At 67.0% G+C, this 56,207-nt stretch carries 51 protein-coding genes, 2 tRNA genes and 1 pseudogene; 29 read left to right on the top strand and 25 right to left on the bottom strand.

Annotated elements, in window-relative coordinates; all coding sequences use genetic code 11:
• Positions 1-41: 41 nt before the first annotated feature.
• Positions 42-683: a 16S rRNA (guanine(527)-N(7))-methyltransferase RsmG gene (gene rsmG, locus BUA29_RS02355; RefSeq protein ID WP_072755026.1), complete on the bottom strand. Its 642-nt coding sequence runs from the start codon at positions 681-683 to the stop codon at positions 42-44.
• A gap of 167 nt (positions 684-850) precedes the next feature.
• Between rsmG and BUA29_RS02350 the strand changes: the two genes are divergently transcribed.
• A complete protein-coding gene (locus tag BUA29_RS02350; protein WP_072755025.1) occupies positions 851-1,099 on the top strand; it encodes a GlsB/YeaQ/YmgE family stress response membrane protein in 249 nt (82 codons plus the stop codon).
• A gap of 75 nt (positions 1,100-1,174) precedes the next feature.
• On the opposite strand, the gene xth is transcribed toward BUA29_RS02350, so the two are convergent.
• Both xth and BUA29_RS02340 read right to left on the bottom strand, forming a co-directional pair.
• Positions 1,175-1,942 (bottom strand): exodeoxyribonuclease III, encoded by a 768-nt coding sequence (xth, locus tag BUA29_RS02345; protein ID WP_072755024.1) that lies wholly within the window; start codon positions 1,940-1,942, stop codon positions 1,175-1,177.
• A gap of 16 nt (positions 1,943-1,958) precedes the next feature.
• The gene (locus BUA29_RS02340; RefSeq protein WP_072755023.1) at positions 1,959-3,362 is read right to left on the bottom strand and encodes a coniferyl aldehyde dehydrogenase; all 1,404 of its coding nucleotides are present in this window, start codon (positions 3,360-3,362) and stop codon (positions 1,959-1,961) included.
• 133 nt (positions 3,363-3,495) lie between these two features.
• Between BUA29_RS02340 and BUA29_RS02335 the strand changes: the two genes are divergently transcribed.
• Together BUA29_RS02335 and BUA29_RS02330 are read left to right on the top strand one after the other, a co-directional pair.
• A complete protein-coding gene (locus tag BUA29_RS02335; protein WP_072755022.1) occupies positions 3,496-4,041 on the top strand; it encodes a gamma carbonic anhydrase family protein in 546 nt (181 codons plus the stop codon).
• 67 nt (positions 4,042-4,108) lie between these two features.
• A complete protein-coding gene (locus BUA29_RS02330) occupies positions 4,109-5,008 on the top strand; it encodes an energy transducer TonB (protein ID WP_072755021.1) in 900 nt (299 codons plus the stop codon).
• Between the two features lie 49 nt (positions 5,009-5,057).
• Here the strand turns inward: BUA29_RS02330 and aroE are convergent, their stop codons facing one another.
• The 4 genes from aroE to BUA29_RS02310 all read right to left on the bottom strand — a co-directional run bounded on the left by aroE (position 5,058) and on the right by BUA29_RS02310 (position 8,266).
• Entirely contained in the window at positions 5,058-5,897 is an 840-nt protein-coding gene (aroE, locus tag BUA29_RS02325) for a shikimate dehydrogenase (protein ID WP_072755020.1), read from the bottom strand.
• A 7-nt stretch (positions 5,898-5,904) separates the two neighbouring features.
• Positions 5,905-6,903 (bottom strand): porphobilinogen synthase, encoded by a 999-nt coding sequence (gene hemB, locus BUA29_RS02320; protein WP_072755019.1) that lies wholly within the window; start codon positions 6,901-6,903, stop codon positions 5,905-5,907.
• Between the two features lie 53 nt (positions 6,904-6,956).
• Positions 6,957-7,205, bottom strand: a complete 249-nt coding sequence (locus BUA29_RS02315; protein WP_072755018.1) for a hypothetical protein — start codon at positions 7,203-7,205, stop codon at positions 6,957-6,959.
• 71 nt (positions 7,206-7,276) lie between these two features.
• Positions 7,277-8,266, bottom strand: a complete 990-nt coding sequence (locus tag BUA29_RS02310; RefSeq protein ID WP_072755017.1) for a chorismate transformation FkbO/Hyg5 family protein — start codon at positions 8,264-8,266, stop codon at positions 7,277-7,279.
• Between the two features lie 129 nt (positions 8,267-8,395).
• Here BUA29_RS02310 and BUA29_RS02305 point away from each other — a divergent pair, with 129 nt between their 5' ends.
• Positions 8,396-10,717 carry a S9 family peptidase gene (locus BUA29_RS02305; RefSeq protein WP_072755016.1) on the top strand — a complete coding sequence of 774 codons (2,322 nt, stop codon included), beginning with the start codon at positions 8,396-8,398 and terminating at the stop codon, positions 10,715-10,717.
• Between the two features lie 60 nt (positions 10,718-10,777).
• Here BUA29_RS02305 and BUA29_RS02300 read toward each other — a convergent pair whose 3' ends face one another.
• Both BUA29_RS02300 and BUA29_RS02295 read right to left on the bottom strand, forming a co-directional pair.
• On the bottom strand, positions 10,778-11,497 hold the full coding sequence (locus BUA29_RS02300) for a glutathione S-transferase N-terminal domain-containing protein (RefSeq protein ID WP_072755015.1): 720 nt from the start codon (positions 11,495-11,497) through the stop codon (positions 10,778-10,780).
• Positions 11,498-11,583: 86 nt separating this feature from the next.
• The gene (locus BUA29_RS02295; RefSeq protein WP_178137883.1) at positions 11,584-14,370 is read right to left on the bottom strand and encodes a TonB-dependent receptor; all 2,787 of its coding nucleotides are present in this window, start codon (positions 14,368-14,370) and stop codon (positions 11,584-11,586) included.
• Between the two features lie 141 nt (positions 14,371-14,511).
• Between BUA29_RS02295 and BUA29_RS02290 the strand changes: the two genes are divergently transcribed.
• The gene (locus tag BUA29_RS02290; protein ID WP_245770479.1) at positions 14,512-15,993 is read left to right on the top strand and encodes a glycoside hydrolase family 30 protein; all 1,482 of its coding nucleotides are present in this window, start codon (positions 14,512-14,514) and stop codon (positions 15,991-15,993) included.
• 39 nt (positions 15,994-16,032) lie between these two features.
• Here BUA29_RS02290 and BUA29_RS02285 read toward each other — a convergent pair whose 3' ends face one another.
• Positions 16,033-18,621 carry a glycoside hydrolase family 3 protein gene (locus BUA29_RS02285; protein ID WP_084602307.1) on the bottom strand — a complete coding sequence of 863 codons (2,589 nt, stop codon included), beginning with the start codon at positions 18,619-18,621 and terminating at the stop codon, positions 16,033-16,035.
• Positions 18,622-18,826: 205 nt separating this feature from the next.
• Between BUA29_RS02285 and BUA29_RS02280 the strand changes: the two genes are divergently transcribed.
• On the top strand, positions 18,827-19,888 hold the full coding sequence (locus BUA29_RS02280) for a LacI family DNA-binding transcriptional regulator (RefSeq protein WP_072755011.1): 1,062 nt from the start codon (positions 18,827-18,829) through the stop codon (positions 19,886-19,888).
• A 33-nt stretch (positions 19,889-19,921) separates the two neighbouring features.
• Here the strand turns inward: BUA29_RS02280 and BUA29_RS02275 are convergent, their stop codons facing one another.
• On the bottom strand, positions 19,922-21,370 hold the full coding sequence (locus BUA29_RS02275) for an MFS transporter (RefSeq protein ID WP_072755010.1): 1,449 nt from the start codon (positions 21,368-21,370) through the stop codon (positions 19,922-19,924).
• Positions 21,371-21,536: 166 nt separating this feature from the next.
• Here BUA29_RS02275 and uvrD point away from each other — a divergent pair, with 166 nt between their 5' ends.
• Positions 21,537-23,723 (top strand): DNA helicase II, encoded by a 2,187-nt coding sequence (gene uvrD / locus BUA29_RS02270; RefSeq protein WP_072755009.1) that lies wholly within the window; start codon positions 21,537-21,539, stop codon positions 23,721-23,723.
• A 15-nt stretch (positions 23,724-23,738) separates the two neighbouring features.
• Here the strand turns inward: uvrD and BUA29_RS02265 are convergent, their stop codons facing one another.
• On the bottom strand, positions 23,739-24,020 hold the full coding sequence (locus BUA29_RS02265; RefSeq protein WP_072755008.1) for a DUF2782 domain-containing protein: 282 nt from the start codon (positions 24,018-24,020) through the stop codon (positions 23,739-23,741).
• Between the two features lie 181 nt (positions 24,021-24,201).
• Positions 24,202-26,823 (bottom strand): Fe/S-dependent 2-methylisocitrate dehydratase AcnD, encoded by a 2,622-nt coding sequence (gene acnD / locus BUA29_RS02260; RefSeq protein ID WP_072755064.1) that lies wholly within the window; start codon positions 26,821-26,823, stop codon positions 24,202-24,204.
• Between the two features lie 83 nt (positions 26,824-26,906).
• Between acnD and dusA the strand changes: the two genes are divergently transcribed.
• From dusA to BUA29_RS02240, 4 genes are all read left to right on the top strand, one after another.
• Positions 26,907-27,917, top strand: coding sequence for a tRNA dihydrouridine(20/20a) synthase DusA (gene dusA / locus BUA29_RS02255; protein ID WP_072755007.1), 1,011 nt, complete (start codon positions 26,907-26,909; stop codon positions 27,915-27,917).
• A 136-nt stretch (positions 27,918-28,053) separates the two neighbouring features.
• On the top strand, positions 28,054-28,386 hold the full coding sequence (locus tag BUA29_RS02250; protein ID WP_072755006.1) for a PepSY domain-containing protein: 333 nt from the start codon (positions 28,054-28,056) through the stop codon (positions 28,384-28,386).
• 125 nt (positions 28,387-28,511) lie between these two features.
• On the top strand, positions 28,512-29,195 hold the full coding sequence (locus BUA29_RS02245; protein WP_072755005.1) for a response regulator transcription factor: 684 nt from the start codon (positions 28,512-28,514) through the stop codon (positions 29,193-29,195).
• A 78-nt stretch (positions 29,196-29,273) separates the two neighbouring features.
• Positions 29,274-30,674 carry an ATP-binding protein gene (locus BUA29_RS02240; RefSeq protein WP_072755004.1) on the top strand — a complete coding sequence of 467 codons (1,401 nt, stop codon included), beginning with the start codon at positions 29,274-29,276 and terminating at the stop codon, positions 30,672-30,674.
• Between the two features lie 52 nt (positions 30,675-30,726).
• Here the strand turns inward: BUA29_RS02240 and BUA29_RS02235 are convergent, their stop codons facing one another.
• Positions 30,727-31,479, bottom strand: coding sequence for a M90 family metallopeptidase (locus BUA29_RS02235; RefSeq protein ID WP_143148774.1), 753 nt, complete (start codon positions 31,477-31,479; stop codon positions 30,727-30,729).
• An 18-nt stretch (positions 31,480-31,497) separates the two neighbouring features.
• Positions 31,498-31,809 (bottom strand): hypothetical protein, encoded by a 312-nt coding sequence (locus BUA29_RS02230; RefSeq protein WP_143148773.1) that lies wholly within the window; start codon positions 31,807-31,809, stop codon positions 31,498-31,500.
• Between the two features lie 121 nt (positions 31,810-31,930).
• Between BUA29_RS02230 and BUA29_RS02225 the strand changes: the two genes are divergently transcribed.
• From BUA29_RS02225 to BUA29_RS02185, 9 genes are all read left to right on the top strand, one after another.
• On the top strand, positions 31,931-33,790 hold the full coding sequence (locus tag BUA29_RS02225; protein ID WP_072755002.1) for a DegV family protein: 1,860 nt from the start codon (positions 31,931-31,933) through the stop codon (positions 33,788-33,790).
• Between the two features lie 82 nt (positions 33,791-33,872).
• On the top strand, positions 33,873-34,496 hold the full coding sequence (gene plsY, locus BUA29_RS02220; protein ID WP_178137882.1) for a glycerol-3-phosphate 1-O-acyltransferase PlsY: 624 nt from the start codon (positions 33,873-33,875) through the stop codon (positions 34,494-34,496).
• Positions 34,493-35,479: a bifunctional biotin--[acetyl-CoA-carboxylase] ligase/biotin operon repressor BirA gene (birA, locus tag BUA29_RS02215; RefSeq protein ID WP_245770478.1), complete on the top strand. Its 987-nt coding sequence runs from the start codon at positions 34,493-34,495 to the stop codon at positions 35,477-35,479. The genes plsY and birA overlap by 4 nt, the downstream gene beginning before the upstream one ends.
• Positions 35,476-36,195 carry a type III pantothenate kinase gene (locus BUA29_RS02210; protein ID WP_072755000.1) on the top strand — a complete coding sequence of 240 codons (720 nt, stop codon included), beginning with the start codon at positions 35,476-35,478 and terminating at the stop codon, positions 36,193-36,195. Before birA ends, BUA29_RS02210 begins: the two co-directional genes overlap by 4 nt.
• Positions 36,196-36,204: 9 nt before the next feature.
• Positions 36,205-36,876 (top strand): SPOR domain-containing protein, encoded by a 672-nt coding sequence (locus tag BUA29_RS02205; protein ID WP_072754999.1) that lies wholly within the window; start codon positions 36,205-36,207, stop codon positions 36,874-36,876.
• Positions 36,877-36,896: 20 nt separating this feature from the next.
• Positions 36,897-36,972: transfer RNA gene (locus BUA29_RS02200), tRNA-Thr, on the top strand.
• 213 nt (positions 36,973-37,185) lie between these two features.
• Positions 37,186-38,109 (top strand): arginase, encoded by a 924-nt coding sequence (gene rocF / locus BUA29_RS02195; RefSeq protein ID WP_072754998.1) that lies wholly within the window; start codon positions 37,186-37,188, stop codon positions 38,107-38,109.
• 122 nt (positions 38,110-38,231) lie between these two features.
• Positions 38,232-38,363, top strand: coding sequence for an entericidin A/B family lipoprotein (locus BUA29_RS02190; protein ID WP_072754997.1), 132 nt, complete (start codon positions 38,232-38,234; stop codon positions 38,361-38,363).
• Positions 38,364-38,476: 113 nt separating this feature from the next.
• Positions 38,477-39,793: a tryptophan--tRNA ligase gene (locus tag BUA29_RS02185; RefSeq protein ID WP_072755061.1), complete on the top strand. Its 1,317-nt coding sequence runs from the start codon at positions 38,477-38,479 to the stop codon at positions 39,791-39,793.
• 62 nt (positions 39,794-39,855) lie between these two features.
• On the opposite strand, the gene BUA29_RS02180 is transcribed toward BUA29_RS02185, so the two are convergent.
• Genes BUA29_RS02180 through pdhA form a run of 3 tightly spaced genes read right to left on the bottom strand, consistent with a single transcriptional unit; the run spans position 39,856 to position 43,257 of the window.
• The gene (locus tag BUA29_RS02180) at positions 39,856-41,187 is read right to left on the bottom strand and encodes a dihydrolipoamide acetyltransferase family protein (protein WP_072754996.1); all 1,332 of its coding nucleotides are present in this window, start codon (positions 41,185-41,187) and stop codon (positions 39,856-39,858) included.
• Between the two features lie 10 nt (positions 41,188-41,197).
• Complete coding sequence (locus BUA29_RS02175; protein ID WP_072754995.1) at positions 41,198-42,184, bottom strand: alpha-ketoacid dehydrogenase subunit beta; 987 nt, start codon at positions 42,182-42,184, stop codon at positions 41,198-41,200.
• Positions 42,181-43,257 carry a pyruvate dehydrogenase (acetyl-transferring) E1 component subunit alpha gene (gene pdhA, locus BUA29_RS02170; protein ID WP_072754994.1) on the bottom strand — a complete coding sequence of 359 codons (1,077 nt, stop codon included), beginning with the start codon at positions 43,255-43,257 and terminating at the stop codon, positions 42,181-42,183. The genes BUA29_RS02175 and pdhA overlap by 4 nt, the downstream gene beginning before the upstream one ends.
• A gap of 131 nt (positions 43,258-43,388) precedes the next feature.
• Between pdhA and BUA29_RS02165 the strand changes: the two genes are divergently transcribed.
• Entirely contained in the window at positions 43,389-44,285 is an 897-nt protein-coding gene (locus BUA29_RS02165) for a tryptophan 2,3-dioxygenase (RefSeq protein WP_072754993.1), read from the top strand.
• A 186-nt stretch (positions 44,286-44,471) separates the two neighbouring features.
• The gene (locus BUA29_RS02160; protein WP_072754992.1) at positions 44,472-45,971 is read left to right on the top strand and encodes a peptide MFS transporter; all 1,500 of its coding nucleotides are present in this window, start codon (positions 44,472-44,474) and stop codon (positions 45,969-45,971) included.
• Between the two features lie 72 nt (positions 45,972-46,043).
• Here BUA29_RS02160 and BUA29_RS02155 read toward each other — a convergent pair whose 3' ends face one another.
• Complete coding sequence (locus BUA29_RS02155; protein ID WP_072754991.1) at positions 46,044-46,532, bottom strand: MarR family winged helix-turn-helix transcriptional regulator; 489 nt, start codon at positions 46,530-46,532, stop codon at positions 46,044-46,046.
• A 68-nt stretch (positions 46,533-46,600) separates the two neighbouring features.
• Between BUA29_RS02155 and hppD the strand changes: the two genes are divergently transcribed.
• The 3 genes from hppD (at position 46,601) to nhaA (ending at position 50,355) form a co-directional block, all read left to right on the top strand.
• Positions 46,601-47,686 (top strand): 4-hydroxyphenylpyruvate dioxygenase, encoded by a 1,086-nt coding sequence (gene hppD / locus BUA29_RS02150; RefSeq protein ID WP_072754990.1) that lies wholly within the window; start codon positions 46,601-46,603, stop codon positions 47,684-47,686.
• Between the two features lie 52 nt (positions 47,687-47,738).
• Entirely contained in the window at positions 47,739-49,034 is a 1,296-nt protein-coding gene (gene hmgA, locus BUA29_RS02145; RefSeq protein ID WP_072754989.1) for a homogentisate 1,2-dioxygenase, read from the top strand.
• A 118-nt stretch (positions 49,035-49,152) separates the two neighbouring features.
• Positions 49,153-50,355: a Na+/H+ antiporter NhaA gene (gene nhaA, locus BUA29_RS02140; protein ID WP_072754988.1), complete on the top strand. Its 1,203-nt coding sequence runs from the start codon at positions 49,153-49,155 to the stop codon at positions 50,353-50,355.
• A gap of 10 nt (positions 50,356-50,365) precedes the next feature.
• Here the strand turns inward: nhaA and BUA29_RS02135 are convergent, their stop codons facing one another.
• A complete protein-coding gene (locus BUA29_RS02135; protein ID WP_072754987.1) occupies positions 50,366-51,262 on the bottom strand; it encodes a phosphoribosylaminoimidazolesuccinocarboxamide synthase in 897 nt (298 codons plus the stop codon).
• 67 nt (positions 51,263-51,329) lie between these two features.
• On the opposite strand from BUA29_RS02135, the gene BUA29_RS02130 reads away from it, so the two are divergent.
• On the top strand, positions 51,330-51,719 hold the full coding sequence (locus BUA29_RS02130) for a DnaJ domain-containing protein (RefSeq protein WP_072754986.1): 390 nt from the start codon (positions 51,330-51,332) through the stop codon (positions 51,717-51,719).
• A complete protein-coding gene (rpe, locus tag BUA29_RS02125) occupies positions 51,716-52,393 on the top strand; it encodes a ribulose-phosphate 3-epimerase (RefSeq protein ID WP_425443761.1) in 678 nt (225 codons plus the stop codon). The genes BUA29_RS02130 and rpe overlap by 4 nt, the downstream gene beginning before the upstream one ends.
• Positions 52,394-52,471: 78 nt before the next feature.
• Here the strand turns inward: rpe and BUA29_RS02120 are convergent.
• The 3 genes from BUA29_RS02120 to rplM all read right to left on the bottom strand — a co-directional run bounded on the left by BUA29_RS02120 (position 52,472) and on the right by rplM (position 53,449).
• Positions 52,472-52,546 (bottom strand) — tRNA-Gln (locus tag BUA29_RS02120).
• 69 nt (positions 52,547-52,615) lie between these two features.
• A complete protein-coding gene (gene rpsI, locus BUA29_RS02115; RefSeq protein ID WP_072754984.1) occupies positions 52,616-53,008 on the bottom strand; it encodes a 30S ribosomal protein S9 in 393 nt (130 codons plus the stop codon).
• Positions 53,009-53,020: 12 nt separating this feature from the next.
• Positions 53,021-53,449, bottom strand: a complete 429-nt coding sequence (rplM, locus tag BUA29_RS02110; protein WP_072754983.1) for a 50S ribosomal protein L13 — start codon at positions 53,447-53,449, stop codon at positions 53,021-53,023.
• A gap of 190 nt (positions 53,450-53,639) precedes the next feature.
• Here rplM and coq7 point away from each other — a divergent pair, with 190 nt between their 5' ends.
• A complete protein-coding gene (coq7, locus tag BUA29_RS02105) occupies positions 53,640-54,284 on the top strand; it encodes a 2-polyprenyl-3-methyl-6-methoxy-1,4-benzoquinone monooxygenase (protein WP_072754982.1) in 645 nt (214 codons plus the stop codon).
• A 79-nt stretch (positions 54,285-54,363) separates the two neighbouring features.
• On the opposite strand, the gene speD is transcribed toward coq7, so the two are convergent.
• On the bottom strand, positions 54,364-55,155 hold the full coding sequence (gene speD / locus BUA29_RS02100; RefSeq protein WP_072755060.1) for an adenosylmethionine decarboxylase: 792 nt from the start codon (positions 55,153-55,155) through the stop codon (positions 54,364-54,366).
• 170 nt (positions 55,156-55,325) lie between these two features.
• Here speD and BUA29_RS02095 point away from each other — a divergent pair.
• Positions 55,326-55,877, top strand: a pseudogene (locus BUA29_RS02095) (cyclic nucleotide-binding domain-containing protein); the annotation flags it as partial.
• A 30-nt stretch (positions 55,878-55,907) separates the two neighbouring features.
• Here BUA29_RS02095 and BUA29_RS02090 read toward each other — a convergent pair.
• Positions 55,908-56,207: transposase (locus BUA29_RS02090; RefSeq protein ID WP_143148772.1), on the bottom strand; the 300-nt coding region annotated here is incomplete at its 5' end.

Here is a 56,207-nt window from a genome sequence, read left to right as displayed (position 1 = left end):
TGAGCCTGCACCGGGGCAGGCAGGCGACGGACGATTATGCCTTATGCCCGGCTGCGGGCGATGTCGAGCAGGTGGCGTTCGGCGGAAAGCCCCGGCACCTGCAGGCGGTGGATGGCCTGCACCTGCCAGCCGGGCGGCAGGGCGGCGATCTCGTCGTCGGGCACCACGCCCTTCATCGCCAGCAGGTGGCCGTCGGCGGCCAGCAGGTGCCCGCCCAGGGCCAGAATCTGCGGCAGGGTGGCCAGGGCACGGGCGGTGATGGCGGCAAACGGGGTCTCCGGCTGAAACGCTTCGATGCGGGTTTCGGCCACCGTCACCTCGTTCAGGCGAAGCTGGCGGACCGCTTCGCGCAGGAAGCGCGCTTTTTTGCCGTTGCTTTCCACCAGGGTCACCCGCAGCCCCGGCGTGGCGATCGCCAGCGGGATGCCCGGCAGACCGGGGCCAGTGCCGAGATCGGCCAGGCTGGTCAGGCCCGCCACGTACGGCTGCATCGCCAGCGAATCCAGCAGGTGCTTGACCAGCATTTCGTGCGGGTCGCGGATGGCGGTCAGATTGTAGGTGGCGTTCCAGCGCTGCAGCAGCGCCAGATAGTCCAGCAGTGGCTCAGCCAGCGCCGGGTCGAGGGAAAGCTGCTGCAGCCCGGCATCCAGCACGGGCCGCAGGGCGGTGATATCGACGGTCATGCGCACAGTATGCCGCGCCAGTGCCGCCCGGCTGAATGGCCGGTCAGAGACGCGAACGCTGCCGTCACGCCCGGTGCGGTAGACTGGCGTCGTGCCCGGAGCGTTCCGCACCGGGGCATCGCGGGGAGGACGGGCCGCCTCGCGCGCATTCACAGGAGGGCATGTCCATGAGTCTCATCATCTGGTTGGTTATCGGCGGCATCATCGGCTGGCTGGCCAGTATCGTCATGAAGACGGACGCGCAGCAGGGGATCATCCTCAACGTGGTGGTCGGCATCATCGGTTCGTGGATCGGCGGCTGGCTCATCGCCCCGCTGATCGGGGGTGCCGGCTTCATGGGCTACGTGTCCGCTTTTCTGGGCGCGATCGTCCTGCTGGCCATCGTCAACCTGTTCCGGCGCGGCCGCGTGCGCTGACGCGCGGCAGACGCGGACGTCATGCGAAGGCCCGGCAACCACCGGGCCTTCGTGTTTGCTGCCTTCGCCGATGGCTCAGTCGAGAACGACGAACGCCGGCGCGTGGTCGCTGGCGCGCTCCCAGCTCCGCGGCGTGGTGTCGATGCCGGCCGCCTGCACGTGCGGGCGCAAGGCGTCGGACACCAGGGTGAGGTCGATGCGCAGCCCGAGGTTGCGGCGGAACGCGGCCTGCCGGTAATCCCACCAGCTAAACAGCCCGCCTTCCTGGGTGTGCAGACGCAACCCGTCGTGCAGGCCCAGCGCCAGCAGGCGTTGGAGCGCGGCACGCTCGGCGCTGGAGGTGAGGATATGGTCTGCATTCCAGAGCTGTGGGTCATGCACGTCGCGATCGTCGGGCGCGATGTTGAAATCGCCCAGCACCACCAGGTTCGGATACGTCTTGAGCTCATCGGCCAGCCAGTCATGCACGGCGTCCAGCCAGCGCAGCTTGTAGGCGTATTTTTCGCTGCCCACGTCCTGGCCGTTGACCACGTAGAGATCGACGATGCGCAACTCGCCCACGGTGGCGGCGATCGCCCGGGCCTGGGTGTCTGCAAAGCCAGGGATGCCGATCTGCACCGCCTGCGGGGCCTGCCGTGCCAGGATCGCGACCCCGTTGTAGGTCTTCTGGCCGTGGAAGACGCTGCGGTAGCCAAGTTCCGCCAGCGCGGCGTCGGGGAAGCGGTGATCCTCCAGTTTGGTTTCCTGCAAGCCCACCACGTCCGGTGCGGCCTCCTGCAGCCACCGTTGCAGATGCGGCAGGCGCACGTTGAGCGAGTTGACGTTCCAGCTGGCGATTTTCATGGGCAAGGCGGGGTGGTCAGCGCACGATCCGGTCGAGCAGCCAGCGGACCCGGGCATAGGGCGGCCTGAGCAGGTCGCCGGCGGTCAGCCGGGCCTGGCGGAACACCGGCAGTGCCTTGCTCATGGCATCAAAGCCGGCGCGACCGTGGTAGGCCCCCATGCCGCTGGGCCCGACCCCGCCGAAGGGCAGGTTGCCGATGGCAAAGTGGAACAGGGTGTCGTTGATGCTGACGCCACCGGCCAGGGTGGCATCGAGGATCTGCCGCAGCCGGGCGCGGTCGTGGGTGAATGGATAAAGCGCCAGCGGGCGGTCGTGGCTGTTGATATAGGCGATGGCCTCATCCAGCGTGCGGTAGCTCTTGAGCGGGAGCAGTGGGCCAAAGATTTCCTCCTGCATGACCCGGGTGGCATCGTCCGGGTCCAGCAGCACCGTGGGCGGCAGCAGGCGGCGTGACGGATCGGCCTGCCCGGCCAAGGGAATGATGGCAACGCCATGCGCGCGGGCATCGTCCAGATAGCCCTGCAGGCGGGCGTACTGGCCGTCATTGATGATGCGGGTGTAGTCGTCCAGGTTGTCGAGGGCTGCGCCGTAGCGCGCCTGCACCTGCTGGCGCAGGGCATCGACCAGGGCATCGCGGCGGTCGGCGGGGACCAGCACGTAATCCGGAGCGATGCAGGTCTGGCCGCAGTTGAACCACTTGCCGGTGGCGATGCGGGCGGCCGCCTGCTCCAGGGGGAAGTCGTCACACAGCAGGGCTGGCGATTTGCCGCCCAGTTCCAGGGTCAACGGGGTGAGATTGGCGGCGGCAGCGGCCATCACCTTGCGGCCGACCGCGGTGGAGCCGGTGAACACCAGGTGATCAAACGGCAGCGCCGCAAAGGCCGCGCCGACATCGGCGCCGCCGGTGGCCACATCCACGCGCTCGGGCGGAAACACATGGGCCAGCAGCTCGCGCAGGAAGGCGCTGGTGCGGGGCGTGTGTTCGGACGGCTTGAGATAGACGTGGTTGCCGGCGGCAATTGCGGTGGCCAGCGGGATCAGCGCCAGGTTGACCGGGTAGTTCCACGGTGCGATCACGCCCACCACGCCCAACGGGTGTGGCTCGATCCAGGCCCGTCCGGGCCAGAACCGCCAACCGACCGGCACCCGCTGTGGCCGCATCCAGCGCGGCAGATGGGTCAGCAGGTGGTCGATGTCGTTGAGCACGGTCATGCCGTCGGCGATCCGGCTCTCATCCAGCGAGCGATGCCCGAAATCGGCGGCGATCACCCGCGTCATCTCGTCCAGCCGGGCCTTGAAGGCGCTACGCAGGCGGCGCAGATCGTCGCGGCGCTGGGCGAGGTCGGGTTTGTGCGCCTGCCAGGCGGTACGCAGGCGGGTCAAGGTCGGGGCGAGCGCACTGATCGGGGTGGTGTCCATGCGGCCCAGTGTAGTGCGGGGCGGCGCAGAATCCAGCAGCGGGAGGCGGTGAATGCGGCCCGCCGTGGCCGACAGTGCTCTCCGACGGGTGCGCAGATTCCGTTTTTCCGGTCAGAGGTTCGATAATGCCGGGATGGACATTCGCCCTTATCGTGGTATTGCGCCCCAGCTTGGTGCCCGCACTTATGTCGATCCACGTGCCAGCGTGATCGGCGACGTGGTACTGGGTGATGATGTGTCGGTGTGGCCGTACACGGTCATCCGCGGTGACGTCAATTTCATCCGTATTGGCGACCGCACCAATATTCAGGACGGCACCGTCATCCACGTCAGCCACGACGGCCCGCACGCCAAGCTGGGCGGTTTCGCCACCCGCATCGGCAGCGACGTCACCATCGGCCACAAGGCCATCATCCATGCCTGCACGATCGAGGATGCGGTGCTGATCGGGATGGGTGCCATCGTGCTGGACGGCGCAGTGGTGAGAAAGCACGCCTTCGTCGGTGCCGGCGCGCTGGTATCGCCGGGCAAGGTGGTGGGCGAGGGGGAGCTGTGGCTGGGCAACCCGGCCAGAAAAGTGCGGATGCTGAGTGATGCCGAGATCGAGGCGCTTTACTACAGCGCCGGCCACTACGTACGCTTGAAAGACGAGTATCTGGCGGGCGACGCGGGGTCATGAGGGGCGCGTCTTGCGCGGTAGATTTCGGGTGTGTGGGGATTTGATCGAACACCAGGGAGAGGCAACCATGCGTTTGTTGCAAGCAGGCGTGCTGGCGCTGTGGCTGGCCTGTACCGGGGCGCAGGCCGGGACGGCACCGGCGGAGCAGGGGTCGGGCGAAAGCGTGTTGACCATGCGGGTGGATGGGGAGCTGACCATTGGCACCCAGGGCGAAGTCGAAGCCTATGCCCTGCGTACCGAGCTCACCCCGGACATTCAGAAGATGCTGGACAAGGCAATCCCGAAGTGGGCATTTGTGCCGATCGAGCAGGATGGCAAGCCGGTTCGGGCGAAGACGCCGATGCGGATCACCCTGGTGGCCCGGGAGATCGGGGAGCAAAAATACGAGGTCAAAATCGACAATGTCATATTTTCGCCGTTGACCAAGGAAGACCGAGAGGCAGCCGAACGTGCGGCTGGCAAAGCGGTGGCCAGGATGAATAGGCTCCCCTTCCCTCGATATCCTCAAGAATTGATGTTGGCTGGTATTGAGGGCAGCGTGTTGCTGCGCCTGCGCCTTAATCCGGATGGCAGTGTGGCGGATGTATTTGCTGAACAATCAAGCCTGTATAATGTCAAGGGCAGCCGAAGAGCCCTCGACAAGGCAAGAGCGCTGTTGGAAAAGAGTGCGACGGATGCTGCGCGGAAGTGGACGTACAGTGTCGAAAACGCGAGCGCTGAGCAGACGCAAGATATTGACGTCAAGGTGCCGGTGAAATATTCCCTAAAGGGGCCAGATGAAATCGAGCGCGATGGAGTCGGCGTCTGGCGTTACGAATACCGCGGCCCCCGGCTGGATCCGCCATGGAAGAAAGCAGATGACATGGAGCCGATCGTGGGTGTGTCCGATCTCAATAACGGCGAGATGGTGTCGGGCAATACGCCGTTCCGATTGCGTGACCGCAGCGTGTTGAATCAGGCGCTTTGAGCGTTGACGAAAGGCGACGCGCACAGGGGGCGCGCGTCGCGCATCTGGGTTAGTCGCTTACGGGCTGCGTATCGGTGAGACGGCGCACGTCGGCATAGACCGGGTCGGTGTCTGGACGCACGCCGTGCCAGCACTGGAAGCTTTCCGCCGCTTGTTCCACCAGCATGCCCAGCCCGTCCAACGCCTGCGCGCAGCCGGCGGCGCGGGCCCAGGCCGTGAAGGGCACGGCTGCCCGGCCGTAGGCCAGATCCACCGCAACGCTGCGAGGGGCGGCCAGCGCCATCGGCAGGGGCGGCAGGGGGGTGCCGGTCTGGCCGGCCGAGGTGGCGTTGACCAGCAGGTCGAACTCGCCCAGTGTCGGCAGCGCGTCCCAGCCGCGGGCGTGTACCCGGGCGGGGTCGCCGAGTGCATCCGCCAGCGCGTCGGCGCGTGCGCTGTTGCGGTTCACCACGTACAGCGCGTCGATGCCGGCATCCAGTAAAGCGGGGGCGACGCCGCGGGCAGCGCCGCCGGCGCCCAGCAGCAGCACCCGCCGCTCGCGCAGATCGACGCCGTGGCGTTCGGTCAGGTCGCGCACCAGACCTGCGCCGTCGGTGTTGTCGCCGTGCCAGCCGGCGTCGGTGCGAGTCAGGGTGTTGACCGCCCCGGCTCGGCGTGCGCGTGCGCTGACACTGCGGCAGTGCGCAAAAGCGACTTCCTTGAGCGGCAGGGTGATGTTGGCGCCTGCGACGCCGCTGGCCGCGAGTATGGCCGGGAAGGTGTCGCGGGTGGCCTCGATGGCCAGATACTCCAGGGCGATGCCAGTCTGCCGGGCAAACGCGGTATGGATGCGCGGCGAGAGCGAGTGGGCGATCGGTGAGCCAAACACGGCATAGCGGCGCATCGGCAACCTCCTTTCATTCCCGCAGCCAGCGGGCGGCATCCAGTGCGAAATAGGTGAGGATGCCGTCGGCACCGGCGCGTTTGAAGGCCAGCAGCGACTCCATCGCCACCTGGCGGCGGTCGATCCAGCCCTGCGCGGCGGCGGCCTGGATCATCGCGTACTCACCGCTGACCTGATAGGCAAACGTCGGCCGACGGAACTGCTGCTTGACCCGATACAGCACATCCAGATAGGGCAGGCCCGGCTTGACCATCACCATGTCGGCCCCCTCGGCCAGATCCAGCGCCACTTCGTGCAGGGCCTCGTCGCTATTGGCCGGGTCCATCTGGTAGGTGAACTTGTCGGCTTTGCCGAGGTTGCCGGCGCTGCCCACGGCGTCCCGGAACGGGCCGTAGAAGCTGCTGGCGTACTTGGCGCTGTAGGCCATGATGCGGGTGTGGATGAAGCCGGCGTTTTCCAGAGCGTTGCGAATGGCGCCGATGCGGCCGTCCATCATGTCGCTGGGCGAGAGAATGTCGGCGCCGGCTGCGGCATGCACCAGGGATTGCCGGATCAGCGCCTCGACGGTTTCGTCGTTGAGGATGTAGCCGCTGGCGTCAATCAGCCCGTCCTGGCCGTGTGTGGTGTACGGGTCGAGCGCTTGGTCGGTCATCACACCCAGCTCGGGGAAGCGCGCTTTCAGTGCCCGCACCGCACGCGGCACGATGCCGTCCTCATCCCAGGCGGCGCGTCCATCTGCGGTCTTGCGGGCCGGGTCGGGCACGCCGAACAGATCCAGCACGGGCACCCCTAGGTGCAGGGCCTGTTCTGCGACGCGCAGCAGTTCGTCGATCGACAGGCGTTCCACGCCGGGCATCGACGGCACCGGGATCCGGCCGGATCCCTCATGGACGAACACCGGGTAGATCAGATCGTTGCAGGTCAGGACGGTTTCGCGCATCAGCCGGCGCGAGAAAGCGTCACGGCGCATGCGGCGCGGACGCACGGGGAGGATGCGGGCAGTGGTATTCATGCCACTCAGTGTACGCCCGTCGGCGCGATGGCCTTTGCCTGAGGTCAACGCATTCAGAGCACGCCGCCGCCCAGCAGCAGGCGGGCCGCACCGACCACGATGGCGGTGAGGTTGAGGAGCAGCCCGGCCTTGGCGCGGCTGCGCCCACCTGGGCCGGCGATGATCAGGCCAAGCGCGGCGATGATCGCGCCCACCACCGCGAACGGGATCATGAACCAGTTGCCCCAGCCCAGCAGCGGGATGAAGGCCAGCAGCATCCACAGCAGGGCCAGAATGCCCCAGATCAGGCTGATGAGTCCCATGTGCGCGTTCTCCTTGGTGCGAGGTAGGCCCGAACCGGCGCAGCATACCGGTGCATCCGCGCCTCGGGGGATCAGCCGTGGCAGCCGTCGATTTCCACCTGTAGCTCGCGCCGGCAGACATGGCCATGCAGCACGATGCGCGGAACGTCGGGCAGGTGCGCCTGCAGCCAGGCGTCCACGGTCGGCATCGCCTCGGCATCGCGCACATAGACCTTGAGCCGGCTGCCGGGGCCGGGGGTTGCGGGCAGGGTGGGACGCAGTGCGCGGGCCGCGGTCAGCAGGCTGCGCAGGTTGGTCAGGATCTCGTTGAGCTGCTCGCGCAACGACTCGCCGTGGGATGCGTGGCCGACCACCGCAGCGGTGCCGGAGATCAGCAGCGGCATCGCCGGCGAGGGAGGCAGCAGGGCACGCGCAAACCCCGGCGGTTGCGGCCCGTACTGACGCGGGTAACGCCAGGCCTGCACCTGGCGCGGATTCTCCAGCGGTGTGCCGGGTGTGCTGGCGGCCAGCCAGTACACCAGCATTCGGCCGGTCGGCTGCGGATGGCCGATGGCGGTGGCGGCCGGCAGTTCCCCCGGCGCTTGCGGCCGCCCGATGCCGCGCGCGCGGCCAACGCAGAAGCGGCGATAGCGCTCGGCATCACCGTCGCCGGCGGTGATCGCGTCCAGGTAGTTCCAGACACGCAGCAGATGGGGATGCGGGCTGTCGGCCAGCCAGCGCTGCAAACGGGCATAGGCGGTGGCGGTGGTGGCTTCGGCATCGCCGTGGTCGGGCAATTCCAGTGCACCAAAACTGAGCGTGCCGGCGCGGCTCCAGGCAATGCCGGCGTCGTGCCCGCAGTGCACGGCATCCTCCACCCACCAGCATTCCAGCGGCGGCCGGCCCAGCGCGGGCAGCGCGATGTGGCGGTAGCGCGGATCCGGGTGCTGGGGCGGGGCGGCGTCCCCGAAACCGAACACCGCCAGCAGCCCCGGTGTGGCGAGCACGTGCGCCAGCGGCGCATCGACGTACTCGACGCGCAGCGCGGGGGCAGGGGAAGACGCGGCAGAGGGTAGGGACATCAGGCTGCGGATGATAGCGCGGGTGTCCGGTGGCCCGATGCCGGGACGACCAAAGGCACGGGTGGGCAGGTGGCTGCCGCGGTAGCATCAGCACGTTGTGCAACCGCTTTGGAAACGGATGAGGATGCGATGGGACGATGGCACACCCTGGCCCCCCTGCTGGCGGGGGCTCTGCTGATGGTCACGACGCAGGCAAATGCGACGCAGGCCGTCACCGAGGCCGACTATGCCCGTGCGGCGGCGATGCTGGGCGACCGCACGGCGCCGCTGGTGGATCACTGGGTCAGCGGCGGACAGTGGCTGGATGACGGCAGCCTGATCTACCGCGAGCAGACGGACGGCAAGACCCGCTATCTCCGCTTCGATCCGGTTACCGGCAAAACCGCCCCCGCGTTCGACGCCCAGGCACTGGCCGCGGCCATGAATGCCGCCGCCGGCGGCAAGGGGCACCCGGTCAACCCCGACCGGCTGCCGCCACTGACGTTGCGGCGCGCCGCCGATGGCGCGTTGCAGATCAAAACGCCGGCCGGCAGTTTCCGCTGCGAAGCCGACGGCTGCACGGCGATCGCGCGCGCCCCGTCCGGCAGCGAGCCGGGTGCGCCCTCGCCGGATGGCACGCGCGAAGTGTTCATCCGTGATTGGAACCTGTGGCTGCGCGAGCTGGCCACCGGCAAGGAAACCCAGCTGACGTTCGACGGTCAGCCTGACTACGGCTACGCCACCGACAATGCCGGCTGGAAGCACACCGACAACGCCATCGTGGTGTGGTCCCCGGATGGCAAAAAGATCGCCACCTTCCGCCAGGATCAGCGCAAGGTCAACCGCATGACCCTGGTTACCACCAATGTCGGTGCGCCCAGGGTCGAGCAGTGGAGATATCCGTTCGCCGGTGATCCGGACATCATCATGATCGAACGGGTGATCATTGATCTGACCGGGCCTGCGCCGGCGCTGATCCGCCTGCAACTGCCGCCGGAACCGCACCGTTCCACCTGTTCTGACGATCTGGTCTGTGATGACGGCTGGGACGACGTGCAGTGGGCGCCCGACGGCAAGACCCTGGCGTTCATCAGCACGGATCGTGGTCACAAGTCCGCCACCCTGCGCGTGGCCGATGCCGCCACCGGCAAGGTGCGTGACGTGTACACCGAGACAGTGGCCACCCAGTACCAGAGCGCGCCGACGCTGGGGCAGGCCAACTGGCGCTACCTGCCGGAGAGCAACGAGTTCCTCTGGTTCAGCCAGAAGTCCAACTGGGGGCATCTCTACCTGCACGACCTGACCACCGGCAAGCAAAAGCGCCAGCTCACCCGTGGCGATTGGAATGTCACCTCGATCCTGCATCTGGACCCGGTGCGCCGGGTGCTGTGGGTGACCGGCGTCGGCCGCGAAGCCGGGCGCGACCCGTACTTCGTGCACCTCTACAAGCTCGGTCTGGACGGCGGCGACGTGCAGCTGCTGACGCCGGAGGACGCCAACCACAGCCTCACCGCCTCGGCGGATGGCAAGTACATCCTCGACATCTACTCCACCATTGCCACGGCACCGGTGGCGGTGGTGCGCGATGCCGATGGCAGGCAGGTGGCCGAGCTGGCCCGCGCCGACCTGACCCGGCTGAAGGCCGCCGGCTGGGTCGCGCCGGAGGCGTTCACGGTGAAGGCGCGCGACGGCAAGACCGACCTCTACGGCCAGCTGTTCAAGCCGTCGAACTTCGACCCGAAGAAGAAGTACCCGATCATCACCTACATCTACCCCGGCCCGCAGGTGGGCTCGGTGCGCAGCCGCAGCTTCGTGCCCGCGCACGGTGACCATCAGGCGCTGGCGGAGCTGGGCTTCATCGTCATCGCCTTGGACGGCATGGGCACGCCGCTGCGCAGCAAGGCGTTCCAGGATGCCTGGTACGGCAACATGGCCGACAACACCCTGCCCGACCAGGTGGCGGCGCTGCAGCAGCTGGGCCAGCGCTATCCGTGGATCGACACCACCCGCGCCGGCATCTGGGGTCATTCCGGTGGCGGCAATGCCACGGCGGCGGCGATGTTCCGCTACCCGGACGTGTACAAGGTCGGTATCGCCGAATCCGGCAACCACGACAACCTGTCCTACGAGGACGACTGGGGTGAGCGCTACCACGGCCTGCTCGAAAAGAAGGCCGACGGCACTAGCAACTACACCGGCCAGGACAATGCCTCGCAGGCGAAGAACCTCAAAGGCCGATTGTTCTTGATTCACGGCATGATGGACGACAACGTGCCGCCGCAGTCCACCCTGCTGGTGGTGGATGCCTTGATCAAGGCCAACAAGGACTTCGACCTGCTGCTGTTGCCGCACGCCCGCCACGGCTTTGGCGCCGACAGCTACTACGTGATGCGTCGCCGCTGGGACTACTTTGTGCAGCACCTTTTGGGCGCTACGCCGCCGAAAGAGTTCGAGCTGAAACCGCAGTTCTGACGGCGCAATCCAAACTGCTCTGCACGACGGCGCCCACGGGCGCCGTCGTCGTGTCCGGGGTCAGCGCGGCCCCTGCCCGAACAGCACCTTCTTCTCCTCGTCCGACAGCGGCTTGCCCGCATTCGGATTGACCTGCCGCACCAGCGCGTAGGCACGTGCGGTGGCTGGGCGGGCGGCGATCGCGGCATGCCAGCGGCGCACGTGGGCAAACGGGGTCAGGTCAATGGGTGCCTTGTCGTACACATTGATCCACGGATATGCCGCCATGTCGGCGATGCTGTAGCTGGCGCCGGCGATCCACTCACGCCCGGCCAGACGCCTGTCGAGGACGCCCAAGAGGCGCTCGACTTCCTTGCGGTAGCGCTCGCGTGCATAGGGAATCACCTCTGGCGCGTACACATGGAAGTGACCGTACTGCCCGGCCATCGGCCCCAGCCCGGCGACCTGCCAGAACAGCCATTCGTCCACCTCGATGCGCTGCCGGCGGGCGCTGGCGGCATCGGCACCTTCGGCCACGCCGGTGAAGCGGCCGGTCTTCTCCGCCAGGTAGCGCAGGATCGCACCGGATTCGAACACCGTGATTGGCGCCCCGCCGTCGCCGGGGTCGTGATCGACGATGGCCGGCATCTTGTTGTTGGGCGAGATCGCCAGGAATGCGGGCTCGAACTGCGCGCCCTTGCCGATATCCACCGGCACGATCCGATAGTCCAGACCGGCTTCTTCAAGAAACAGGGTGATCTTGTGGCCGTTCGGGGTGGGCCAGTAGTACAGGTCGATCATGGTGGGCGCTCCGCGGTTGGGGGGACGCGCCACTTTACGACGGCGCGGCACGGCGGCCCGCGTCTGCGGGCCACCGTGCCGGTGCGTCAGAACGAGTAGCGCACGCCCAGCAGGTACTGGCGCCCGTACTCGGTGTATTCCTCGGGGAACATCAGGCCCAGCCCGTTGGAATCACTCACCTGGGTGGTGAACGGTTCGTTGTTGAGGTTGTTCACCTGCAGCAGCAGCGACAGGCCATGCAGACGGCTGGTTTGCGGGAAGTCATAACCCACCTGCATGTCGATGGTCCGCTCGCTGCGGGTATAGCGGTAGCTGCGCTGCCCGAAGATGTAGCTGTACTCGCCGCGGTAGGGGTCGCGGAAGCGCTCGCTCACGCGGGCCGAGAACCCGTTCTTCTCGTAGAACACGGTGGCGTTGGCGACGATCTTCGACAGCCCCGGGATGGTGTCGGTACTGGAGCCGCCGGGGCCGTCCGGGTCGATCGACGATTCGGTGTAGGAGCCGTTCAGCAGCAAGCCGAAGCCCTCCAGCGCCGGATGCAGCAGCTCGCCACCCAGCGAGGTGCTGAACTCCACGCCGCGCATGTAGCCGCCCTGGCCATTGGCCGGCGCCGAGAAGGTGCCGATGTTGGACTGCGGCGGGGTCGGGGTATCGAATTCGTAGCCGGAGAAGTCCCACGGGATGGTGCTGGTGTAGACGTACGACTCCAGGTCCTTGTAGAACGCCGCCAGTGCGACGTAGCTGGCCGGCCCGAAGTATTTCTCCACCGAGATATCGAACGCCTTGGCGCGGAAGGGCTCCAGCCGCGGGTTGCCGCCGCTGCCGGACCACTGGGCGACGCCATTGCCGACGCTGACGCCGACATTGGCGTACGCGCCCATGTCGTTGATGCGCGGCCGCATCTGTTCCTTGGCCGCGCCGACGCGCAGGTTCCAGCCATTGTTGAAATCGAACACCAGGTTGATGCTGGGCAGGAAGTCGTTGTACGAGGCGCCCACGCCGGACACCGCTGCGGGGCCGGTGGGGGTGATGCCGACGCCGTTCGATTTCTGGTTGGTGTGGATGTACTGGAAGCCGACGTTGCCGCGCAGATTGACGCGCTCGCCAAGCGTCGTGTCGATGTTGGCCTTGGCGTAGAAGGTGCCGATGTCTTCCTCGATCCGGTAGTCCTTCTGCAGATCGTCGTTGGTTTCGCTCAGGTGCACGTTGTAGTAGCGCGACAGCAGCGCACGCGGGTCAAAGGTCAGCACGCTGCCCATGCCGGCGAAGCCGAGGTCGGTGGGCGACTGCAGCAGGGAGGGATCCACCGCCACCGGGGTGCGGCCGGGCAGGTCGGCGAAATAGACATCGGCGTGCTTGTCCTTGCTGCGGCGGCTGAAGTTGTAGCCGATGTCGTAGCTGGACAGGAACGAGGAATCCAGGGCGTGGTTCAGCGACAGCCGGAACGCCTTCAGGGTATCGACCTGGCGCGAGTCCTCCAGGCGGCCATCATGTCCCCAGCCCTGCGGGTCGCCCAGCTTCACGCTGGCCGGCGCGGACAGGTCGGGCAGGCCGTACCAGGCATAGCCGGCGCTCAGCGGGATGCGGAAGTCCACGTTCAGCCCGGTGGTCATCCCGGCATAGGTTTCCAGCATGGACTGCTCGCGTTCGGCGCGCGAATAGCTGAGATCGGCGGTCACCGTGAACGGGCCGGTCTTGTATTCGGTGTTCCAGCCGAAGGCCGACAGGGTGTCGTTGCGCAGGTTGTTGTCGTTGCGCACCACCGGCCGGATGCCGCTGAGGGTGCCGCTGGTCACCACCGGGGTGCCGTTGTAGTTGGTGGTGTTGGCGCTGGTGTAGGTGACGGCGCCGTTGTTCCACCAGGGGTCGTTGGTCCACATCGCGCCGCGCATCCACTCGCTCTGGTCGAACTTCGAGTGGTAGGCGTCCAGCACGCTGTGCCAGGTGTCGTTGGGCTTGAATTCCAGCACGGCCATCACGCCGTCGCGGGTGGCATCGCGCGACTTGACCCAGGCCTCGGCGCCTTGCAGGGCAATGGCGTCGTCCGGCTTGGCGCCTTGCGGTGCGCCCCACAGGCTGGTGTTGGCCCACCACCAGGACTTGTAGTGCTTTTCCTGGAACGGGGCATTGAGCCGGGCCGCGCCGATCGCCAGGCCGATGGTGTCGTTGGCGAACTGGTCGATGTACGAGGCGGACAGCCGGTAGCCGGTGTGCTTGCCGCCGTCGGTGAGCTTGCCGAACGAGTTGCGCTCGCCCTGCGCGCCCACCACGATCTTGCGTTCCTTGAAGTCCAGCGGGCGCACGGTCTGCATGTCGACGGTGCCGGACAGGCCCTGGCCGATGAGCGAGGCATCGGGGGTCTTGTAGACGGTGACCGCGTTGATCAGCTCGGCCGGGTACTGGTCGAACTCCACGCCGCGGCTGTCGCCGGTGCTGACCTGTTCGCGGCCATTGAGCAGGGTGCCGGCGAACTGTTCGGACATGCCGCGGATGTGGATCACCTGACCACGCCCGTCGACCCGCTGCATGGTCAGGCCCGGCAGGCGCGAGATGGAGTCGGCGATGCTGATGTCGGGCAGCTTGCCGATGTCCTCGGCCGACACCGCCTCGACGATCGAGGTGGCCTCGTTCTTGGTTTCCACCGAGGTGGCGATGCTGCGGCGGATGCCGATCACCTCCACCTTGTCGAGGGTCTTGGCGGTTTCCTGCGCCGGTGCCTTGCCGGCATCGGCCGACTGCGCCTGCTGGGCTTGTGCGGAGAATGCCAGCACGGCGGAGCAGGCCAGGGCCAGCGCGCTGGCGCGGGGCAGGGCGGAAAAGCGGCGTTGCGTGGGCATTGCCGGAACGGTGGAGCGATGGTGTGACTGCGGCATGGATGTTTCCCCCGGTGCGAAAGATTTTGACAGCGCTGTCATAATGAAAAGCAAACATTCCCGATGTCAACTCAAATCCTTGCGCGGAGCCTGTCGATGGGGCGAACACCCGTAATTTCAGTGGATCGTGAGAATTTTTTGGTGCGCTGCACCAGAATTGCCCGAGGCCAGTGGGCACAACGCGGCGGGGCGTTGCTGCTGGCGACGCTGGCCGCAGGGTGCGCCACGCCGCAGGCCGGCGTGCGGCCGGCGGCGGCCGAGCTGGAAGCCTGGACCACCACGGCCGACCACCGGCTTGCGCTGGCGCCGGCCACGCTGGACTTCGATGCGGTGGACCGCCGCGAGGATCCGCTGCCGGCGGCGGCCGTTTCGATCGAGATCGACGCTGCGACGCGCTACCAGCGCATGGTGGGGTTCGGCGCGGCGATCACCGATGCCTCGGCGTGGCTGATCCAGCAGCGGATGGCGCCGGCCCAGCGCGAAGCCCTGCTGCGCGAACTGTTCGGTCGCGACGGTGACGGCATCGGTTTCGACTTCGTGCGGCTGACCATCGGCGCCTCCGACTTCTCGCGCCACCATTACAGCCTGGACGATCCGCCGGCGGGCCGGCCCGATCCGGCGCTGCGCCACTTCAGCCTCGATGCCAACCGCGACGACGTGATTCCGGTGACGCGGCAGGCGCTGGCGATCAACCCCCAGCTGTGGGTCATGGCCTCGCCGTGGAGCGCGCCGGGGTGGATGAAAGACAGCGGCAGCCTGATCCGCGGGCGCTTGCTGCCGGAGTACTACGATGCCTTTGCCCGCTATCTGCTGCGCTATGTCGAGGCGATGGCCGGGGAGGGCATTCCGGTCCGCGCGCTCACCGTGCAGAACGAGCCGGACTTCGAGCCCGCGGATTATCCGGGCATGCGCTTCAACGCGCCGGCCCGGGCCCGGTTCATCGGCGACCATCTGGGGCCGCTGCTGGAGCGGCACGCACCCCAGGTGCAGGTGTTCGACTGGGACCACAACTGGGACAAGCCGGAGGAGCCGTTGGCGGTGCTGGCCGATCCGGCGGCGGCGCGCTACGTGGATGCCGTGGCCTGGCATTGCTATGGGGGGCTGCCAGCGGCGCAATCACGGGTCCGGCAGGCGCATCCGGACGTGGATGTCTACATGACCGAGTGCTCCGGTGGCGATTGGGAGCCCATCCGCAGTGGCGGTCTTACCCAGCAGGTGGAACGGTTGATCGTGGACACCACCCGCCACTGGGCGCGTGGCGTCCTGTTCTGGAACCTGGCACTGGATCAGGACAATGGCCCGCATGCCGGCGGCTGCGGCACCTGCCGCGGCGTGGTGACCCTCGATGCGAAGACCGGCGCGGTCACCCGCACCGACGATTACTACGCGCTCGCGCATGCCAGCCGGTTCGTCCGCCGTGACGCATGGCGCGTGGCGTCCACCGCGACGGAGGCGGGCGTGGCCAACGTGGCGTTCGTCAACCCCGATGGCAGCCGCGTGCTGGTGGTCAGCAATGCGAACCCGCAGCCGCGCGTCATCCACGTGCGCGAGGGCGGGCGTCGCTTCCGTCACGCCTTGCCGGGGCGCAGCGTGGTGACTTTCCGCTGGCCTGCGGCGCAGTGAAGCAAGGCAGGCAGGGCGGGCCTGCGGTGGCGCACTGCGCTACTGCGGCGGGCATTCCACGCGCTGGTCGAAGCGGGTGCCCAGCGCCACCTGCGACAGCGACAGCTGCAGCCCGGCGCTGCCACGAATCGCGAACGGCACCGACAGGTTGCCGGCGTCGGCACCGGCAACCTGCAGACAGCGCAGCGGCACGGCCAGTTGCGACCATTGGCCGCGCGGCAGCATGGCCAGTGTCGGCCCCAGCGGCAGCTCGGCGCGGCAGCCCTCGCCGCAGCCGACCATGAAAGCAGCTGCGCCGTCCGCCGGCAGGGCATCGACACGCAAGGTGGCGATCACCGCCATCCCGCCCTGGGCCTCGCTGGCCAGATCCAGCGGTGCATTGGCGTGCAACCGCACCTGGGCGGGACCGCGGAAATCGAACTGGCGCGCGCCTTCCTGGACGGTGGTGTTGATCGCGCGCATCACCAGTGCGCCATCGGCGGTGGTCGCGGCGGGATGGATCACATCCATCACCACGCCGTCGGCACCGGCCAATTGCAGGGTCATGCCGGTCGTCGCAACGCCGCGGTCGAACCACGGTTGGTCGCGCTGCCCGGCGTCGCCGGCGAGGCCCGGGTCTTCCGGGAGCGGGGTCCATGTGCCCTTGTCGGCATAGGTCAGGCCATAGCCGAACGGAAACAGCGGGTCGTAGCCGGGCTGGCCGACGTTGTTGGCAAACTGGTCGGCCCGCTTGGGCCAGGAGAAGCTCAGCTTGCCGTGGAAATCGAACTGTATGCCACCGTCGGGCTTGCGTAGCAGCACGTCGGCGATCCCGGCGCCTTCTGATCCGGGCAGCCAGGCAGCGACGAAGGCGTCGGCGGCATTGATCTCACGGTTGACCCACAGTGGGCGGCCGCTGAGGAACACCGCCACCACTGGAATGCCGTCCGCCTTGAGCCGTTTGATCATTTCGAGGTCGCCGGACTTGCCTGCCTTGAACATCAGATTCGGCAGGTCACCCTGGAACTCGGCGTAGGGATCCTCGCCAAAGACCACGATGGCGACATCCGGCTTCACTTGATATTTGCCATCAGGAGCCAGCTCTGCTTTGCCGCCAGCAGCCTCGATCTGCTTGCGGAAGCCGTCCCAGATCGAGTCGGCATTCGGGAAATCATCTCGATGGGTGCCGCCCCCCTGCCAGGTAAGTGTCCAGCCGCCACTTTGCTTGGCCAGGTTGTCAGCGCCGTCACCCGCCAGCAGGATGCGTTGCTTGGGTGATAGTGGCAGGATGCCGCCAGCGTTCTTCAGAAGTACCAGCGATTCGCGTACCGCACGACGCGCAACGGCACGGTGCTCGGGCGATCCCAGCAGGTCGAATCTGCCACCAAGTGTGCGCTGGGACGGTTTCGGTTTTTCGAACAGGCCCATCCGGAACTTTACGCGCAGGATGCGACGCACCGCGTCATCGAGGCGCGCTATCGGGATGTCGCCGGACTTTACGTGCGCCAGCGTTGTTTCGTACAGGCCTTTCCAGCTGTCGGGCGCCATCGCCATGTCGAGGCCGGCATTGAAGGCCTGCGCGCAGTCGGTGTTGCTGCAACCCGGCACCTGGCCGTGGCCGTTCCAGTCGCCGACCACGAAGCCGCCAAACTGCATGCGGCCTTTCAGGACATCGGTCAGCAGCACCTTGTGGCCATGCATTTTCTGGCCGTTGACGCTGTTGTAGGAAGCCATCACCGATTGCGCGCCGGCCGCGATCGACGGCACATAACCGGCGGCGTGTACGTCGCGCAGCACTGTTTCGCTGACGCGGGTGTCGCCCTGGTCCTTGCCATTGGTGGTGCCGCCGTCGCCGAGGAAATGCTTGACGGTGGTCATGACGTGGCGGTCGTCCAGGAAGTCGGCTGTACCGGCCTTGCCTTGCAGGCCCTCGACCATCGCCGGTGCCAGCATTGCCACCACCTCCGGGCTTTCCGAATAGCCTTCGTAGGTGCGGCCCCAGCGGTCGTCCTGCGGCACTGCTACGGTTGGCGCGAACGTCCATTCCATGCCGGTGACGCGCGTCTCGATGGCAGTAATGCGGCCGATCTCGCGGATCAGTTCGGGGTCTCGGGTTGCGCCCAGCCCGATGTTGTGCGGGAACAGCGTGGCGCCGACGATGTTGCTTTGGCCGTGCACTGCGTCGATGCCCCAGATTATCGGGATGGCGTGGCCACCGCCGGAGGTGTCCATCGAGGCTTCCCAGAACGCATCAGCCAGCGCCAGCCAATCCTTTGGTGGGGCGTTGTAGCGCTTGCCGGGGTCGGAACCGCCGCCGGCCAGGATCGAACCCAGCCGATACTTGCGCACATCGTCCGGGGTGATCGAATCAATATCGCCCTGAATGATCTGGCCGACTTTCTCCTCCACCGATAACGTTGCCATCAGTGCGTCGATGCGGCGCTCCAGCGCGGGATCGGGTGGCAATGGCCAGACCGGCTGCGGCCAGATATCGGGATGGATGGTCACGGGGTCAGTGCCAGTCGTGGCGGCCTGCGGTGGTGCGGCGTGCAGCACGCCGGTGCATGTGGCGACCACACAGGCCAGGGCACCGATGCGCAGCGACCGGAGGCGCATGGACAGGTGCGATGCGGAGAGGCGAAGCGTCATGACGGCGGGCTCCTCGGTTCGATAGACGACGGCGTGAGATTTGGTGCAGGGCGCCGTGACAGCGTTGTCATGTGCGCGCAGAATAGCGACTTCAGCCTATCATGGCTTGTTGCAGAGCGACATGCCGCCATGGGGGAAGCGGCGGCAGCCACGTTGCCGCCGACGCGGGGTGACGGTCAGAACTGGAACTCGAATCGGACACAGTATGGGCAGCAGTAAGCGACATGGGGATGAGGGTGGTGGCAGGCCCAAGGCTGGCCGGGTCCGTATCGAGGACGTGGTCGAGCGCGCGGGAGTGTCGATGAAGACCGTCTCGCGCGTGCTCAACAACGAGCCGAACGTGTCGGAACGTACCCGCCAGCGGGTCGAGGCGGCGGTGAAATCGTTGCGTTATCGCCCGCTGCCGTCGGCGCGGGTACTGGCAGGGCGGCGGTCGTACCTGGTGGCGCTGCTGTTCGACAACCCGTCGGCCAACTACCTGATGGAAATCGAGATGGGCGTGCTGGACGCCTGCCAGTCGCAGCACTACAACCTGATGCTGGTGCCGTTGACCTACCTCGACAAGCGTCTGGTGGCGAAGGTCGAGGCGCTGGTGTTGCAGACACAGCTGGATGGATTGTTGTTGACGCCGCCGTTGACCGACGATGCCGCCTTGCTGGGCCGCCTGGCAGCGCTGGAGGTGCCATGGTCCAGCGTCTCGGCGATGGAGCCGCATCGCCGGGTGGGGGTGGTGGTGGACGAGTTCGGGGCAGTTTGCGCGCTGATGGAGCACTTGGTTGCGCTGGGGCATCGCCGGATCGCGCACATCAGCGGCCACCCCGCGCATGGCGCCACCGGTTGGCGCCTGCAAGGCTATCGCGAAGGCCTGCGTCGGGCCGGTCTGGAGGAAGACCCCGCGCTGGTGGTGGCCGGCGAGTTCACCCACGAATCCGGGTACGTGGCGGCCAACCGGCTGCTGGATCTGGATCGCCCGCCGACGGCCATTTTCGCCGCCAACGACGACATGGCCGCCGGGGTCATCTGCGCGGTCAGCGAGCGCGGGCTGTCGGTGCCGGGGGACGTGTCGGTGTGCGGCTTCGACGACATCCCCATCGCCCATCAGGTGTACCCGGCGCTGACCACGGTGCGCCAGCCCACCCGCGACATGGGGCGGCTGGCGGCACTGGAGCTGCTGCGCGAGATCCGCGAGCCCGGCCGCGGCGGCATCGTCGAGGTGCCCTATGCCCTGCAGCTGCGGCGTTCCACCGGCCCCGCCGCCGGCAGCTGATCGGGCCAGGCCGCCTTGCGGCGGCCGGCAGGCTCAGTGGCCGCGATCCCCGGCCAGCCGGTCCAGATCGATGCCCTGGCGCCGCAACGAGCGGCTTGCCGCCACTGCGTAGAAGGCAAGGTAGGCAAAGCAGGCCACGCCGACCCAGAAACTCATGTGCACGCCCACCCGGTCGGCCAGCGCGCCCTGCGCCAGGCTGATCCAGCCGCCCCCCATGATCATCATGATCAGCAGGCTGCTGCCCTGGTTGGTATGCCGGCCCAGCCCGGCGATGGCCAGCGCGAAGATGCACGGCCACATCGTGCTGCAGAACAGGCCCACGCTGATGAACGCGATGATGCTGGTCTTGCCGGTGGACGCCATGCCGATCAGCAGGGCGGTGATGCCGCACAGCGCGAAGTACAGCAGCATCCGTGCCGGGTTGCCGCGACTCAGCAGGGTGGCCGCGATCATCAGCACGATGACCAAGGCATAGCCGTAGAACTGCGAGACGTCGTGCTGGGCGATGGCATTGACCGCCAGATACACCCCGAAGGCGAGGAACGGCAGGATCAGCGTCAACATCCTGCGCACGCCCGCGCCCACCTCGAACGCGCCGGCCGCACCGGTCCAGCGGCCGATCATCAGGCTGGCCCAATACAGCGAGACGTACGGGGCCAAGTGGTGGGTCTGGATCCCCAGGCCCTCGTGCAGGTAGGCCGGCAGGTTGGAAACCGTGGACACCTCGACGCCGACATAGACGAAGATCGCCAGCATCCCCAATGCCAGTTGCGGATAGGCGAATGCCGAGGGCTTGTGGACCAGCTTGCCGGCATCCTCGGCCTCATCCGCGGCCAACGCGTCCAGGTCGATGTGGTTGGGCACCGACGAGAAGCGGAAGAACAGCGCCACCAGCACGAAGGCCACGCCCAGCACCAGGTAGGGCGTCTTGACGCTTTCGATGCTGGCCTCGGTGTTGCCCGTGGCCAGGCTGCCGAAGATGGCGAAGCTGACCAGCAGCGGGCCGATGGTGGTCCCGAAGTTGTTGACGCCACCGGCCATGGTCAGGCGTTGCGCGCCGGTGGCCGGGTTGCCCATCACGATGGCCAGAGGATTGGCGGCGATCTGCTGCAAGGCAAAGCCCAGGCCGACGATGAACAGCCCCGACAGCATCAGCGGGAACGAGCGGGTGTTGGCCGCCGGGTAGAACAGCAGCGTCCCCACGGCCGAGATCAACAGGCCCAGGCTGATCCCGTTGCGATAGCCGATCCGGTTCAGCAGATCCTGCCCCAGCAACCGTGAAACCCCGAAATAGAGCAGCGAGCCCACGGTGTAGGCGACATAGAACGCCATCGCGACCAACTGGCTCTCCGCCTGCGACAGCGCGAATTCCTTCTTGAAGACCGGGATCAGGATGTCGTTGCTGGCGGCCACGAAGCCCCAGAAAAAGAACACCGTGACGAGGACACCGAACTGGGACCATCGGGTTTGCTGGGGTGCCATTGCGTAGCCTGCCGGGGAAGATGGGACGGGACTGGGTGCGATGCCTGGCGCCTGCCGCTCTCCCTGGCAAACGCGCGGTCGGTTTGCAGCTTGTACATGGCCTCTGACAGCGCTGTCAAACGCGGGCTGCCCGACCTGCACTGCGGTAGCCGGTAAACTTCGGGCGATGGATGTCTCCCACCTCCTCGACGGGCTGAACCCGGCCCAGCGCGAGGCCGTGTCCGCCGCGCCCGGCCACTACCTCGTGCTGGCGGGCGCCGGCTCCGGCAAGACCCGCGTGCTCACCCACCGCATCGCCTGGCTGCACGAGGTGTTCGGGGTGCCGCTGCACGGCATCCTGGCCGTCACCTTCACCAACAAGGCCGCCGGCGAGATGCGCGCGCGCATCGCCGCGCAGCTGGGCGGCGAGCCGCGCGGCGCCTGGATCGGCACCTTCCACGGCCTGGCCCACCGCCTGCTGCGGCTGCACTGGCAGGAGGCGAAGCTGCCGGAAGGTTTCCAGGTGCTGGATGCCGATGACCAGCTGCGCCTGGTCAAGCGCGTGGTGCAGCAGCTGGCGCTGGACGACGGCCAGTTCCCGCCGCGCCAGATCGCGTGGTGGATCAACGCGCAGAAGGACGAAGGCCGCCGCCCGCAGCACATCCAGCCGGCCGCCAACGACCCGTGGAACGACGCCCTGCTGCGCGCCTACGCCGCCTACCAGGAACGCTGCGAGCGCGCCGGGCTGGTGGACTTCGCCGAGCTGCTGCTGCGCGCGCACGAGCTGCTGCGCGAGAACCCCGGGCTGCTGGCGCACTACCGCCACCGCTTCGGCCAGATCCTGGTGGACGAGTTCCAGGACACCAACGCCATCCAGTACGGCTTCGTGCGCCTGCTGGCCGGCGACAGCGGACACGTCTTCGTGGTCGGCGACGACGACCAGGCCATCTACGGCTGGCGCGGGGCCAAGGTGGAGAACGTGCAGCGCTTCCTGCGCGATTTCGCCGGTGCGCAGACGATCCGGCTGGAACAGAACTACCGTTCCACCGGCACCATCCTGGCCGCTGCCAATGCGGTGATCGCCCACAACGATGACCGCCTGGGCAAGCGGCTGTGGACGCAGGCGGGCGAGGGCGAGCCGATCGATCTGTATGCCGCCTACGATGAGCTCGACGAGGCCGCTTATGTGGTCAGCCGCATCCAGCAATGGGTGCAGGCCGGTGGCAGCCATGGCGATGCCGCCATCCTCTATCGCAGCAATGCCCAATCGCGGGTGTTCGAGGAAGCGCTGCTCAAGCGGCAGATGCCGTATCGCGTCTATGGCGGCATGCGGTTCTTCGAGCGCGCTGAAATCAAGGACGCGCTGGCCTACCTGCGCCTGCTGGCCAACCGCGATGATGATGCGGCATTCGAGCGTGCGGTGAACACGCCCACGCGTGGCATCGGCGAGCGTACCCTCGACGAGTTGCGCCGCACCGCCCGCGCCCAAAACCTGTCGCTCTGGCAGGCGGCCTGTCGTCTGTGCAGTGGAACCACATTGGCGGCACGCGCACGCAACGCGCTGGCCGGGTTTTTGCAGTTGATCGAAGCGCTGGCCGACGAGACTGCGACGATGCCGCTGGCGGAAAAGATCGACCATGTGCTGACGCGCTCCGGGCTGCGTCTGCACTACGAAAACGAATCGCGCGGCCAGATCGAATCGCGCACCGACAACCTCGACGAGCTGGTGTCGGTGGCGTCGCGTTTCGTACGTGGCGATGAGGAAGACGCCGCGGCGATGCCGGAGCTGGTGGCCTTCCTGGCGTACGCCGCGCTGGAAGCCGGCGAAGGCCAGGCCCAGGCCGGCGAGGATGGCGTCCAACTGATGACGCTGCACAGTGCCAAGGGGTTGGAGTTTCCGCTGGTCTTTCTGGTCGGGCTGGAAGAAGGGTTGTTCCCCAACATGCGCTCGGCCGAAGAGCCGGGCCGCATGGCCGAGGAGCGCCGGCTGGCGTATGTGGGCATCACCCGCGCCCGCCAGCAGTTGGTGCTGTGCCACGCCGAGCGTCGGCGCATCCACGGCAGCGACATGTACGGCCTGCCGTCGCGCTTCCTGCGCGAAATCCCCAAGGCATTGCTGCGCGAGATCCGCCCGAAACCGCAACCCGCGTTCGCTGCGCGAGGTCAGGCCAGCGTGCCACGCCGTGATGCCGGCCATGCCGCGCTGGAGCCGCCGCCGATCCGGCTGGGGGCCAGCGTCCGCCACCCCACCTTTGGTCTTGGCTGTGTGACCGACGTGGAAGGCAGCGGCGCGCACGCACGCGTGCAGGTCAACTTCGATGAAGTCGGCAGCAAGTGGCTGGTGCTGGCCTACGCCAATCTGACGCCGGCCTGAGGTGTTGCGGCCGGTTTACCAGCTGAACAGCTTGTAGTAGGTCATTGGCCCGCCACGGTTGTCGCGTTCGTCCACCACGCCATCGCCGTTGCGGTCGTAGATGTAATAGGTCGGCCCGCGGGCGGGCACCACCTTGACCATCACCAGCCGGCCGCCGGTGCGGTATTCGGTGATGACATCACCATTGCCGGCGGTGTAGGTGGCCGGTGTGGCATTGCGTGCCAGCAGTTCTTCGGGCGGGACCGTGGTGCAGGCGGCGAGGGCAAGCAGGCATCCGGCAAGCGTGGCGTTGCGCATAGGGGCAATCCTAGGCTGGAAATGCGAGCAGTATGCGCGCATCAGATTGGCCGGGACAGCCCATCCGGGTGGAGAGGGGCTGAGCAACGCCATCGTGGTGTTGTGTCTGATCTGGCCGCCGGGACTCTCCGAGCTGTTCAGAGCGTCCCGGCAGCCTGCGCGGGTTTGCGCACTGGCGAGGTCAGGCGTGGCCGAGAAAATCCTGGGCGAAGCGTTGCAGCACGCCGCCCGCCTGATAGATCGAGACTTCCTCGGCGGTGTCCAGCCGGCAGCGCACCGGAACCTGCTGCTGGCTGCCGTCGCGACGGTGGATGACCAGAGTCAGCTCAGCGCCAGCATCCGGTGTCCCCGCCACGTCGAAGGTTTCGCTCCCGTCGATGCCCAGCGTCAGGCGGGTGGTGCCCGGCAGGAACTGCAATGGCAGCACGCCCATCCCGATCAGATTGGTGCGGTGGATGCGTTCGAAGCCTTCCGCCACGATCGCCTCCACCCCGGCCAGACGCACGCCCTTGGCGGCCCAGTCACGTGAGGAGCCCTGACCATAGTCAGCGCCGGCGATGATGATCAGCGGCTGGCGGCGGGCAATGTAGGTCTCGATGGCCTCCCACATGCGCAGCACCGTGCCGTCCGGCTCCAGCCGGGTCAGCGAGCCCTGCCGGATGCTGCCGTCGGGGTTGCGCACCATTTCGTTGAGCAGCTTGGGGTTGGCGAAGGTCGCCCGCATCGCGGTCAGATGGTCACCGCGGTGGGTGGCATACGAGTTGAAGTCCTCTTCCGGCAGGCCCATGCGTGCCAGATATTCCCCGGCTGCGCTGTCGGGCAGGATGGCATTGCTGGGCGAGATGTGGTCGGTGGTGATGTTGTCACCTAGCACCGCCAGTGGACGCATGCCGCGCAGCGTGCGCGGATACGCGGCCAGGGCGCCGATGCCTTCGCGGTCCCAGTACGGCGGCCGGCGAATGTAGGTGCTGGTCGGGCGCCAGGCGTACAGCGGCTCGCCGCGTTCACCGGCGGGGCGTGGGGCGAACATCTGCGTATAGACCTCGCGGAACTGTTCGGGCTTGACGCTGGCGTGCAGCACCGCATCGATCTCCTCGTCGCTGGGCCAGATGTCCTTCAGCCGCACCTCGCGCCCCTCGCCATCGATGCCCAGCACGTCGCGCTCGATGTCGAAATGGATGGTGCCGGCGATGGCATAGGCGATCACCAGCGGCGGGCTGGCCAGGAAGGCCTGCTTGGCATAGGGATGGATGCGGCCGTCGAAGTTGCGGTTACCTGAAAGCACCGCCACGGCGTACAGATCGCGGTCGATGATTTCCTGCTGGATCGCCGGGTTCAGCGCGCCGCTCATGCCGTTGCAGGTGGTGCAGGCAAAGCCGACGATGCCAAACCCCAGCTGCTCCAGTGCCGGCAGCAGCCCGGCGTCCTTGAGGTAGCGCTGTACCACCAGCGAGCCGGGTGCCAGCGAGGTCTTCACCCAGGGCTTGCGGTGCAGGCCGCGGGCAAGGGCATTGCGCGCCAGCAAGCCGGCGGCGATCACGTTGCGCGGGTTGCTGGTGTTAGTGCAGGAGGTGATGGCGGCGATGATCACCGCGCCGGTCGGTAGCCGGCCTGCGGCTTCGTCGGCGCGGGCGGCGGCCAGCTTGGCTGGATCGGCGATGCCGCGCTCGGCCAGCGCCGCCACTGGCAGTCGGCGATGCGGGTTGGAGGGGCCCGCCAGGGTGCGCTCGACCGTGGTTAGGTCGAAGTGCAGGGTGCGGTCATAGCGGGCCTGGGCCAGGCTGTCGGCCCACAGGCCCAGGGTCTTGGCATAGGTTTCCACCAGAGCGACCTGGGCATCGCTGCGGCCGGTCAGGCGCAGGTAGTCCAGGGTGTTGTCGTCGATGAAGAACAGCGCAGCAGTGGCACCGTATTCCGGGGCCATGTTGGAAATCGTGGCGCGATCACCGATCGACAGCGCCGCAGCGCCCTCGCCGCGGAACTCCAGATAGGCGCCGACCACTTTCTCGCGGCGCAGGAACTCGGTCAGCGAGAGCACGATATCGGTGGCGGTAATGCCAGGGCCGGGTTTGCCGGTCAGTTCCACCGCCACGATTTCCGGCAGGCGCATCATCGAGGCGCGCCCCAGCATCACGCTTTCGGCTTCCAGCCCGCCGACCCCGACGGCAATCACACCCAGCGCGTCCACATGCGGGGTGTGCGAGTCAGTGCCGACGCAGGTATCCGGGAAGGCCACGCCGTCCTGGGTGAAGATCACCGGCGACATTTTTTCCAGATTGATCTGGTGCATGATGCCGTTGCCGGCCGGGATCACCTCGACGTTGTCGAACGCGCGTCGGCACCAGTCGATGAAATGAAAGCGGTCGGCATTGCGGCGGTCTTCGATGGCGCGGTTCTTGGCGAATGCCTCTGGATCAAAGCCCGGGGCTTCCACCGCCAGCGAGTGATCCACGATCAGTTGCACCGGCACCACCGGATTGACCTGCGCCGGGTCGCCGCCCTCGGCCTGGATTGCCTCACGCAGCCCGGCCAGATCGACCAGCGCGGTCAGGCCGAGGATGTCATGGCAGACCACCCGCGCCGGGTACCACGGGAAATCCTGGTCGCGGCGATGCTCGATCAGTTGCAGCAGATAGTCGTTGATCCGGGTCGGCTCGGCCTTGCGCACGATGTTTTCGGCGTGCACCCGGGCGGTGTAGGACAGGCGCGCCCAGGCGCCCGGTCGCAGTGCCTCCACCGCCTCGCGGGCGTCGAAATAGTCATAGCCCGTACCAGGCAGCGGCTTGCGGTAGCTGGTGTTGATCATGGCGAGCTCACGCTGGGAATCTGAAGCTGGATATTGTCGCGCATCCGGGGCGGGGTGACCGGGCACCGTACAATGCCTGGGTGATCGTCACGCCCGCCATTGCCGCCGATACCCTGCGCCTGTCCGTCGCCCCGATGATGGACTGGACCGACACCCATTGCCGCGCCTTTCACCGCGTGCTGGCACCGCATGCCCGGCTGTACACCGAGATGGTGCATGCCAATGCGGTGATCCACGGCGACCGCGCCCGCCTGCTGGCGATGGATCCGTCCGAACACCCGGTGGCGTTGCAGCTGGGTGGCAGTGAGCCTGCGCTGCTGGCACAGGCGGCACGGATCGGTGCCGAGGTCGGTTTCGACGAGATCAATCTCAACTGCGGCTGTCCGTCCGATCGCGTACAGGCCGGGCGCTTTGGCGCCTGTCTGATGCGCGAACCTGGCCTGGTGGCCGAATGCGTGGCGGCCATGATCGCCGCAGCGCCCAGGGTGCCGGTGACGGTGAAATGCCGGCTTGGGGTGGACGATGACCACGAATGGGAGCGTTTTTTGGGGTTCATCGACACCGTGGCCGCGGCCGGCTGCCGGATGTTCGTGGTGCATGCACGCAACGCCTGGCTGCAGGGGTTGAGCCCAAAGGAAAACCGCGAGGTGCCGCCGTTGCGTTACGACTGGGCGTACCGGCTCAAACAGGAACGCCCGGCATTGCAGGTGGTCGTCAACGGGGGCATTGCCGATGCCGCGCAGGCGACTGTACATCTGGCGCATGTCGATGGCGTGATGCTGGGTCGGGCGGCCTACCACACCCCGTATCTGTTGCATGAACTCGACGTGCGCTGGTTTGGTGGCCAGCTGCGCACGCGCAGCGAGCTGCTGCGCGCCTACCGGCCCTACGTGGAGGGGCAGCTTGCGCAGGGCGTGTTTCTCAAGCACATCACCCGTCATCTGCTGGGCCTGTTCGCTGGCCAGCCCGGCGGGCGCGCGTTCCGGCAGGTGCTCAGCGAGGGCGCGCACAAGCCCGGCGCCGGCTGGGCGCTGGTCGAACAGGCGCTTGCCGCCAGCGAGGGCTACCGGCGCTCGGCGCTGGCGGTGTAGGCTGGCAGCGCCTGGATGGCGGTGTTCAGGCCTTGCTTTGAAAAACTTCAGGGGGAGTTCACCCCCGCCACACAAGAATCCTTAGCCAATGTCCTGTCCGGTTGCCATCGCCATGTCCCACCTCCCGCATGCACCGATGACTCTGCTCGCGGCGGCCGTACTGGCGGCACTGCCGGTGGCCGCGGTCAATGCCCAGCAGCTGCCGCCCTGGATGCAGCAGGGGGCGCTGCGTGATCGTCCGCAGCCACCCACCGACGCCCCTGCCCGACGCGACACCTTGAGCGACACCATCCGTCGCGCCGAACGGGATACCCGTGGCGAAGTGCTGTCCGCCGAGCGGGTGCAGTTCGATGGCCGCGACATGCACCGGGTCAAGGTGGTGGACGACCAGGGCCGGGTGCGCGTCTATATGCAGGAGCCAGGGCGGCGCGGTGGCCCGGCGTCCAGGCCGCCCGGGCAGGATGATTGAGGGGGCCGCCTGCGTGCCGTAAGCCGGGGACACTTGCGGACTTGCAGCATGGGCGCAGCGCGCCAGAATGGCAGCATCCGGTGCGCCGACGGCAAAACCGATTCCAACCGTTCAAGGAGTGATCCATGCGTATCCTGCTGGTCGAAGACGAAGCCCCACTGCGTGAAACCCTGGCGGCCCGCCTCCGCCGTGAAGGCTATGCGGTGGATACCGCGCAGGATGGTGAAGAAGGCCTGTACCTGGGTCGCGAGGTGCCCTTTGATGTCGGCATCATCGACCTGGGGTTGCCCAAGATGAGCGGGATGGAGCTGGTCCGCACCCTGCGCGAGCAGGGCAAGAAATTCCCGATCCTGATTCTGACCGCGCGCTCCAGCTGGCAGGACAAGGTCGATGGCCTCAAGCAGGGCGCCGATGATTACCTGGTCAAGCCGTTCCATGTCGAGGAACTGCTGGCGCGCATCAATGCGCTGGTGCGGCGCGCCGCCGGCTGGAGCAAGCCGACCCTGGAGTGCGGCCCGGTGGTGCTGGACCTGGCCGCGCAGACGGTCAGTGTCAATGGTGCCAATGTCGATCTGACCAGCTACGAGTACAAGGTGCTCGAGTATCTGATGATGCATGCCGGCGAACTGGTCTCGAAGGCGGACCTGACCGAGCACATCTACCAGCAGGATTTCGACCGCGACTCCAACGTGCTCGAAGTGTTCATCGGTCGGCTGCGCAAGAAGCTGGACCCGGATGGCACCCTCAAACCGATCGAGACCGTGCGCGGCCGTGGCTACCGGTTTGCCATTCCACGTAGCGGCGAGTGACGCCGCTGCCTGCGCACCGGCATGACTTCGGCACCGGCTGATCCGGACGCCCATTCCGCGCCCACAGACCGGCGGCGCATGCGGCTGCGCCTTGCCCAGCCGCGCTCACTGCAGTCGCGCCAGCTGTGGGCGGCAAGCTTCGGCCTGGTGGCATTCCTGGCGCTGGCCGGGTTTGCGCTGGATGGCGCGTTCCAGCGCACCGCCCAGAGTGGCCTGCGGGAACGCCTGCACAGCTATGCGCTGGCCTATGCCAACAGCGATTTCGCCCGCGATGGCAGCGTGATCCCGCCGTGGGAGCCACCGGATGCCCGCTTCCGTCGCCCCGGCAGCGGGCTGTATGCGCAGATCGTGCTGGAAAACGGGATGTGGGAGTCAGAGTCGGCGCAGGGGCCGGAGTTGCCGCCAGCGCCGATGCTGCCGCCCGGCAAGCAGGTGTTCGAGGGCCCGCTGCCGTTCCGGCAGATCAACGGCGCGCCGGGGATGGCGTACCGCTTCGGTTACGGCCTGACCTACGCCCGCGATGACGACGAAGGCCACGACATTCGCTATACCGTCTATGTGCTCGAAGACAGCACTGCGCTGGCGCGCCAGGTAGCGGCGTTCCGTGCCGCTTTGTGGTGGTATCTGGGTGGCGCCGGTGTGATCCTGCTGCTGTTGCAGATGTTCGTGCTGCGCTGGAGCCTGCGCCCGCTGCGCGACGTGATTCTGGAGTTGAAGCGGGTGCAGCGCGGTGAGGCCAGCGGCATGAGCCAGGCCCATCCGCGCGAACTGGCGCCGCTGACCGAGAGCATCAATGCCTTCATCCAGAGTGAGCGTGAGAACCTCGAACGCCAGCGCAATACCCTGGCCGATCTGGCGCACAGTCTGAAGACACCGTTGGCCGTGTTGCGCACACGCCTGGAAAGCGGCGCCAGCGAGGCCGAGCTGCGGCAGGAGCTGGACACCCAATTGCGGCGCATGAACGATCTGGTGAGCTACCAGCTGGCGCGCGCCGCGCGATCCGGCCATGTGCTGTTTTCGGCGCCGATCGAGATCGAGCCGCAGGCCGAGCAGATCGTGGTCGGGCTGGAGAAGGTCTATGCCAGCAAAGGGGTGTTGTGCGAGTTCGACATCGACCCCAAGGCGCGCTTCCACGGTGAAACGGGCGATTTGCAGGAGCTGCTCGGCAACCTGCTGGAAAACGCGTTCAAGTGGGCGAAGTCGCGGGTGCTGTTGACCGTGCGGGAACTGCCGGTCGGGCCGGAGCGTCGCCCAGGGTTGAGCATCGCGGTCGAAGACGATGGCCCGGGCATCCAGGAGGAACGCATCCCGCTGATCCTGCAGCGCGGTGTGCGGGGTGACCAGCGGGTGCAGGGGCATGGCATTGGGCTGTCCATCGTGCAGGACATCCTCAAGAGCTATCGCGGTGAGCTGCATGTCGGGCGCTCCCAGGAACTGGGCGGCGCCCGTTTCGAGGCGGTCTTTCCGGGCGGTCTGTGAGAGCTTGGGACGTGGACTGACAACGCCAGGATGGCGTTGTGCACGCTTGATCCTAGATGACCAGCAGCGGTGGCCCGTAGAACCGCTCCAGATGGTCGGCCACGGCGGGCATCGCCTGGCGCAGGGTGACCGGGTCGCTGAAGTGGTATTCGCTGCATACCGCGAAAAACTCCTCTGGCGACTCGCTGGCATAGGGGTCGATGGGCGATGCGTCGCCGGCATCCACCTGCGCGCACAGCGCATCGTAAGCACGCTGGAAATCGTCAGCCCATTGCCGTTGCCAGGCGCGCGGCAGGGGTGGCGTGCCGTCCATGACGCCATCGAGGGCGTCGAGTTTGTGCGCCATTTCGTGTGCCACCACGCAGTAGCCGTCGGTCGGGGCCGCGATGTCGGCGCGCACATCCGCCCAGGACAGGATCAGCGGACCGTGCATCCAGGCTTCACCGATCAGTTCCTGCTCGCCTTCGTGCAGGATGCCGTTGGCATCGAGATGGCTGCGCCGGGCGCGGAACGCGCCGGGATACACCACCAGCTCATGCCAGCCATACAGGCCTTCGCCACCGAATTTGAGGAGTGGCAGGCAGCACAGCAGCGCCAGCCGTATCCGCTGGACGTCGTTGAGACGCAGCCCTTGGACCGGGGTGATGGTTTTTTCGTGGAGGAAGCGTGCCGCTAGGGTGTGCAGGCGCTGGCGGTCAGCGGCGTCGAGCCGGCGCAACCAAGGCAGAGGTGCGCCGGCCTGCTGAAGCAGGACCGGATCAAGCGGGGGCGGGGGCGTGCGGCGGCGCGAAAACGGCCAGATCACGGCGTGCCGGCCACTCCGTCAGCGGAACATGCCCGGCAGAAAGCTGTGGAACCGCGCCGGCAGCATGCGGTTGTCGCCGCTGGGATGACGGGTCGGCTGGACCGCGGGTGCGGTTTTGCTGCGCGCAGCCCGTTGGGCATGGGTGGTCGCGGTTGCGGCGCCGTCGATCTCGACCTCGTCCAGCCGGTCGTTTGGGGCAGGCGGTGCCGGGTCGGTGGGGACGGGCGCGCCGTCGGGCGTCGGATGACGCATGTCAACGGCCAGCGCCGGGCCGGCGGCAGCGGTCAGGAGCAGACAGGCCAGCAGCTGACGTGGGGAGAACAGGCGCATGGCGGTCACCAGGAAGGCGGCGGCATCGGGGCACGCCAATGGCCGACTATAGCAGCCGTTGCAGGAGGCGGGTATTGCACCGCAGCAGGCATTTGCTGCCAGCGCCCGGCACACTTGCAGGATGACCGAAGCCGTACTGACACCGGTCGGGTCTTCCCGACTGACCGCCGCTGCGCTGCGGCGCGCCTTGATCGCCGGCGCTCGCCGGGTGATCGCCGCCCGTGACGAGCTCAACCGCATCAATGTGTTCCCGGTGCCGGATGGCGATACCGGCAGCAATCTGGCATCCACACTTGGCTGTGTGCTGCAGGGCGCGCTGGCCCAGCGTAGTCGGCATGCCGGGGAGCTTTTAGCCCGGGTCGGCAGCCACGCCATCGACGGGGCGCGGGGCAATTCCGGGGCGATCATGGCGCAGTTTTTGGCCGGGATGGCAGACCGGCTGCGCGATCATGCCTCCGTGGATGCGCACGCGCTGGCGCGGGCGGCCCGGGGCGGTGCCGAGAGCGCACGGGCCGCACTGGCGCAGCCGGTGGAAGGCACCATCCTCAGTGTGATCGCGGCCTTTGCCGAGGCGCTGGAGGAGGCGGTGGCGCGCCAGCGGCAGGATCTGCGCCAGGCCTATGCGCAGGCCTTGCAGCGGGCGCGGATCGCGCTGGCACAGACACCGCGGCAGCTGCCCGCGCTGCAGAAAGCCGGGGTGGTGGATGCCGGGGCGCGCGGCTTTGTGGACTGGCTGGAAGGGATCGCCGAATACGCCAGCACCGGCCCTTACCTGCCCTGGCGGGTGGCGGCAGCGCCGGTGCTATCCGGGGCCGGGTCGGCGCCGAGCCATGTGCACGAGGACATCGACCCGCAGTACCGCTATTGCACCGAATGCCTGGTGCTGGGTGAGGCGATTGACCCTGCGGCACTGCGGCAAGCCCTGCTGGTGGAGGGGATCGACTCGCTGGTGGTGGCCGGCAACCGGACGCGAGTGCGGGTGCATGGGCATACCGGGGTGCCGCAGCGCCTGTTCGACATCTGCGCCAGATATGGCCAGGTCGATGCGATGAAAGCCGATGACATGCTGCTGCAGCAGCGCAGCGCCGAATCGCCGCAGCAGGTGGCGGTCGTGACCGACAGCGCGGCCGATCTGCCGCCGGCGTTGGTGGATGCGTTTGGTATCCACGTGGTGCCGGTGCGGGTCAGCCTGGATGGGCGGGACTATCTCGACCGGCTGGGCCTGACCGCTGCCGAGTTCTATCGCCGCATGGCAGGTGCAGCGCAGTTGCCGTTGACCAGCCAGCCGCCGCCTGGCGATTTCCGGCGGGTGTTCGAGCATGTTCTGGCGTACCAGCCGGCGGGTGTCTACGTCGGGTTGTCACGGCCGTTGTCGGGCACGTTGCAATCGGCTGAAACCGCCGCGCGCGGGCAGGCGCGACCGATGCACTGCGTCGATAGCGGGCAGGTCAGCGCCGGGCAGGCCTTGCTGGCCTGGCGGGCGGGTGAGCTGGCGGCAGCGGGCGCCTCGGCGGAGATGATCGTGGCTGAGATTGAAGCGTTGCGGCCGCAGGTGCATACCTGGGCGATGGCGCGCGACATCCGGCATGCCGTTCGCGGCGGGCGTATTCCGCGCTGGGCCGGCCCCCTGGTGCGCTGGAGCGGGCTGACCCCGGTTGCGCGGGTCAATGCGGCGGGCCGATTGCAGGTGGCCGGCGGCCTGCTGGCGCGTCGGCGCGCGCCGGAGGCGTTCGCCCGCTATGTGGCGCGGCGGGTGCCGACGGGTCTGCGCTGGCGGTTGATCGTCGGCCATGCCGATGCGCACGCGGACGGTGAGCGTCTGCTGCTGGCCTTGCAGCAGCGGTTGGCGATCGAGGCGGCGCATCTGGTCGAAGTGGGGCCGGCGGTCGGTGCCCATGCCGGCCCGGGCACGCTGGTGGTCGGGCTGGCGCCTGCGCCGGTGCAGGATGACCGGCAGGTGCAGCCAGCGCAGCGGGATTGAGTGCGCCGGTGCGGCGTCCGGGCCTGGACTGCACCCGATGCGGGTGGACACGTTCGCGCCTGCGCCTGCGTATCATCCGCGCATGGATGCACGTCTCATGATCACCATCGCCGTGTTGCTGGCGGCCTATCTGTTGGGATCGGTGTCCGGCAGCCTGCTGCTGGGCCGGCTGCGCGGGATCGATATCCGCCAGCATGGCAGTGGCAATGCCGGCGGCACCAATGCCTTGCGCACCCTGGGGTGGCGATTTGCGCTCGCTGTGGTGAGCATCGATATCGGCAAGGGTGCACTGGCGGTGTGGTTGGCGCTGTGGTTGGCCCCGGCGTGGGCCTACACGGCCGCCGCACTGGCGGTGGCGGGGCATGTCTGGCCGCTGTGGCATGGGTTCCGCGGCGGCAAGGGGGCGGCGACGGCGGTCGGTGCGTTGCTGGTGCTGTGGCCGCAGGCGGTGCTGCCGCTGCTGGTGGTGTGGCTGCTGGTGCTGGTTTTGAGCGGGTATGTCGGGCTTGCCACTGTCCTGGCCGCGCTTGCGCTGCCGGTCTGGGTCTGGTGGCAGCGGGCCGGTGTCGCCCCCCAGCTGTTTGCGCTTTGGCTGGCGGTCTTTCTGACCTTCACGCATCGCAGCAATCTGTCGCGCTTGCGGCGCGGCTGCGAGTCGCGCTTCGAACGGGCGCGGTTGCTGCATCGCTGGTGGACGCGGGCGTGAGCAGCGACGAGCGTGCTTTGGTGTGCCGTCTGGCGGCTGGCCCGGTGAGCGGCGATGTGCTGGCGGCCGAGCTGGGGTTGACCCGTGCGGCAGTGTGGAAGCGCATCCAGGCCTTGCGTGCGGCAGGGCTTGCCGTCACGGCAGCGGCGGGGCGTGGCTACCGTCTGGCCCAGCCATTGGACCTGCTGGAGGCCGATGCCATTCGGTCGGCGCTGCCGCCCGCCGTCCAGGCGCACTTGGCCGCGCTGGAAGTCGCCTGGAGTGTCGATTCCACCAATACCCGCCTGCTGCGTCAGCCGGCGCCGGCACAAGGGTGTACGGTGCTCTTGGCCGAGCGTCAGAGCGCTGGCCGCGGCCGACGCGGACGTACCTGGGCGTCGCCGCTGGCGGCGCACATCTATTTGTCGCTGGGGCGGCGTTTCGAGGGTGGGCTGGCACGGCTGGGCGGGTTGAGCCTGGTGGCCGGCATCGCGGTGACCGACGCGCTGCATGACCTGGGGCTGTCCCAGGTGGGTCTGAAATGGCCGAATGACCTGGTGGTGGCCGGGGAGGACGGCGGCCTGCGCAAGCTCGGCGGGCTGTTGGTGGAAGGGGGCGGGGAAGCCGGAGGCGCGGCCTATGCGGTGATCGGCCTGGGGCTGAATGTGCGCATGCCTGCCGCCATTTCGACGACCATCGACCAGCCTTGGGTGGATCTGGCGGCGCTGCATCCGGCGCTGCCGTCGCGGAATGCCGTGGTTGCGGCGCTGCTGCGTCGTCTGCTGCCGGCGCTGGAGACCTTCGATGCCGACGGGCTGGCGCCGTTTCTGCCGCGGCAGGCGGCACTGGATGTTCTGGCCGGCCGCCGGATCACTGTGCATGACGCCAGCGGAACCTGGCCCGGCAGGGCGTTGGGGATTGCCGAAGATGGCGCATTGCGGGTTCATGCGGAGGATGGCCGCGAACGTCGGCTGCATGCTGGCGAGGTGAGTGTGCGGTCATGAGCACCTGGCTGTTCGATCTCGGCAATACCCGCCTGAAATGGGCACCGTTGCAGGCCGACGGCCAGCTCGGCCCGGTGACGGCGTCCCCCCATGGCGATGGCGATGCCTGGCTGCAGACGCTGCCACAGGGCCAGCTGGCCTGCATCGCCAGCGTCGCCGCACCGGAGCGGCGGCTGGCCCTGCTGGACGCGTTGCTGCCCCGGTTCGAGTGCCTGGTGCAGGTCAGCAGCGAAGCGGCGCTCGGGCCGTTGCGGATTGCCTATGCCGATCCGGCGCGGCTGGGTGTGGACCGTTTTCTGGCCATGCTGGGCCAGTGCGATGGCCGGCCGATGCTGCTGGTGGGCGTGGGCACCGCCCTGACGCTGGATCTGGTCGATGGCGAAGGCCGGCATCGTGGCGGCCGCATTGCCCCGGCACCGGATTTGATGCGGCAGGCCCTGCATGCTCGGGCCACCCAGCTACCGCCGAGCGGTGGCCGGTTCGTCCCGTTTGCCGACACCACTGAGGATGCACTGGCGTCCGGCTGTCTGGGCGCGGCGTTGGGATTGATCGAGCACAGCCTGCAGGCGGCGCGTGCCGAACTGGGCGTGCAGCCGCAGCTGCGGGTGCACGGTGGTGGTGTTGCGGCCTTGCGGCCATGGCTGCCGGAGCACGTGGTGGTCGCCGATGCGGTGCTGGTCGGGCTGGCCCGCTGGCACGCACTGAGGATCGCATAAACTCGCCGCATGCCGCTGCGCGCTGCCATCGTCATGCTGGTGCTGCTCAACCTGGGGGCTGCCCTCTGGTGGCGTTTTGCGCCACCCCCGCCGCCGCCCCCGGCGCTGGAGGGGCCGGGGTTGCGTCTGCTGTCCGAGGCGACGCCGAGTGCCCCGGCGGCGCAAACGCCGGCTGCGGTGCCGGTCGGGTTGCCTGGACAGGCTGATCGGCCACCGGTGTGTGTGCGGCTGGGCCCGTTTGCCGATGCTGCCTCGCGTCAGACTGCGCGCACCGCCTTGCGTGCACTCGGGGTCGAGGCGCAGCCGGTGGGCACGCCAGCGCCCGCCCGTGGTGGCTGGAAGGTGTTTCTGCCGCCGCAGCCCTCGCGCGAGGCCGCCCAAGCCTTGGTCGATCGACTGCGGGCGGCCGGAGTGGGGGATGTGCGCGTGTTGACCGAGGGCAAAGACGCCAATGCCATCGCCTTGGGCCGGTTCAGCAGCGAGGCCGGGGCGCGGCGTCGGTTGCAGGCGCTGGCTGCCTTGGGCGTGTCCGCACAACTGGCGCCGGTGCAACCGGCGGCCACCGGCTGGCTGGACGCGCGCCTTCCAGACAGCGTCGATCCGGAGCATCTGACCCTGATTGCGCCTGCCCGGCCACTGGATTGTGCTCAGCTGCCTGAGGGCCGGCCAGCAGGCGGGTAGGCTGCTAGAATCTCGGTCGCGCCGCTTTAGCTCAGTCGGTAGAGCAGCTGTCTTGTAAACAGCAGGTCGTCCGTTCGATTCGGACAAGCGGCACCACACCAGGCATGCCTGACAGCGGCCGCTTCCGTGCCGATGCAGGGCAGGGCGGCATTGCCTTAAGGGCCTGTCGGTTGCACACGTCGCCATCGTGTGTGTGATCGGTACATGGCCGGCCATGCGTGGCCGGAACCCCCTCTGATGCAATCAGAGGCGTTTTTGTCGTTGCCCCTGTCCATGCCTGGGCGGGGGGTGTATCCCACAGGAGGCCGCATGACCCGTCGCTATCCACCCGTGTCTGTGTTTGGCGTGCCCACCGATATTGGCGCGTCGCGTCGAGGCGCATCGATGGGCCCGGAGGCATTGCGGGTGGCCGGGCTGGTGGAGGCGCTGTCGGCGCGGGGGGTGGATGTCGAGGATCTGGGGGATCTGTCCGGCCCGCGCAATCCGCTCAGCCCGCCGGTGGATGGCTACCGTCATCTCGACGAAGTGGTGGCCTGGAACCAGGCCGTGTACCAACGCAGCCGTGACGTGCTGGCGCAGGGGCGGATGCCGATCCTGCTGGGGGGTGACCACTGCCTGGCGATCGGCTCCATCGCGGCGGTGGCCGCGCACTGCCGCAAGGCCGGCAAGAAGCTGCGGGTGCTGTGGCTGGATGCTCATGCCGACTTCAATACCCGTGAGATCACCCCCAGCGGCAACATCCACGGCATGCCGGTGGCCTGCCTGTGCGGCTTAGGCCCCGACGCGCTGACCCGGCTGGGCGGCGAAGCGCCGGCGATCACCCCGGAGCAGGTGCGCCAGATCGGCATCCGTTCGGTGGATCCGGGCGAGAAGCGGCTGGTCAAGGAATACGGTCTGGACATCTACGACATGCGCTATATCGACGAGGTCGGGATGCGCCAGACCATGGAAGAAGTGCTGGAGGGGGTCGATGAGGCCACCCATCTGCACGTCAGTTTCGACGTGGACATGCTGGACCCGGCCATTGCCCCCGGGACGGGCACCCGGGTACCGGGCGGCGTCAACTACCGCGAGGCGCAGCTGATCATGGAAATGGTGGCCGACACTGGCCGCCTCGGCTCGCTAGACGTGGTGGAAGTGAATCCCGCGTTGGACCGCCGCAATATGACCGCCAAGCTCGCGGTGGACCTGGTGGAAAGCCTGTTCGGCAAGTCCACCCTGATGCGCGATTGAGCGCGGTTCAGGCCAGGTTGTGCGGCCGTGGCGCTCCCTTGCCGGCAAGCCAGCCCGGCCGTTGCGCGCAGGGCTGGGCAGCACCTAAGCTGCGCCGTCATTTCATCACAGGAGGATGTTCGATGCTCCGTATTGGCAAACTGATGCTCACCGTTCTCGTGTGCCTGTGCGCGCTTAGCGCCTGCAACACCATCGAAGGTGTCGGCAAGGACGTGAAGAAAGCAGGCGAGGCGATCGAGCGCGCTGGCAAGTAAGCGGTCACTGTTCGGCAGGGGTCGGCACCCGCCGGCCCCGCCACCGGGCAAGCAAATGCAGCCTGCCGGGTAGAATGCAGGCCCGTTTTCGTTTGCGCTGCCCGCGCCATCGCATGAGCAAGATCCGCGTCCTCACCGGCATCACCACCTCCGGCACCCCGCACCTGGGCAACTATGTCGGCGCGATTCGCCCGGCTATCGCTGCGGCCCAGGCCCCCGATGTCGAAAGCTTCTATTTCCTGGCCGACTACCACAGCCTGATCAAGGCCCAGGATCCGGCCCGTACCCAGCGCAGCACGCTGGAGATCGCGGCGGCGTGGCTGGCCTGCGGGCTGGACCCGCAGCGGGTCTGGTTCTACCGGCAGTCCGACATTCCAGAAATCCCCGAGCTGACCTGGTTGCTGACCTGTGTGGCCAGCAAGGGCATCCTCAACCGCGCTCATGCCTACAAGGCGGCAGTGGACAAGAACCGCGCCGAAGGCGAGGACGACGATGCCGGCATCACCGCCGGATTGTTCATGTATCCGGTGCTGATGGCGGCCGACATCCTGCTCTTCAACGCCGACAAGGTGCCGGTGGGACGCGATCAGATCCAGCACATCGAAATGGCGCGCGACTTCGGCCAGCGCTTCAACCACGTCTATGGCGGCGACTATTTCGTGTTGCCGGAGGCCGTGGTGGACGCCCAGGTGGCCACCCTGCCCGGGCTGGACGGGCGCAAGATGAGCAAGAGTTATGGCAACACCATCCCGCTGTTTGCCCCGCGTGACGAGCTGAAAAAACTGATCTTCAGCATCGTCACCGACTCCACCCCGCCCGGTGCGCCCAAGGCCACCGAGGGGTCGGCGATCTTCCAGCTCTACCAGGCGTTTGCCTCTCGGCAGGAAACCGAGGCCTTCGCGCGTGCATTTGCCGACGGCATCGCCTGGGGCGATGCCAAGCAGGCGCTATTCGAGCGGATCGACGCCGAAATCGCCCCCTTGCGCGAGCGCTACCAGGCCCTGCTGGCGCGGCCGGACCAGATCGAGGCGCGATTGCGCGAAGGGGCGGCGCGCCTGCGCCAGGCCTATGCCATCCCGATGATGGCACGCCTGCGCGATGCGGTGGGGCTGCGCGACCTGTCCAAGGTGACGGTGGCGAGCGCGGATGCGCGGGCGCGCAAGTCGGCGCAGGAAACGCCGGTGTTCAAGCAGTACCGCGAGGCCGATGGCAAGTTCTACTTCAAGCTGGTGCAGGGCGACCGCGTGCTGCTGCAGAGCATCGGGTTCGATTCGCCACGCGATGCCGGTCAGCGGCTGGCCGCGCTCAAGCAGGGCGAGCTGGGCGAACCCGGCAGTGACTTCGTGCTGGGCGAGGGTGTGAGCGCCGACGAAGTCAATGCGGCGCTGGCGGCGTTCGTCGCGGCGGCAATGGAAGGCAACAAGGCGTAAAGAATCGCGGCGGGTTTGCTCCCCGCCGCGTGATCTTGCCTCCGGGATGGCGGCCGTAAGGGTTACTGCGGCAGCGCCAGATCGTCCAGCAATGCTTTGAGGAAGCGCGCCGCCTCGCCACCGGTGCAGGCGCGGTGGTCGAAGGTCAGCGAGATCGGCAGGCGGCGATGCACCTCGATGCCGCCGATCACCGCCACCACGTCATGACACAGCTTGCCGGCACCGACGATGGCCACGCACGGCGGCACCACCACAGGCGTGGCGTAACGGCCGGCAAACATCCCGAAGTTGGATAGCGAAATGGTGTAGCCGGTCAGTTCGCTGGCCGGGATGGTGCGGCTTTCCACCTGTGCGCGCAGCCGGTTGATGCCTTCGCGGATACCGCGCGCATCCAGCATGTCGGCGTTGCGCAGGGCGGGCACGAACAGGCCGTCGTCGGTGTCCACCGCGATGCCGATGTCCACGTGCGGGTGCAGGGTGCGAGTGAGCGCCTCGCCGTCGAACCAGGCGTTGAGCGCCGGCACCGCCTTGCAGGCGGCCACGATCGCCCGCACCAGGCGCGCGGTGATGTCCTGCTTGCCGATCCAGGCGTGCAAGTCGGCGTCGTCCACCAGCGTGGTCGGCACCACCTTGGCATGGGCGTCGGCCATCACCCGGGCCATGTTGCGGCGCACGCCTTTGAGCTGTTCGGGCTGGCCAGCCGCGGTGACACCTGGCGGTTGGGTGCGCATCGGCTTGCCGGATTGCGACAGCGGGCTGCGTTGCGCCGGGGCGGCGGCCACCGGGGCTGGTGCGGGTGTTGCCGCAGGTGCCGACGCAGGCGTCGCACCGAGCTTGGCCGAGCCATCGGCGGCGGCGCGCTTGACGTCGTCCATGGTCACCGTGCCGTCCGGGCCGCTGGGACGCACGCGGGTGAGATCCACGCCCAGCTTGCGTGCCATGGCGCGCACCGCTGGCACCGCTTTGACACCGCCCACCGCGATCGCGGCTTCCTGAACCACCGTATTGCCCACCTGCATGGCACCGACCACGGTGCCGGCGTCTTCGGGCTCCGCCTTCGCGGTGGCTGCCGGCGCTGCGGGCGCGGCTGGTGCGGCGTGGGTCGGGCCGTGGTGATGGCCGGTGTCCTGGCCTTCGGCGCGCTGCGGCAGATTAGGGTCGATTTCGAACTCGGCCAGCAGAGCGCCGGTGGCGATCACGTCGCCTGGGCCGCCGGCCAGCTTCAGCACCTTGCCGGACACCGGCGAGGGCACGTCCACCACCGCCTTGGCGGTCTCCATCGACACCAGGTTCTGATCCAGCAGGATGGTGTCGCCTTCCTTGACGTACCACTCGACGATGGTGGCATCGGGCAGGCCTTCACCGAGGTCGGGAAGCAGGAACTTCTTGATCATGGGGCGTCCTTCACGAATAGGCCAGCGCGCGCTTGGCGGCGGCAACGATCTTGTCCACGCTAGGCAGGTACTTCATTTCCAGGCGGAACAGCGGGATGTGGGTGTCGTAACCGGTCACGCGTTCGACCGGCGCCAGCAGGTCGAACAGGCATTCCTCGGCAATGCGGGCGGCCACCTCGGCGCCGAAGCCCGCCGTCTTGGCAGCTTCATGCACGATCACACAGCGGCCGGTCTTGGCCACTGATTCGGCGATGGTGGCAAAGTCCAGCGGCTTGAGCGTGGCCACGTCGATGACTTCCGCGCTGATGCCCTCAGCGGCCAGCTTGTCGGCGGCTTCCAGGGTTTCCTTCACCTGTGCGCCCCAGGTCACCAGGGTGATGTCGTGGCCATCGCGCAGCACGTAGCACACGTCCAGCGGCAGCGCCTGGCCGTCGTCTGGCACCAGCTCCTTGTATTGGCGGTAGATCCGTTTGGGCTCCATGTAGATCACTGGATCCGGGTCGCGGATCGCGGCCAGCAGCAGGCCATAGGCGCGCTGCGGGGAGCTGGGCATCACCACGCGCAGGCCCGGCACGTTGGTGAAGATCGCCTCGTTGGCCTCGCTGTGGTGTTCTGGAGCGCGGATGCCGCCACCCCAGGGCACGCGCAGCACCATCGGGCAGCTCAGGCGGCCGCGGGTGCGGTAGCGCATGCGCGCGGCGTGACAGACGATGAAATCGACCATCGGATAGACGAAGCCGTCGAACTGGGCTTCCGCCACCGGCTTCATCCCCTGCGAGGCCATGCCGACGGTCAGGCCGGCGATGGTGGTTTCATCCAGCGGCGTGTCCAGCACGCGCTGGTCGCCGAACTGCTGCTGCAGGCCCGCGGTGGCGCGGAACACGCCGCCGTTGACGCCGACGTCCTCACCCAGCACCACCACCGACGGGTCGTGCCGCATTTCGTAGGCCAGTGCCTGGGTGATCGCCTCGATGAGGGTGATGGGCTGGGCGCTCATGCGCGGCCCTCCTGCGCCAGGGCGGCGGCGCGTTGTGCCAGCAGGTCGGCCGGCATGTCGGCGTACAGGTAGTCGAACATCGCTTCCACCGGCTGTACCGGTGTCTCCAGATAGGCGTTGATTTCTTCGTCCACGCGCTTGCTGCACTCCTCGACCCAGGCGTTTTCCTGCGCCTCGTCCCACAGACCTTCCTGGGTCAGGAAGCTGCGCAGGCGCAAAAACGGTTCCTTCTGCCAGGCGGCTTTGACTTCCTCCTCGCTGCGGTAGCGGCGGGCGTCATCGGCGGTGGTGTGGTCGTGCAGGCGATAGGTGAGGAATTCGATCACGCTGCCGCCTTCGCCATTGCGTGCGCGCTCGGTGGCGCGACGCATCGCTTCCAGCACTGCGATCAGGTCGTTGCCATCCGCCTGCAGGCAGTGCAGGCCGCCGGCCAGGCCTTTTTGCGCCAGCGTCTGTGCGCCGGTCTGGGCCTTGCGTGGCACGCTGATCGCCCAGCCGTTATTGACCACGCACAGCACCAGCGGCAGGGTGTAGGCACCAGCGGAGTTCACCGCCGCGTAGAAGTCGGCCTTCGATGAACCGCCATCGCCGCAGCAGGCCACCGCGATCCGCGCCTGGTCGCGCAGCTTGAAGCTCAGCGCCGCACCGGCCGCCATCAGGCATTGGGTGGAGATCGGCACGCACCAGGGGTAGTCGTGTGCCGGGGCGCCGGTGAGCAGGTTGCCGCGCTCGTCACCGCCCCAATACATCAGCACCTCGCGCGGGCGCAGGCCACGCATGAACTGTGCGCCGTATTCGCGGTAGCTGGGTGCAAACACGTCTTCCGGCCGCATCGATGCGCCGATCCCGACGTGGGTGGCCTCATGGCCCAGGCAGGAGGCGTAGGTGCCCAGCTTGCCGGTGCGCTGCAGGGCGATCGCCTTGCCGTCGAAGGTGCGTACGAACAGCATCTGCTTGAACAGCGGAACCAGCATGGCCGGATCGGACACTGCCGGCGGCAGTGGTTCGGCCAGGCTGCCGTCGGGGCGCAGGTACTGCAGATAGTCGATGTCGAAGTGTGCCGCCGTGGTCATGGTCACCCTGGGGGAAGTGGAGCGATTGCTCTATGATACCCGGCAGGTGATGACAGCCTGTTGCGCGCTGCGGCATCGCTGGATGGCGGCGCGGCAGATGTCTGCTCTGCCGGGCATGCGACAATCGCACGATGAGCAACCCACACGACTCCGACTCCGCGGGCGGCAACCGGCGCGCCCTGGAAACCGGCATCCACACCGATCTGGCCGGTCGCGTCACCTATGGTGGCTATCTGCAGCTGGATCGCCTGCTGTCGGCCCAGCATCCGCTATCCGACCCACCGCATCACGACGAGATGCTGTTCATCATCCAGCATCAGACCAGCGAGCTGTGGTTGAAGCTGTTGATCCACGAGCTGCAAGCGGCGCAGATGTATCTGCGCAACGATCGCGTCTGGCGCTTCAACAAAGTGGCTGCACGGTGCAAGCGGGTATTTGACCAGCTCACGGCCCAGTGGTCGGTGCTGGAAACGCTGACGCCAGCGGAGTACATGGAGTTCCGCGACGTGCTGGGGCCGGCGTCCGGGTTTCAGTCGTTGCAGTACCGCACGCTGGAGTTTTTGCTGGGCAACAAGAACGCCGAGATGCTCAAAGTGTTTGCCCATGACCCGGCCGGTCAGGCGGCGCTGGAGGCGGTGTTGCGCGCGCCCAGCCTGTATGACGAGTTCCTGCGCTATCTGGCGCGCTGGGGGCATGCGGTGCCGGATGGGCATCTGGTGCGCGACTGGAGCCAGCCGCATGTGCTGGACCCGGAGCTGCTGCCGGTGTTCGAGCGGATCTATGCCGACACCGAACGGTACTGGCGCGAATACCAGCTGTGCGAGGATCTGGTCGATCTGGAAACCCAGTTCCAGCTGTGGCGGTTCCGCCATATGCGTACGGTGATGCGGATCATCGGCTTCAAGCGCGGCACCGGCGGTTCCAGCGGCGTGGCCTTCCTCAAGCGTGCGTTGGAGCTGAGCTTTTTCCCCGAGTTGTTCGAGGTGCGCACCCGCATCGGCCTGGTGCCGGCAGGCCCGCAGCTGTGACGCACGGCGGGCTGCCTGCCGCGTGCGGTTGACCGTGCTGGTGCAGAAAGGGGGGGCATGGTGCCGGTCGGCGGGTGGGGGATTTGACGTTGGCCGCCCGGCTCGGCCATGCTCGCCCGGTTTCGCGCAGGTCCTGCGCGGAGCCGATTCCAACAGTCCAATCCATGTCAATGAGGGGGACACCGCATGAGCGGAGCCGCAGACACGACCACCCCGGTGAAGCCGCCGGAATTCCCGCAGCTGCTCGGACACCCGCGGCCGCTGTGGATGCTGTTCATGACCGAGTTCTGGGAGCGCTTTGCGTTCTACGGAATGCGCTGGGCGCTGACGCTGTATGTCGTCGCCCAGTTCTATGGCGGTGCGGGTGAAGGCCAGGCCCCGGCCAGCCGCATCTACGGCGCTTTCCTGGCGCTGGTCTATGCCACGGCGATCTTCGGTGGGTTCATTGCTGACCGGGTGATCGGCTATCAGCGCTCCATTCTGCTGGGGGCAGTGGTATCGGCGCTCGGCTATTTCCTGATCATGGTGCCCGAGCAGTCGATGTTCCTGCTTGGCCTTGCCACCATCATCGTCGGCAACGGTCTGTTCAAGCCCAACATCTCGGCCCAGGTGGGGCAGCTGTATGCGCAGGGGGATGCCCGCCGCGACTCTGGCTTCACCATCTTCTACATGGGCATCAATGCCGGCGCGTTCGTCGCACCGATCATCACCGGCATCCTCGCCGATCGCCTGGGCAACCCGGGCATGCCGGCCTACAAGGCGGTGTTCATGGCCGCCGGGATCGGCATGCTGATCTCGACTCTGTGGTTCTGGTTCGGACGCCGGCAGCTTGGCGAGGTCGGGCGTCCGCCGGCGGGTGCGGAAGGCCTGGGGCGTGTGGCCGCGGTCGTGGCAGGTGTGGCTGCGGCGATTCCGGTGATCTATCTGCTGATGTCGATCAACGCCACCTACGTGGGCTGGATCCTGGCGGCGCTGTTTGTCGGCCTGTGCGTGATGGTGCTGGTCGAGGGCATGCGCGAGGGCAGCGTCAGCCGTGATCGCGCGCTGGCGATGCTGATCATCTTCGCGTTCAACGTGCTGTTCTGGATGTTCTTCGAGCAGGCCGGCAGCTCGTTCAACTTCCTGGCCCAGCAGATCGTCGATCGCAACCTGGGCGGGTTTGAGTTCCAGGTCGGCTGGTTCCAGTCGGTCAATCCGATCGCCATCCTGGTGCTGGCGCCGGTGTTTGCCTGGCTGTGGATGCGGCTGGGACGTGCCAACCCGTCGATTCCGCGCAAGTTTGGCTTGGGTCTGATCCTCAATGGCCTGGCATTCCTGCTGCTGATGTTTGCCCTATCCAGCCTGGTGGATCCGCAGACCCACAAGATTCCGTTCTGGACGTTGTTCATGGTCTATGTGATCCAGACCGCCGGTGAGCTGTGTCTGTCACCGATCGGGCTGTCGATGGTGACCAAGCTGGCGCCATCGAAAGTGGTGGGCCTGGCGATGGGCGGGTGGTTTTTGTCCACCGCCATCGGCAACAACCTGGCGGGCATTTTTGCCGCCGAGGTCAGCGGCGAGACCGGGATGACCGTGGAATCGGCGCACGCCGGCTACACCTTCGGCTTCTATGCGTTGGTGGGCGCCGGTGTGCTGCTGTTTTTGATCGCCCCGCTGATCCAGCGCTGGATGCATGGGGTGAAGTAATGCCGATCGCCGCGTCGCGTGACGCGGCGTCCGGCAGTTCCGCACGGCGGCCTTCGGGCCGCCGTGTGCGTTTCAGGCAGTGGGTTTTTTCGCGGCTGTCGGTGCCGATGTGGCTTCCGCGCGCAGCTCCAGCTCGTCGAGACGATCCAGCAGCCGGAAGAGCGCGTCCCGTTCCTCGGCCGGAAGCCCGTCCAGCACCTGACGTTCAAACCCCAGTGCCAACGGGACGATCTGGTCGTACACCGCGTAACCGGCGTCGGTCAGGTGCAGGATCGAGCGTCGGAGATCGCCGGGATCGGTGTGGCGCTGCAGCCGACCGCTCGCCTGCAGCCGTGCCACGGCGCGGCTGACCGCGACCTTGTCCATCGCCGTGCGCTGGGCCACCTGGTTGGCCGACAGCCCCGGATGCGGCCCCAGCACGGCCATGACCCGCCATTCATTGACGCTGAGATCAAAGCGGCGCGAGTACTCGCGCGCGATCGCGCTGCTGATGCGGTTGGTGAGCACGCTCAGCCGGTACGGCAGGAAGCGTTCGAGGACGAGCCGGGCATGGTCAGGCATGACGGTTGCCACTTGAGATGGTTTCTGGTGAAACTATAATCCGGTTTCCGCCAGATGAGGATCCGCCCATGAATGCGCAACCGAATGTTGGCATGCAGCCGACCACGTTCGAAAACCCGATGGGCATCCACGGGTTCGAGTTCGTCGAGTTTGCCGCGCCGGCCGGCCAGGGGCCGCGCATGCGCGATTACCTGGAGAAGCTGGGGTTCACCGCGGTGGCCCGACACAAGGCGCGGCCGATCACCCTGTTCCGTCAGGGCGGGATCAACTTCCTGCTCAACGAATCCCCGGACTCGTTTGCGGCGGATTTCGCTGCCCAGCACGGCCCGTCCGCCTGCGGCTTTGCCATCCGCTTCACCCGGCCCACCACCGAGGTGCTGGCACACGTGCTGGCCAATGGCGGTGCCAAGGTCGATCACAAGCCGGACACCGGCGCGGTGGACACGCCGGCGATCAAGGGCATCGGCGACTGCATGCTGTATCTGGTGGATGCCGGGCGCGAGGATCTGTACGCCGATTACGAGCCGATCCCCGGGGTTGACCAGTGGCCGAAGGGCTTTGGTCTGACCTTCATTGACCACCTCACCCACAATCTGTATCAGGGCAACATGCAGAAGTGGTCGGAGTACTACGAGAAGCTGTTCAACTTCCGCGAGATCCGCTACTTCGACATCAAAGGCGTCAAGACCGGCCTGTTGTCCAAGGCGATGACCGCCCCGGATGGCCTGGTGCGCATTCCGCTCAACGAGTCGTCTGACGAAAAGAGCCAGATCAACGAATACCTGCGGGAATACAAGGGCGAGGGGATCCAGCACATCGCCCTGTTCACCGATGACATCTACACCACCGTCGAGCAGATGCGCGACGCCGGGATCGAGTTCCTCGACACCCCCGACACCTACTACGAGGTGATCGACCAGCGGATCCCCAACCACGGCGAGGACGTGCCGCGGCTGGCGCGCAACAAGATCCTGATCGACGCCGATCCGGAGACCAAACAGCGCAAGCTGTTGCAGATCTTCACCCAGAACGCGTTCGGCCCGATCTTCTTCGAGATCATCCAGCGCAAAGGCAACGAAGGGTTCGGCGAGGGCAACTTCCAGGCCCTGTTCGAGAGTATCGAGCGCGACCAGATGCGGCGCGGCGTGCTGTAACTGCGGCGACTTCCACTCGACGCCCGGCGCGGGCTTGCAGAGCGAGCAGACCATGGCGATCCATAGCAACGGTTATCAATCCGGCTTCGGCAACGAATTCGCCACGGAAGCCATCCCCGGCACCTTGCCGGTTGGGCGCAACTCGCCGCAGCGGGTGGCGCACGGCCTGTATGCCGAACAGCTGACCGGCACCGCCTTCACCGCGCCGCGGCATGCCAACCGGCGCAGTTGGCTGTACCGGATCCGCCCCGCGGTGCTGCATGGCCGCTTTGAGCCGTTTTCCCAGCCGGCCTTCCATAACGACTTCGGTCAAGGCCCGGTGACGCCGGAACAGCTGCGCTGGAGTCCATTGCCGCTGCCGCAGGCACCTGCTGATTTCATCGACGGGCTGTTCACCATGGGCGGCAATGGCGGCCCGGCGGCGGGGACGGGCGTGGCCATCCACCTGTATGCCGCCAACCGTGACATGCAGGATCGGTTCTTCTATGACGCCGACGGCGAGCTGCTGATCGTGCCGCAGCTGGGCCGGCTGCACATCGAGACCGAGCTGGGCGTGCTGGACGTGGAACCGCAGGAGATCGCGGTGATTCCACGTGGCGTGCGCTTCCGCGTGGCCCTGCCGGACGGCAGCGCGCGTGGCTATGTCTGCGAGAACTTCGGCGCCCTGCTGCGCCTGCCGGATCTGGGGCCGATCGGCAGCAACGGCCTGGCCAATCCGCGTGATTTCCTGGCGCCCAATGCGGCTTTCGAAGACGTGGAAGGCAACTTCGAGCTCATCGCCAAGTTTCAGGGGCATCTGTGGCGGGCACCGATCGACCACTCGCCGCTGGACGTGGTCGGTTGGCATGGCAACTACACGCCTTACAAGTACGACCTACGCCGGTTCAACACGATTGGTTCGATCAGTTTCGATCATCCCGATCCGTCGATTTTCCTGGTGCTGCATTCGCCCAGCGATACGCCCGGCACCAGCAACATGGATTTCGTGATCTTCCCGCCGCGCATTCTGGCGATGCGCGACACCTTCCGGCCGCCGTGGTTCCATCGCAACGTGGCCAGCGAGTTCATGGGGCTGGTGCATGGCGTGTACGACGCCAAGGCGGACGGGTTTGTGCCGGGCGGCTGTTCGCTGCACAACTGCATGACCGGGCATGGCCCGGACGCCGCCACCTTCGAGAAGGCCAGCGCGGCCGACACATCCAAGCCGGATTACATCGAAGACACCATGGCCTTCATGTTCGAAACCCGTGCGGTGATCCGGCCCACCGCACAGGCGCTGGCGGCAGCCCATCGTCAGCACGATTACCCGACGTGCTGGGCTGGTTTGCGCAAGCATTTCCAGCCCTGAAGGTGCTTCACCACAGGTGCGCCTGTGGTCAGGCAGCGCCTTAAGCGTTATGCAGAGGCGCGCAACGGGCGGTGGTGATGCCGTCGGGTGGCGGTGAGGCCGCGGGTATACTGGCCGCATGAATACGCGGATTAAGGTACTGGCGCGCGCGCAGCGTGCGCTGGCAGAGTTTTTCCGGCTGGAAGCGGCCGGCGGCATCATCCTGATCCTGGCCGCAGGGTTGGCCATGCTGGCTGCCAATTCGCCCTGGGCGCATCTGTACGAGCTGGCCCGGGATACCCCGCTGGGCAGTGGCGAATGGGCCAAATCGGCGCATTGGTGGATCAACGACGGCCTGATGGCGGTGTTCTTCCTGCTGGTGTCGCTGGAAATCAAACGGGAAGTCGTGTCCGGGCAGCTCTCCAGCCGCGCCCAGCTGGTGTTGCCGGTGGTCTGCGCCGCCGCCGGGGTGGCCGTGCCAGCCCTGCTGTACACCTGGATGAACCATGGCGACGCCAGCGCCATGCGCGGCTGGGCGGTGCCCACCGCCACCGACATCGCCTTTGCGCTGGGTGTGCTGGCCTTGCTGGGGTCGCGGGTGCCGCTGGGGATGAAGCTGCTGCTGTCCACCATCGCGGTCGCGGATGATCTGATTGCGATCCTGATCATCGCGCTGTTCTATTCGGAAGGCCTGCAGTGGTGGGCACTGGCGGCATCGGCGGGCGTGGTCGCACTGATGGGGTGGCTCAACCGGCGTCAGGTGACGCATCTTGCGCCCTATCTGCTGCTTGGGGGCGTGTTGTGGGTGCTGGTGCTGCAGTCCGGGGTGCACGCCACCCTGGCCGGCGTGGTCACCGGCCTGATGATTCCCCATTACGATCGCAAGAACGCCATCGACGACGCCATCGAGCATTCGCCGCTGGAAACGTTGGAGCATGCCTTGCACCCATGGGTGGCCTACGCGATCCTGCCGTTGTTTGCATTCGCCAATGCCGGGCTGTCGCTGGTCGGGCTGCACGCAGGCGATCTGCTGGCACCGTTGCCGGCCGGTATCGGTCTGGGATTGGTGTTGGGTAAGCCGATTGGAATCGTGACGGCGGCGCTGCTGATGCGGGGGCTGGGTCTGGCGCGGTTCCCGGACGGGATGGATCTGCGCGCGATGATCGGGTTGGGCCTGCTGTGCGGGATCGGCTTCACCATGAGCCTGTTCATTGCCTCGCTGGCGTTCGGTACCCAAGGCGTGCTGTACGCCGAGAGCGTGCTCGGCGTCCTTGGCGCATCGGTGACTGCGGCCTCGGTCGGGTTGCTGTGGCTGGCGCTGACGCTGCCACGGGCCCGTTGAGCGAGCGGGGTCAGTCGATCCGGAGACCGGCCAGACGCTCCAATGCTTCGGCGTACTTGGCGCGGGTCTTGGCGATGACCTCGGCGGGCAGGTGCGGGCCGGGTGGCGTCTTGTCCCAGTCCAGCGTTTCCAGATAGTCGCGCACGAACTGCTTGTCGTAGCTGGGCGGGCTGATGCCGACGGCGTACTGCTCGGCCGGCCAGTAGCGGCTGGAGTCCGGGGTCAGCATCTCGTCCATCACGTAGAGCTTGCCGTCGGCGTCGGTGCCGAACTCGAACTTGGTGTCGGCGAGGATGATGCCGCGCTGTGCGGCATAGTCGCGGGCGAAGGCGTAGATCGCCAGGGTGGCGGTGCGGATCTGCTCGGCGCGTTCGCGCCCCAGCATGTCGATGACGGTGGCGAAGTCGATGTTCTCATCGTGGTCGCCGACCGCGGCCTTGGTGGATGGGGTGAAGATGGGTTCGGGCAGTTGCTGCGCCAGTTGCAGTCCCGGTGGCAGGGCGATGCCGCTGACGGCGCCAGTGCGCTGATAATCCTTCCAGCCGCTGCCGATCAGGTAGCCGCGCGCGATGCACTCCACCGGCACCGGCGTGAGCTTCTTCGTCACCACCGCGCGCTTGGCGTACAGCGTCGCGTCCACGCCGGCCGGCAGCACGCTGGTGACATCAATGCCGGTCAGGTGGTTAGCAATGATGTGGGCGGTCTTGTCGAACCAGAAGTTGCTGATCTGGCAGAGCATCTCACCCTTGCCGGGAATCGGGTCGGGCAGCACCACGTCGAACGCGGAGAGGCGGTCGGTTGCCACCATCAGCAAATGGCCGTCGCCGAGATCGAACACATCGCGCACCTTGCCGCGGTGGATCAGGTTCAGGCCGGGCAGATCGGCGTGCAGCAGGGTGGTGGACATAGGCGGGCACGTGGTGACGGGGTGCATAGTGTAAGGGCCGAACGCCGCCTCGCTGTACACTGGCGGGATGCGACGCTGGTACGGGCAATTTTTCGGCTTCATCGCGGGCTGGCTGCTGCTGCGCCATCCGGTGGGAGGCTTCATCGGGCTGTTGATCGGATATCTGTTCGATCACGACGCCTTTTCCAGCCCGCGTCGGCACCGGCCATCGGCGCGGCGGGCGCAACCGCCGCCGCACGAGGATGACCAGACCGATTGGGCCTACCAGGTGTTGGGCCTGACCGAGCAGGCCAGTGCGGATGAAATCGATCGCGCTTACCGCAAGCTGATCAGCCAGTACCACCCGGACCGATTGGTCGGGGCGGCGCCAGAGTTGCAGGCGCTGGCGGAACGCAAGTCGCGCGAGATCAACGCGGCCTATGACCGCATCCAGACCCTCCGGAAGAAAAAGAAATGAGCATGCAGCCTGCCGTCATCGCACCGTCGATCCTGTCCGCCAACTTCGCCAGGCTGGGTGAAGACGTTGAGCGCGTACTCGCGGCCGGTGCCGATTGGGTGCATTTCGACGTGATGGACAACCATTACGTGCCCAATCTGACCATCGGCCCGATGGTGTGCGAGGCGCTGCGCGGTCATGGCATCCGTGCCCCCATCGACGTTCACTTGATGGTGGAGCCAGTGGATCGGCTGGTGCCGGATTTCGCCAAGGCCGGTGCCAGCCTGATCAGTTTTCATCCGGAAGCCAGCCGGCACGTGCATCGCACCTTGCAGCTGATCAAAGCGCATGGCTGTCAGGCCGGGCTGGTGCTCAACCCGGCCACGCCGGTGGAGGTGCTGGAGTGGGTGCTGGACGAGCTCGACCTGGTGCTGTTGATGTCGGTCAACCCTGGCTTTGGCGGGCAGGCGTTCATTCCGGCCACGCTGGACAAGCTGCGCCGGGTGCGGGCGATGATCGATGCCTGCGGTAAACCGATCCGCCTGGAGATCGACGGTGGGGTCAAGCCCGACAACATCGCCGAAATCGCCCAGGCCGGCGCCGACACCTTCGTGGCCGGCAGCGCCATCTTCGGCCAGCCCGACTATGCGGCGGTGATCAGCCGGATGCGGCAGGAGATCGCGCGCGTGCGTTGATGCCAGTGAGCCAGGCGCTGGCGCGGCAGCCTGGCGAAAAAACAACGCCCGCCGAATGGCGGGCGTGGTTGTCGAAGATGGCAGCCCCGGATGGATTCGAACCACCGAATGCCTGAGTCAGAGTCAGGTGCCTTACCACTTGGCGACGGGGCTGTGGGATGCGAATTGTAAAACCAAAACCACCCGCTGGTGCAATCCCGCCAGCGGGCGGTGAACGCCGGTTTAGCGCTTGGAGTACTGGGTGGCGCGACGGGCCTTGTGCAGACCCACCTTCTTACGCTCGACCTCACGGGCGTCGCGCGTCATGAAGCCGGCCTTGCGCAGCTCGGCCTTCAGCGAGGGGTCGTACTCCACCAGCGCACGGGCGATGCCGAGGCGGATCGCGCCGGCCTGACCAGTGGTGCCGCCACCGCTGGCGGTGACCACCACGTCGAACTTGTCGGTGGTCTTGGTCAGTTCCAGCGGCTGGCGCACGATCATGCGCGCGGTTTCGCGGCCGAAGAACTGATCCAGCGGACGGTCATTGATGGTGATGTTGCCGCTGCCCTTGCGCAGGAACACGCGGGCGACGGAGGACTTGCGGCGGCCGGTGCCGTAATTCTGAGTGATAGCCATGATGATCGGACCTTAGATGTCGAGCGGCTGCGGCTGCTGGGCGGCGTGCGGATGCTCCGAGCCAGCATAGACCTTGAGCTTGCGGTACATGGCGCGCCCCAGCGGACCCTTGGGCAGCATGCCCTTGACCGCGATTTCGATCACGCGCTCAGGGTGGCGCTCCAGCGCCTGCGCCAGGGTCTCGGTCTTGAGGTTGCCGACATAGCCGGTGAAGCGATGGTACAGCTTGTCCTGCAGCTTCTTGCCGGTGACGACGATCTTGTCGGCATTGATCACGACCAGATAGTCGCCGGTGTCGACGTGTGGGGTGTAGGTCGGCTTGTGCTTGCCGCGCAGCCGATAGGCCAGGGCAGCGGCCAGACGGCCCAGGGTCTTGCCCGTGGCATCGACGACGTACCAGTCGCGCTGGACGGTCTCGTTCTTGGCGATGAAAGTTTTCATGGGGAGCTCTTTGATCAGGGGTGCCTGGTCGGGCTGGTTCGGTGGCGCACCCCCGAACGTCGCCTCGCGTTGTCGATTTCGTGCCGGCAGAGTAAACCTGCCCTGGCGCGAAAGAAGCGGAAGTTTAGCCTGGCAGCAGCGTCGGTGCAACCGGCCCCTACGGCCGGGGCGGCACGGCTAGAATCGTGGCATGACTGCGATCCGCCATCTCGACCCCTTGGACCGGCTGTTGGACTCGGCCCAGAATGCGCTGGTCACGTTGCTGGGCCGCCCGCGCGCCGCGCGCTGCAATCCCGGGCTGGCCGAGCCCGAGGTGGTGCTGGATCCGCCTGAGCGCCGCCATGCGGCCGGCCTGATGCGGATCAATCACACCGGTGAGGTCTGTGCCCAGGCATTGTATGTCGGTCAGGCCGCGGTGGCGCGCGATCCGGCCACCCGCGACCACCTGCTGGCGGCGGCGCAGGAAGAAACCGACCATCTGGCCTGGTGCGCCGACCGGCTGCGCGAGCTGGACAGCCGTCCGAGTCTGCTCAATCCCCTGTGGTATGCGGGCAGCTGGTTGATCGGTGCGGCGGCCGGGTTGCGTGGCGACGGCTGGAACTTGGGCTTCGTGGTGGAAACCGAGCGCCAAGTCGAGGCGCATCTGGAGGAGCATCTGGCCACGCTGCCGGCTGCCGATGCCCGCAGTCGGGCGATCCTTACGGTGATGAAGCAGGACGAAGCGCGTCATGCCGAGCACGCCCGCAAGGCCGGGGCGCGACGGCTGCCGCCGCCGATTCCTGCACTGATGGCGGCGACGTCCCGATTGATGAAGGCGGTGGCCTACCGCATCTGAAGGGTTGGACGGGGTGGTACAGGAAAACGCCGGCCTTGAGGCCGGCGTTTTCCGCGATGGCGCAGGTGAAAGGCTGCCGTCAATCGATCAGGTTGCGGCCGTGGTAGAGCTCCTCGATCTCGCGCTTGAGGCGCGCCTCGATCTTCATGCGCTCCTTGAATGACAGATTGCGTGCCTTCTCTTCGAACAGGTACTGGTCGAGGTCGAAGTCTTTCAGGTGCATCTTGGTGTGGAAGATGTTCTCCTGGTAGACGTTGACGTCCAGCATCTCGTAGCGGGAGCGCACGTTCTTGGCCAGGTAATCCTGGATCGAGTTGATCTTGTGGTCGATGTAGTGCTTGCGGCCCTTGATGTCGCGAGTAAAACCGCGCACCCGGTAATCCATGATCACGATGTCGGACTCGAAGCTCTCGATCAGGTAGTTGAGCGCCTTCAGCGGCGAGATCACGCCGCAGGTGGAGACGTCGATATCGGCGCGGAAGGTGGCGATGCCGTTGTCCGGATGGGTTTCCGGGTAGGTGTGCACGGTGATGTGCGACTTGTCCAGGTGCGCGACCACGGCGTCGGAGATCACGCCCTTGGCGTCGGCCTTGTCGATCACCGGCTGTTCGGAGATCAGGATGGTCACCGAGGCGCCCTGCGGGTCGTAGTCCTGGCGGGCGATGTTGAGGATGTTGGCGCCGATGATCTCCGCCACGTCGGTGAGGATCTGGGTGAGGCGATCGGCGTTGTATTCCTCGTCGATGTACTCGATGTAGCGCCTGCGCTCGTCCTCGGACGCGGCGTAGCACACGTCGTAGATGTTGAAGGACAGCGACTTGGTGAGGTTGTTGAAGCCCTGAAGCTTCAGGCGCGGCAGCGGCTTGACCACGGCAGTTGCATCCGGCAGGTGGGAAAACGGTACAAGTCCATCATTATGCGGCAAACCTGCCGCCTGCGGGGGGTGGCAGGCCGGGGCATGGCCGGCGCTGAGGCGGCCTGGCATTTGCTTGCTGGCGACGGTTGTGCCTAAGCTTGCGCATTCACAGGCGACCCACCGCAATGAGCACGACGTTTCCCCAGCCCGCCAAGGCGCCCGCGGACAGCCCGTTGCTGGCCGATGCGGGCACCATCGAGCGGTTCATTGCCAACTGCCACCGCCGCAAATACCCGGCGCGGACGGATGTGTTCCATCCCGGCGATCCGGCCGGCACGCTGTACTACATCATCTCTGGCTCGGTCAGCATCATCGCCTGCGAGGACGATGGTCGGGAGCTGGTGTTGGGGTATATCGGCCCGGGCCAGTTCGTTGGCGAGATGGGGCTGTTCGTGCACAGCGATCAGCGCGGCGTCGCGCTGCGGACCCGCACCGTCTGCGAGCTGGCCGAAATCAGCCATGAGCGTCTGCAGGCCTTGCTGGCGGCACAGGCCAATGATGCCACCCGCCTGCTCTATTCGATCGGCGCGCAGATCAGCCAGCGTCTACTGGACACCAGCCGCAAGGCCGGTCGGCTGGCGTTTCTGGATGTGGCCGACCGGATTTACCGCACCCTGTTCGATCTGGCTCGCGAACCTGACGCCCTCAGCCATCCGCTGGGAACCCAGTTGCGGATTTGGCTCAATCGCGATTCCAGTGGAAACGGTTCATGTCTGATGGGGAGCATGGAGCCAAGGGTGACGGGGTAGATGCCTGAGCTTGGCGCACAGCAGGTAGCTGATGGCGATCAGGTTGGCGTCAGTGCGATAGCCCTTGGCGCGGGCCTTGGCGGCCTGGATCTGGGCGTTGAAGGCCTCGACCTGGCCGTTGGACAGGCCGGTGTCGAAATGCCGCAGGATGCCGGTGAGGTGGTCGCGGATGGTGGCACCGAGCTTCTTGAAGGGCGTCAGCCGACACCGTCGTGCCCAAGAGACCCACTTTCGGAGCAGCGGTTCGGCGGTGGGGCG

The sequence above is a fragment of the Thermomonas hydrothermalis genome (assembly GCF_900129205.1).
In the GTDB taxonomy this organism is placed as follows: Bacteria; Pseudomonadota; Gammaproteobacteria; order Xanthomonadales; family Xanthomonadaceae; genus Thermomonas; species Thermomonas hydrothermalis.
Note: the sequence above shows the minus strand (reverse complement) of the source record. Positions and strands in the feature narration are given on the sequence as shown.

Bases quoted from the DNA above. Each gene is read 5' to 3' on its own strand.
- rsmG (WP_072755026.1), bottom strand. From the start codon at position 683: ATGACCGTCGATATCACCGCCCTGCGGCCCGTGCTGGATGCCGGGCTG.
- BUA29_RS02350 (WP_072755025.1), top strand. From the start codon at position 851: ATGAGTCTCATCATCTGGTTGGTTATCGGCGGCATCATCGGCTGGCTG.
- xth (WP_072755024.1), bottom strand. From the start codon at position 1,942: ATGAAAATCGCCAGCTGGAACGTCAACTCGCTCAACGTGCGCCTGCCG.
- BUA29_RS02340 (WP_072755023.1), bottom strand. From the start codon at position 3,362: ATGGACACCACCCCGATCAGTGCGCTCGCCCCGACCTTGACCCGCCTG.
- BUA29_RS02335 (WP_072755022.1), top strand. From the start codon at position 3,496: ATGGACATTCGCCCTTATCGTGGTATTGCGCCCCAGCTTGGTGCCCGC.
- BUA29_RS02330 (WP_072755021.1), top strand. From the start codon at position 4,109: ATGCGTTTGTTGCAAGCAGGCGTGCTGGCGCTGTGGCTGGCCTGTACC.
- hemB (WP_072755019.1), bottom strand. From the start codon at position 6,903: ATGAATACCACTGCCCGCATCCTCCCCGTGCGTCCGCGCCGCATGCGC.
- BUA29_RS02315 (WP_072755018.1), bottom strand. From the start codon at position 7,205: ATGGGACTCATCAGCCTGATCTGGGGCATTCTGGCCCTGCTGTGGATG.
- BUA29_RS02310 (WP_072755017.1), bottom strand. From the start codon at position 8,266: ATGTCCCTACCCTCTGCCGCGTCTTCCCCTGCCCCCGCGCTGCGCGTC.
- BUA29_RS02305 (WP_072755016.1), top strand. From the start codon at position 8,396: ATGGGACGATGGCACACCCTGGCCCCCCTGCTGGCGGGGGCTCTGCTG.
- BUA29_RS02300 (WP_072755015.1), bottom strand. From the start codon at position 11,497: ATGATCGACCTGTACTACTGGCCCACCCCGAACGGCCACAAGATCACC.
- BUA29_RS02295 (WP_178137883.1), bottom strand. From the start codon at position 14,370: ATGCCGCAGTCACACCATCGCTCCACCGTTCCGGCAATGCCCACGCAA.
- BUA29_RS02285 (WP_084602307.1), bottom strand. From the start codon at position 18,621: ATGACGCTTCGCCTCTCCGCATCGCACCTGTCCATGCGCCTCCGGTCG.
- BUA29_RS02280 (WP_072755011.1), top strand. From the start codon at position 18,827: ATGGGCAGCAGTAAGCGACATGGGGATGAGGGTGGTGGCAGGCCCAAG.
- BUA29_RS02275 (WP_072755010.1), bottom strand. From the start codon at position 21,370: ATGGCACCCCAGCAAACCCGATGGTCCCAGTTCGGTGTCCTCGTCACG.
- uvrD (WP_072755009.1), top strand. From the start codon at position 21,537: ATGGATGTCTCCCACCTCCTCGACGGGCTGAACCCGGCCCAGCGCGAG.
- BUA29_RS02265 (WP_072755008.1), bottom strand. From the start codon at position 24,020: ATGCGCAACGCCACGCTTGCCGGATGCCTGCTTGCCCTCGCCGCCTGC.
- BUA29_RS02250 (WP_072755006.1), top strand. From the start codon at position 28,054: ATGACTCTGCTCGCGGCGGCCGTACTGGCGGCACTGCCGGTGGCCGCG.
- BUA29_RS02245 (WP_072755005.1), top strand. From the start codon at position 28,512: ATGCGTATCCTGCTGGTCGAAGACGAAGCCCCACTGCGTGAAACCCTG.
- BUA29_RS02240 (WP_072755004.1), top strand. From the start codon at position 29,274: ATGCGGCTGCGCCTTGCCCAGCCGCGCTCACTGCAGTCGCGCCAGCTG.
- BUA29_RS02230 (WP_143148773.1), bottom strand. From the start codon at position 31,809: ATGCGCCTGTTCTCCCCACGTCAGCTGCTGGCCTGTCTGCTCCTGACC.
- BUA29_RS02225 (WP_072755002.1), top strand. From the start codon at position 31,931: ATGACCGAAGCCGTACTGACACCGGTCGGGTCTTCCCGACTGACCGCC.
- plsY (WP_178137882.1), top strand. From the start codon at position 33,873: ATGGATGCACGTCTCATGATCACCATCGCCGTGTTGCTGGCGGCCTAT.
- BUA29_RS02210 (WP_072755000.1), top strand. From the start codon at position 35,476: ATGAGCACCTGGCTGTTCGATCTCGGCAATACCCGCCTGAAATGGGCA.
- BUA29_RS02205 (WP_072754999.1), top strand. From the start codon at position 36,205: ATGCCGCTGCGCGCTGCCATCGTCATGCTGGTGCTGCTCAACCTGGGG.
- rocF (WP_072754998.1), top strand. From the start codon at position 37,186: ATGACCCGTCGCTATCCACCCGTGTCTGTGTTTGGCGTGCCCACCGAT.
- BUA29_RS02190 (WP_072754997.1), top strand. From the start codon at position 38,232: ATGCTCCGTATTGGCAAACTGATGCTCACCGTTCTCGTGTGCCTGTGC.
- BUA29_RS02185 (WP_072755061.1), top strand. From the start codon at position 38,477: ATGAGCAAGATCCGCGTCCTCACCGGCATCACCACCTCCGGCACCCCG.
- BUA29_RS02180 (WP_072754996.1), bottom strand. From the start codon at position 41,187: ATGATCAAGAAGTTCCTGCTTCCCGACCTCGGTGAAGGCCTGCCCGAT.
- BUA29_RS02175 (WP_072754995.1), bottom strand. From the start codon at position 42,184: ATGAGCGCCCAGCCCATCACCCTCATCGAGGCGATCACCCAGGCACTG.
- pdhA (WP_072754994.1), bottom strand. From the start codon at position 43,257: ATGACCACGGCGGCACACTTCGACATCGACTATCTGCAGTACCTGCGC.
- BUA29_RS02165 (WP_072754993.1), top strand. From the start codon at position 43,389: ATGAGCAACCCACACGACTCCGACTCCGCGGGCGGCAACCGGCGCGCC.
- BUA29_RS02160 (WP_072754992.1), top strand. From the start codon at position 44,472: ATGAGCGGAGCCGCAGACACGACCACCCCGGTGAAGCCGCCGGAATTC.
- BUA29_RS02155 (WP_072754991.1), bottom strand. From the start codon at position 46,532: ATGCCTGACCATGCCCGGCTCGTCCTCGAACGCTTCCTGCCGTACCGG.
- hppD (WP_072754990.1), top strand. From the start codon at position 46,601: ATGAATGCGCAACCGAATGTTGGCATGCAGCCGACCACGTTCGAAAAC.
- hmgA (WP_072754989.1), top strand. From the start codon at position 47,739: ATGGCGATCCATAGCAACGGTTATCAATCCGGCTTCGGCAACGAATTC.
- nhaA (WP_072754988.1), top strand. From the start codon at position 49,153: ATGAATACGCGGATTAAGGTACTGGCGCGCGCGCAGCGTGCGCTGGCA.
- BUA29_RS02135 (WP_072754987.1), bottom strand. From the start codon at position 51,262: ATGTCCACCACCCTGCTGCACGCCGATCTGCCCGGCCTGAACCTGATC.
- BUA29_RS02130 (WP_072754986.1), top strand. From the start codon at position 51,330: ATGCGACGCTGGTACGGGCAATTTTTCGGCTTCATCGCGGGCTGGCTG.
- rpe (WP_425443761.1), top strand. From the start codon at position 51,716: ATGAGCATGCAGCCTGCCGTCATCGCACCGTCGATCCTGTCCGCCAAC.
- rpsI (WP_072754984.1), bottom strand. From the start codon at position 53,008: ATGGCTATCACTCAGAATTACGGCACCGGCCGCCGCAAGTCCTCCGTC.
- rplM (WP_072754983.1), bottom strand. From the start codon at position 53,449: ATGAAAACTTTCATCGCCAAGAACGAGACCGTCCAGCGCGACTGGTAC.
- coq7 (WP_072754982.1), top strand. From the start codon at position 53,640: ATGACTGCGATCCGCCATCTCGACCCCTTGGACCGGCTGTTGGACTCG.